The following is a 57,671-nucleotide window of genomic DNA, read 5'->3' as shown; positions in this document are numbered from 1 at the left end:
GACGAGATCGACAAAATGGGCCAGAGCTTCCAGGGCGATCCGGCCTCGGCGCTGCTGGAAACCCTCGACCCGGAACAGAACGTCGAATTCCTCGACCACTACCTGGATTTGCGCCTGGACCTGTCGAAAGTGCTGTTCGTCTGCACCGCCAACACCCTGGATTCGATTCCCGGCCCGTTGCTGGACCGGATGGAAGTGATTCGTCTGTCGGGCTACATCACCGAAGAGAAAGTCGCCATCGCCAAGCGTCACCTGTGGCCGAAACAGCTTGAGAAAGCGGGCGTGTCCAAGGGTAGCCTGAGCATCAGCGACAACGCATTGAAAGCCTTGATCGACGGCTACGCCCGTGAAGCCGGGGTGCGGCAGCTGGAAAAAAACCTCGGCAAACTGGTGCGCAAAGCCGTGATGAAGCTGATTGACGAACCGAAAGCGGTGATCAAGCTCGGGCCGAAAGACCTGGAAGCCTCACTCGGTCGACCGGTGTTTCGCAACGAACAAGTGCTGTCCGGCATCGGCGTGATCACCGGGCTGGCCTGGACCAGCATGGGTGGCGCGACCCTGCCGATCGAAGCCACGCGCATTCATACCCTCAACCGGGGCTTCAAACTCACCGGGCAACTGGGGGACGTGATGAAAGAGTCGGCAGAAATTGCCTACAGCTACGTCAGCTCCCATCTGAAGCAATTTGGCGGTGATCCGACATTCTTCGACGAAGCCTTCGTCCATCTCCACGTACCGGAAGGCGCCACGCCGAAAGACGGCCCGAGCGCTGGCGTGACCATGGCCAGCGCCCTGCTGTCCCTGGCTCGCAACCAGCCACCGAAAAAAGCGGTGGCCATGACTGGCGAACTGACGCTGACCGGGCATGTCCTGCCGATTGGCGGGGTGCGCGAGAAAGTCATCGCGGCACGGCGACAGAAGATTTTCGAGTTGATCTTGCCGGAGGCAAACCGTGGCAGTTTTGAAGAGCTGCCGGACTATCTGAAGGAAGGGATCAGCGTGCACTTCGCCAAGCGCTTTGCGGATGTGGCGAAGATATTGTTCTAACCCCCGTAACTGATCGTTCCCACGCTCTGCGTGGGAACGATCATCCCCCCATTCCCGGATTGTCACACTTTGTCTCATCTTCAGTTATGCTCGCCGTTCGTCGTGAATGCCGGAGCCGCTGACTCATGTCCCCTACCCGCCTGTTTATCCCGCTCGTCCTCGCCCTGCTGAGCGGTTGCGCCACGCAATCGAAACACAACGTGACCGTGGAAAAACAAAGCGAATGCCCGGTGCAACTGAACAACGGCCAACACTTGATCCTGACCCTGCCCAGCAACCCCACCACGGGTTACCGCTGGACAATTCAGGATTCGGCCGGTGGTGTGTTGCGCGCGCTCAGCCCCGAGGTTTACAGCAATCCGGAAGACGCAGGGGTGGTCGGCAGCGCCGGCCTTTCGACCTGGCGTTTCCAGGCCTTTGCCACCGGCACCGGTCGTTTGCGACTGACCTATTCACAACCGTGGGCACCCGAAGTGCCGGCGGTAAAAACCTTCGACTGCGCCATCGCGGTTAACTGATCATGGGTTGGCTGATTCTGGCGCTGATGGGCGCAGTGACCTTTCTGTATGGCCTGAGCGTGCATGCCACGCTGCTTTGCCTGCTGGTCAAACCGTTGCCGGTGCTGGCCCTGCTCGGCTGGTTGCACGACGCACCGCCCAGTGACTACCGGCGCTGGATCAGCCTGGGTTTGATTTTCTCCCTGATCGGCGACGTGTTACTGGCATGGCCGGGGGATTTGTTCGTGTTTGGCCTTGGGGCGTTTTTGGTCGCGCATCTGGCGTACCTGAAGGCTTATTTGAGCGATTGCCGGCGTTTGGCGCTGTTGCCGTTGATGCTCGCGTTGAGCGTGGGCGCGGTGCTACTGGGGATTCTGATTTCCAATGGTTTGGGACCGTTGCTGATCCCGGTGATCGTCTACGGGCTGGCCATCAGCGCCATGCTCTGGCGCGCCCTCGCCCGGCTCGGCACCGACGTGCCCAAACGCTCGGCGCTGCTGGCGGCAGCGGGCGCGGTGGCGTTTGTGTTTTCTGACAGTGTGATTGGCATCAACCGGTTTGTATCACCGTTCAACGCAGCACCTTATGTGATCATCCTCAGTTACTGGCTGGGGCAATGGGGGATTGCGGCGTCGGCGTTTCCTCAGAAGTCTTGTAGAGGTCGCTAATCCTCAGGCCCCCAGGCACAACGTACTGACTGCGTAGCTCTGCCTGGCTATTAGAAAACGGTCTAAACAACTGTCATTCCTGACAGTAGCGAACCTGTTTCATCGCTCATAAAGTCCCTTGTAATCCAGCAGGCAATAAAGCCTACCGGGCACTCAGGGACTGATCATGAGCACAGCGACTCCACACACAGAAAAAACACATCGGGCTACGACGGGCACATTCACCGCCACGGTTAATGACGAACCGAACTTCGACGCTAAAGACGTATCTGTGACCCTTCAGCCGTCGATAGAAATCCATGGGATACAGGACAGCTTCGACAGCCCAATACGCACAATCAGCATCGGCCTGGCTCCCGATATCAAAAATGGCGACTATGTATTCAAAGAGCATGATGAAGTGCGCCAGATGCAAGTGATTGCGTCATCAAGTAGCAGCCTCTATGTCACTCTCGCCGCCACCCTGCATGTAGATTTTGATCCCGCGAACGCACACTACGCGGGCCGTGCGAATATTGAGGCTGAAGATGTCTTCAATGGTGGCCGCATTATTAATATTGAAAGCGCATTCGACCTTCATGGTGTGACAAGCCTCAAATAGCAAAAGAAATAGCCAACGCAGGCCTGCCATCCATCACTACCTCGGTAATGATGGTTGGCAGGCCTCACCACAGCGCTTTATCCGACAACCCAAGCATCCCCCCGTCAATTTGGCTAAAATGCCAGCCTTTTCCACCCATGCCGCTGGAACCGCCGTGAGCAAAGAATCCGATCGCCTTTTCGCCCAGCCTTTGGCCCAGGTGCCTGACTTCGCCTTTAACGAGGACGTGGTGCGGGTGTTCCCGGATATGATCAAGCGCTCGGTGCCGGGGTATCCGACCATCGTGGAAAACCTCGGCGTGCTCGCCGCGCAGTTCGCCCAGCCCAACAGCGTGCTCTACGACCTGGGCTCTTCGCTGGGCGCGGTGACCCAGGCCCTGCGCCGTCACGTGCGCACCGACGGCTGCCGCGTCATCGCTGTGGATAATTCCGCCGCCATGGTCGAGCGTTGCCGCGAGTACCTCAACGGCCAGGACTCGATGTTCCAGGAGTTGCTGCCGGTGGAAGTGATCGAAGGCGACATCCTTGCGCTCGAGTTCCAGCCAGCCTCAGTGGTGGCGCTGAACTTCACTCTGCAATTCATAGCCCCCGACCAGCGCACTGCGTTGCTCTCGCGTATCCGCCAGTCGTTGTTGCCCGGGGGCGCGCTGATCCTTTCGGAGAAGCTGCGCTTCAACGATCCTGAAGAACACGCGCTGCTCACCGACCTGCACGTGGCCTTCAAACGCGCCAACGGCTACAGCGAACTGGAAATTGCCCAGAAGCGCAGCGCCATCGAAAACGTCATGAAGCCCGACAGCCTCGAAGAACACCGTGAACGCCTGCTGGCCGCCGGGTTCTCGAAAGTCGTGCCGTGGTTCCAGTGTCTTAACTTTGCCTCGTTGATTGCCTTGCCATGATTGATCTGTCCCCCCTTGCCCGCCGCCTGGCCGGTACTCCGCTGGCCGAATGGGCCAACACCCTGCAAGCACAACTCGACAAGAAAATGGAAAAAGGTCACGGCGACCTGGAACGCTGGCAGAGCGCGCTGGACGCGTTGCCGAAGATTCAGCCTAGCGAAATCGATTTGTTGAACGGCCTGAAACTGGACACCGATTGCGACGTCGAGACCCGCGCACAAATGCGCACCGCTCTGATGGGGCTGTCGCCCTGGCGCAAAGGCCCGTTCGACCTGTTCGGCGTGCATGTCGACACCGAATGGCGCTCGGACTGGAAGTGGTCGCGGGTTGCGCCGCATCTGGATCTGAAGGGCAAACGCATCCTCGATGTCGGCTGCGGCAACGGTTATTACATGTGGCGCATGCTCGGCGCCGGGGCCGACAGCGTGATCGGCGTCGACCCCAACTGGCTGTTCTTCTGCCAGTTCCAGGCGGTGCAACGTTACCTGTCCGAGCCCAACGCCTGGCACTTGCCGTTTCCCTTTGAGGATCTTCCCCCCAATCTGGAAGGCTTCGACACCGTATTTTCCATGGGCGTGTTCTATCACCGCCGCTCGCCGATCGAGCATTTGCTGGCGCTGAAAGATTGCCTGGTCAAGGGCGGTGAACTGGTGCTGGAAACGCTGGTGATCGAAGGCGATCAACAACAAGTGCTGGTGCCGGAAGACCGCTACGCGCAGATGCGTAACGTGTGGTTCCTGCCATCGGTGCCGGCACTGGAACTGTGGCTGCGCCGCGCCGGCTTCAGCGACGTACGTTGCGTGGATGTGAGCGTGACTACGATCGAGGAACAACGCGGGACGGAGTGGATGAAGTATCAGTCGTTGAGCGATTTCCTTGATCCGCAGGATCACAGCAAAACCATCGAAGGGCTGCCGGCGCCGATGCGCGCCGTCATCGTCGCCCGCAAGTGAAACCCCGATCTCCCAAACACCCAATAAACCTGTGGGAGCGGGCTTGCCCGCGATGGCGTCGGCAAATCAAACATTGATGTCGACTGAACCCCTGCTATCGCGGGCAAGCCCGCTCCCACAGGTATCAGTGTTTACTCTAAAGGTTTTGCTCGGCGAGCCTTGAAAAATTCACTCAACACCGCGCCACACTCCTCCGCCAACACCCCTCCTTCATACAACACCCGATGATTCAAAAAGCCTTGGGTAAAGAACTGCCCCTGGCTTTGCACAATCCCGGCCTTGGGCTCCAGCGCGCCATACACCACCCGCGCAATCCGTGAATGCACGATCAGCCCGGCGCACATGCTGCACGGCTCCAGTGTCACGTAGAGCGTGCTACCCGGCAGGCGATAGTTGCTGGCGGCCTGGGCGGCGGCGCGGATCGCGACCATCTCGGCGTGGGCGCTGGGGTCGTTGCCGCTGATCGGGCAATTGAACCCGCGCCCGATGATCTCACCGTCCTGTACCAGCACCGCGCCCACCGGCACTTCACCCAGCGCCGCGCCTTGAGCGGCCAGGGCCAGGGCTTCGCGCATGAAATCACGATCACGGCTGCGGTCGATAATCGCTGCGGGGCGAATCTGACGCATCACGCCACCTCGATGGCGGCCATCAGGCCGGTTTCCATGTGGTCGATCACATGGCAGTGGAACATCCAGACCCCAGGGTTATCCGCCACCAGCGCCACTTGCGCACGCTCGTTCTTGCCCAACAGATAGGTGTCGGTGAAGTACGGGATGACCTTGTGCCGGTTCGAGGCAATGACTTTAAAACTCATGCCGTGCAGGTGGATCGGGTGCTGGTACTGAGTCATGTTTTTCAATTCGAAAATATAGCTTTTGCCCTTTTCGAGCTTGGCAATCGGCCGATCGGCGCAGGTCTTGTCGGTGATGTCCCAGGCCTTGCCGTTGATCTGCCACAGGCTTGGCGGCTTGCCGTTTTCGACATTGACCGACACCGAACCCACCCATTCAAAATTGAAGTTGAGTTTCTCGGCATTGGCCAGGTCCGGCTCGGCCACCGGGTTGGCGGGCAGCGCCGGCGGCCATTCGGTCGGCGCATCGGTATTGGCCACTGAACGGAAGGTGCCCAGGCGGACCGGGCCATTGCGCAGGGACAGTTCCTCGCCGGCCGGCGGTGCCTTGATCGCCAGGCAAATGCGCATGCCAGGCCCCAGCCAGTATTCCTTGCCCAAGGGGCGCGGTTCAATCGGATTACCGTCCAGCGCGTAGATCTGCGCTTCGACGCCGGGGATGTTGAGGCGGTACGTCAGCGTATTGTCGAGGTTGAGCAGGCGCACGCGGGTGATTTGCCCGGCAGGCAGGTCGATCACCGCTTGCGCGATGCCGTTGATGGTCGACAAGCCCCCCGCCGTGCCGCCACGGGCTGCTTCGCGAGGAATGCTGAACGCGACGAAAGCGCCCTCTTCATCGACGTGCCAGCTCTTGAGACTCAAGGTTTTTTCGTATTTGAAACCGGTGGGCTCGCGCTCTTCGATGATCAGCGGGCCGACCAGTCCCCGACCGAGTTCTTCGCTGCTGTTCACGTGCGGGTGATACCAGTAGCTGCCGGCGTCGGGTACGCGGAATTTATAGTCGAAGTACTCGCCCGGCAGCACCGGCAATTGCGAGACATACGGCACGCCGTCCATCTCCAGCGGCAGACGAATACCGTGCCAGTGAATGGTGGTCGCCACCGGCAGATGATTGATGAAGCGCACCCGCAACCATTCGCCCTGACGCACGCGCAACTCAGTGCCCGGTGCCGATGGGCCGAACGCCCAGGCCGGCGTCTTGTGCCCGGCCACCAGCTCGACGTCCAGCGGAGCGGCGATCAGCTCGTAGTCGTGGCCGGCGTCAGCATCGGCCATTTTGCCCAGCCAGTAACGCGACGCGCCCCCGGCCCCCACGCCAACCACCACAAGACCGGCCAGGCCACCGAGTATTTGTCGACGGGTAAAGGACATGAACTCAACTACCTCACGTATCAGCCACAGGCAAGGGGCCTGCAAAAGGCGAATACGATACACCTGCGGTTGAGAAACAGTAAGGGCAGCGCGGCGGATGGTCACAGTCAAAGCCCGTCTGGCAATGCGCTGAAATGAAACCCTGTGGCGAGGGGGCTTGCCCCCGTTCGGCTGCGAAGCAGTCGTTAAACCATCCAGCGCGATGTATCAGATGCAATGCGATTGCAGGGTTTAGGGTCGTTTCGCTGAACGTGACGTAGTCGCCGCTAATCAGAGAATCGCCCTACAGTCATTTCCACCTTTCCCGACTTCTTTCCTGATCCATCCCCCGCAAAGTCCCCGCGCCTGATTTTCTGCCCCAGATAAGGCCTGTTATCTCTGAGGCAGATAGATTTTATGACCGCTTCGCGCTCAATCGCGGGCAAGCCTCGCTCCTACAGGATTAAGGTCGTTCCCATATTTAGCGGTCTGCCTCGATTCCGTAGGAGCGAGGCTTGCCCGCGAAGGCGGTCTTACAGGACGGTGAAATTTCTGGAAATGCGCTCCATCGATAGTCTCTGGTGGTCACTGAAAATTCAGTGGTGGGGTGTAGGAACCCTTCAAGACTAGAGAGGACGCTTTGGCGTCGACACCTGAATTGCGGCCATCACGTGTGTCCGTAAGATCAGTTGCGGCGGCTGTGCGCGGGCACGCTTCGGTGTGGTCGAGTTCTCTGGTCTCGATATTCCTACCCCGCGTATAGCTGCCACCCAAGCCTGTAGGAAGGCCGATGGTAGCTCCGCTTCTACCAGAGGTCTAAAAATGAAAAGTCTTCACCCCGATCCACCCTACGAAAACGGCCTTCGGACTAAAGTTGCTGAATGATCGTTCCCACGCTCTGCGTGGGAATGCAGCCCGTGACGCTCTGCGTCACATCGGTGTCTGGCTCGACAGCGGCGGTGGCTGGAACGCGGAGCGTCCCTTGAGGCATTCCTACGCGGAGCGTGGGAACGATCATTCGGTTTTGTCAGACATACCGTGGTGTTTGGTTTGGCGACTGCTGCGCAGTCGAACGGGGGCAAGCCCCCTCGCCACAGGTAATCCCTTTCACCACAGAATTATGGCCGAATACCGATGATCAGATGCATCACCCCATCCTCCAGCATCATCACCCCCGGCACCCCTGCCGTCGCCAAAGCCTGCCGATCCATCCGCGCCACATCCCGCAATTCCACCCGCACCCGGGTCAGCGCCACGGGCTGTTGCGACTTGAGGTTATCCATTCCGCCAAGCGCGGCGACGATGTTCGCGGCCAAACCGCCAACAGGCTGAGTCTCCATTTTCGGCTCGTCCACCACCAGGTCCGGCGTCAACGCTTTCCAGAACGCTCGCTGCATTTTCTCGAACATGCTCAGTTCTCCAGAACCAGTGAAGTATCGACCGTGGCCTCGTGGTGCAGCCGCAATGCCTCGCGCACTTGTTCGGCACTTTCCAGCCCCAGCACTTGCTGGGCGATGGCTTGGCAGTCCAGCAGGTCGACTTCGCGAACCGCCGCCTTGATCGCCGGAATCAACGGCACGCTCACCGACAACTCATCCACCCCAAGCCCCAGCAACAGCGGCACCGCCAGCTTTTCCGAAGCCAGGGCGCCGCATACTCCGACCCATTTGCCATGGGCATGGGCGGCTTTCACGGTGGTGGCGATCAAGCGCAATACCGACGGATGAAAACTGTCGGCCTGACTGGCCAGCCGTGGGTGATCGCGGTCCATGGCCAGGGTGTACTGGGTCAGGTCGTTGGTGCCGATGGAGAAGAAATCCACTTCGGGCGCAAACAGGTCAGCCATCAGCGCCGCAGCCGGTACTTCGATCATGATCCCCAGCTTCGGCAGTTCAGTCAGGCCTAATGCCAGCGCTTCTTCTTCCAGCAGTTGGCGAGCCAGCCGCAGTTCCGACAATTGCGTGACCATCGGCAGCATGATGTGCAGGCGAGCCAGCCCGGCGCTGCTCAAAATCGCCTTGAACTGATCGCGCAACAGTTGCGGACGCTCCAGGCACAAACGAATGCCGCGCATGCCCAGGAACGGGTTGGTTTCGCGCTCCATCGGCACATAGGCCAAGGGTTTGTCACCGCCGACATCCAGGGTTCGAACCACTAGATTGCGCGCCGGCCCAAGGGCGCGGGCAATGGCGCTGTAGGTGGAGGCCTGTTCGTGATGGCTCGGCGCGTGGTTGCGGTCCAGATAAAGAAACTCCGAACGCAGCAGACCGACGCCCTCGCCGCCCAGCGCCATGGCCTGTTCGGCTTCGGCCAGGGACGCGATATTGGCGGTGATTTCAACGTGATGCCCATCTCGGGTACGGGCCGCCAATCCTGCATTTTCTAGCTCGTATTGCTGGCGTTTCTTCTGCAGTTGACGATTGGCTTGCAACTGCTCGATGGCGGCCAGATCAGGATCCAGCTGCAGCTCGCCCTTGTCGGCATCGAGCAATACCCGGGTGCCATTGATCAGTGTCAGCACCTGAACCGGCAAGCCGCAGATCGCCGGTAAACCAAAGGCCCGCGCGAGAATTGCCACGTGGCTGGTGGCACCACCGCCGACTGTCGCGAACCCCAATACCTTGTGCGTGTCCAGACCAGCCGTTTGGGAGGGCGTCAGTTGCTCGGCAATCAGAATCGCCCCGTCCGGCAACTCCATTGCACGATCTTCTACACCGAGAATCAGCTTGAGTACCCGTTGACCGACGTCAGCCAAATCCGCGGCCCGTTCGGCCAGCAAGGCATTGCCCAGTTTTTTGAACAAGGTGGCCGTCGACTCGATGGCCGCACGCCAGGCGAAACCGGCGCTTTTGCCTGCATCGATCAGTGCCAGAGCCTGATCCAGCAGGCCAGGGTCTTCGAGCAGTTCCTGATGAGCCTTGAAGATGTCTGCCTGGGCGTCACCCGTGGCCTTGTCTCGCAACTGCTGCAAGGCCAGAACCGCCTCAGCCAGCGCTCGGGACAGTTGCTCGCGCTCAACCTGAGGGCTGACGCCTGACTCGCTCACCTCGAGAGTCTGCTCGGCAATCTGCACCACCTGGCCAAACGCCGACCCCGGCGATGCACAGACGCCGCGCAGCACCGTTAGCGATGAGGCCTGCGCGGCAACTGGCGCAACCTCTGCCATCACCGTCACGGTTTCTCCACAACCGGCGGCCAGCAATTCGGCCAGCGTCTTGATCGCCACTTCGGCATCCGCGCCCGCCGCGCTGACCTGCAGGACGTCACCATGGGCGGTCTGCAACGCCATGATCTCCACCAGGGATTTGGCGTTCGCACTGCTCTGCTGTTTATGCAGGCAAATGCTCGCCGCAAAGCCTTTCGCCGCCTGGGCAAACACGGCTGCGGGGCGAGCATGCAAACCGTTGATGTTGGGCAGCGTCACCGGTTTGGAAAACAGCGCTTCGCCCTCCTGCGCAATCCCTTCATCGGCCGCCCCTTCAGATGAATGCAGACTCAGCAGCGGCTGACCACTTTCCACCCCACCCGTTTCGGGCGTCAGCCAGGTGAACGGCTCGCCGCTGACCACCAGCATCAAGGTCAACAAACTGCGGGCGTGCAAGGCGATGTAATCGGCGTCGAATTCGATCAGTGCCTGCCCCACCACTACGCGCTGACCTTCTTCCACCAATCGGGTGAAACCCTTTCCCGCCAGGTTCACGGTGTCGAGGCCAATGTGCATCAACACCTGCACGCCATGGTCGTTGGTGATGCTGACGGCGTGCCCACTGGCCTGCACATTGCTGATCACGCCGGCCAGCGGTGCGCACAAGGTTTGCGAAGTCGGATCGATGCACAGACCGTCGCCGATCACGCGACTGGAAAACACCTGATCGGGCACCTGATCCAGCGGCATCAGCACGCCGGACAAGGGTGCCAGCAGTTGCAATTGTTGGGGTGTGGCCATGACGTCACCTGCTGTTTTGTTCTTTGAAGTGCTGATGGAGCGCGAGGCTCCGACAGCATCGCTTATTTCCACCAATACTCGACCTGCAATCCGACGTTCGAACCGTGTCGCGCCGTGCCGAAGGCGCCGGTGTCGGACAACGCCGAACCCGCCGCCAGTTCATTGGCCGCCCGTTTGGCCGCCTCGTTCCAGCTGGCATAGGTGTAATACAGACGCACCTCGGGGCGCGCCCAGAATTCCGGGCCCTTGGGCGACCAGGTCGGGGCGAAGGTGAACTTGCTCAGCTTGCGCGTCCCACCTGTGGCTTCAACCTGATCGTGTCCCAGTTCGGTCACCAGTTTGAACTGCTCGGTGATCGCATACGCCGGACGAATACCCAGGGAGATCCAGTTCTGGTCGGCGCCGTCCGGGCGAATGTCTTTCTGGTAGACCGCTTCGACTTGCCCGCCGAAACGCGGCGTCACTTGCCAGTCGAAGAACTCCACCACGCGATAGCTTTTACTACTGTCGTCCAGCCTCACGTTACCGGTATAGCCCAACCCGGTGCCGGGGCCTTCGCCGTACTGAAAGGCCAGTTTATTCTTGCCACCCAGAAAGCCCTTCTGCACATGCTGGGTGGTGATCGCCCAACCGCGATGAGCGTCGCGGCTGTCGGGTTTGTCGATGTAGCTCAGGCCGAACTCCAGCTCACCGCCAGGGTTGGTGTTGAAGCCGGCGACGTTGAAATCGTGACGGTTGATGTAGTCCTTCTGGTACAGGTTGTCCTTGCGCGAGAAGGCGTAGCTGTACTTCAGATCGCCGATCAGCACATCTTCGATACCGCCACCGGTGGCGCTCTGATTCCAGTAGTAGAAGTCGGAAATGTGGATATCGTTACGTTTGTAGTAACGCCGACCGGCCCACAGCGAGCCGCCGTTGAGGCTGGGCATGTTCGACCATTGCGCATACAGCTGCGGCATGCGCACTGAGCCGTTGTCACCGTTGAACGTCAGGCTGCGGTCGTACTGGTTATACAGCGAAGCCATGCCATCGACACTGAGTACCGAGCCGTCGTCCAGGGTGAACAGATCCTGACGCAACTCCAGCTCCGCATACTGTTCGCATTCGTTACCCAACCGGTATTTCGACTGCGCGCCCGGCAATTGAAAACATGACTGGGAACTGCTGTTGACCGAGGTGCCGACACCGCTACGCACATAGCCGGCGAATTCCAGCGCATGGGCCGATAACGGTAACGCCAGGCACACGCCCGCCGCTACAAGGCTGCGATTTATTGTTGTTTTCAAAAACCACCTCATTATTTTTATTGTGTGATGCAGCAAAAATCGGCGCGCAAAACTCCCCCGCGCAGTGTTCTGCGTGTGCTTTTTAAACGGTGTTTTATTGGTTAAGCGTTAGTGGTCGCTCAGGTGCAGAGCGAACGATTCATAAGGCCGCAAAAAGACCTGTCGGCTTCGATGCGGACTCTCCGGGTAGTTGCTGATGACCAGGCGTTGCGTCATCGCTTCACTGATCGCCTCTGGCGGCAATTCGACTTCGCACGGCGTGCCATAGAAGTTGTTCAGCACCAGCAAACGCTCGCCATGACCTTCGCGCACGTAGGCCCAGATTCGTGTGTGCTCAGGCAATAACTGCCGGTAAACACCGTCGGACATCAACGTTTCACTGCGGCGCAAGGCAATCAGCTGACGGTAGTGATGCAACACGGAATCCGGATCGTCGAGTTGCTGCGCGACGTTGATCTGCGCCGCGTTGGCCGGTACACCGATCCAGGGTTCGGCAGCGCTGAAACCGGCGTTCGGCTCAGCGTTCCAGTGCATCGGCGTACGACCGTTGTCCCGGGACTTCTGCATGATCGCCGCCATGTTATCGGCGTCGCTGCTACCGGCTTCACGCTTGAGCCGGAAGATGTTCAGGGTTTCGACGTCGCGGTATTGATCGATGTGATCGAAGCCCGGATTGGTCATGCCCAGTTCTTCGCCTTGATACACGAACGGCGTGCCCTGCAAAAAATGCAGCGCCGTGCCGAGCATCTTCGCCGACACCACCCGATGTTCGCCATCGTGACCAAAACGCGAGACCACACGCGGCTGGTCGTGGTTACACCAGAACAGCGCGTTCCAGCCGCCGCCGGCCTGCATGCCGGTCTGCCAGTCGGAGAGGATGCGCTTGAGTGCGAGGAAATCGAAATCAGCGCGGACCCACTTCTGCAGGTTCGGGTAATCAACTTTCAAGTGATGAAAGTTGAAGGTCATCGACAGTTCTTTCGACTCTGGCCGCGAATAACGAATGCAGTGTTCCAGGCTGGTAGACGACATCTCGCCGACGTTGATCAGGTCATGGCCTTCGAACACTTCGCGGTGCATCTGCTGCAAGTAATCGTGAACGTTTGGGCCATCGGTGTAGAAGCGTCGACCGTCGCTGTTGTCCTCAGGGAAATCCGCCGGTTTGGAAATCAGATTGATCACGTCAAGCCGGAACCCGCCCACACCTTTGTCGCGCCAGAAACGCATCATCTTGAACACTTCGGCGCGCACCTGGGGGTTGTCCCAGTTCAGGTCGGCCTGCGTGTGGTCGAACAGGTGCAGGTAATACTGACCGGTCTGGGCCTCGTACTCCCAGGCGGAACCGCCGAATTTGGATTCCCAATTGTTCGGCTGGTCACGCCAGATGTAGAAATCGCGGTAAGGGTTGTCGAGGCTGCTGCGGGCCTGCTGGAACCAGGTGTGTTCGATCGAAGTGTGGTTGACCACGATGTCGAGCATCAATTTGATCCCGCGCTTGCCGGCCTCGGCGATCAGCAACTCGCAGTCGGCCATGGTCCCGTAGCTGGGATCGATGGCGTAGTAATCGCTGATGTCGTAACCGTTGTCGCGCTGGGGCGAACGCAGGAACGGCGTGATCCACAGGCAATCGACACCCAGCCAGTGCAGGTAGTCGAGCTTGGCCACGACGCCGAGCAAATCCCCCGTGGGGTTGCCGGCGTGGCTGTGAAAACTCTTCGGGTAGATCTGGTAGATCACCGAACGTTGCCAATCTTGCATGGCGGGATTCCTTCAGTAAGTTTTGTACTGGCCTTGGGGCCTCTTCGCGGGCAAGCCTCGCTCCTACAGGGTTTTGCAATGTAGGAGCGAGGCTTGCCCGCGAATGCGATCTGTCAGGCGACCCGATACCCGGGCCGGACAATCCTCATGCTCAAACCGCAGGTCAGAACAAACGGCACGACCATGGCAATCACCATCCCGACCACGAACATCGGAATGAATTGCGGAATGATCGAGATGAAACCGGGCAACCCGCCAACGCCGATCGCCGAAGCCTGGACCTTGTTCATCGACAGGAAAATGCTGCCCAGCGCCGAGCCGATCAGGGCCGCATAAAACGGAAATTTGTAGCGCAGGTTGACCCCGAACATCGCCGGTTCAGTGATGCCGAAGTAAGCGGAAATCGCCGACGTCGAGGCCATGCTTTTGTCCCGCACACTGCGGGTCATGTAGAACACCGCCAGTGCCGCGCTGCCTTGGGCGACGTTGGACATGACAATCATCGGCCAGATGAAGGTGCCGCCCTGGGTCGAGATCAGTTGCAAGTCCACCGCGAGAAACATGTGGTGCATGCCGGTGATCACCAGCGGTGCGTAGAGCAGGCCGAAAATAGCGCCGCCGATCATGGGTGCCAGGTCGAACAGGGTGACCACGCCTTCGGTGATGAGAATCCCCAGATGACGGGTCACCGGGCCAATCACCGCCAGCGCCAGCACGCCGGTGACGACGATGGTGGTGATCGGCACCACCAACAATTGCACCGCATTAGGCACCCGCGCCCGCAGCCACTTTTCGATGACGCTCATCACATAGGCCGCCATCAGGATCGGCAGGATTTGCCCCTGATAACCGACCTTCTCGATCTGAAACATACCCAGGATGTCGAAGTACGGCAGGCTCTGCCCTTCAAGCCCAGCCACCGCTTTGCCGTAGTTCCAGGCATTGAGCAGATCCGGGTGCACCAGCATCAGGCCGAGCACGATGCCGAGGATTTCGCTGCCGCCAAAGCGCTTGGCCGCCGACCAGCCCACCAGTGCCGGGAGAAACACGAACGAGGTGTTGGCCATCAGGTTGATCAGGCTCCAGAGCCCGTCAAGCTTGGGGTAGGCGTCCAGCAGGGTCTTGCCCTCGATGAACATGCCCTTGGCGCCGATCAGGTTGTTGATGCCCATCAGCAGGCCGGCAATGATCAGCGCCGGAAGGATCGGCATGAATACGTCCGAAAACACCCGCACCAATCGCTGCATCGGATGGATCTTGTCCGCGCTTTTCTGTTTGACGTCGGCGATGGTCGAGGCGGCGAGACCGGTTTGCCGGCGCAGCTCGGCGTAGACCTTTTCCACTTCGCCGGGGCCGATGACTACCTGGAACAGGCCACCGGTATAGAACGAACCTTTGACCAGATCGATCTGGTTCAGCGTGGCGCTGTTCACCAGGCTCGGGTCCTTGAGGGCCAGGCGCAAGCGTGTGACGCAATGCGCGGCCTGCTCGAGGTTATCGCTGCCGCCGAGGCTGTGCAGCAGCTCGGAGGCGATGTTCGGATAGTCGTGGCTCATGCTTGTTCTTCCGCTGTAGTTTTTTGTTATTGGCAGCACGCCGAAGCGAAAAGTACTCGTCTGTACGAGTTATTGCAACAACTCGTACAGACGAGTTTGATTTTGTTTATCCTGAACCCGACAAGCGGCGATATTTCCTACCTCAAAAGTCGAAGAAACCTAAACCCGCATGGACAAACCCCTACCCTGCCCTTAAGGTTCAAAACCTTGAGCACAGCGCGGCACAGAGCCATCCCCATGAGTAAATACAACCAGATCTACAGCGATCTGCTTGCCAGCATCACGACCGAACGTCTGGAACGCGGCGCCCGATTGCCGTCCGAAACCGAACTGATGGACAGCTACCAGGCCAGCCGCGGCACCGTGCGCAAGGCCATCGAGCAATTGCAGGAGCGCGGCTTCGCCCAGAAAATCCACGGCAAAGGCACCTTTGTGCTGTCGACCAACCCGATCGAGTTTCAGCTCGGCGGCATCGTCAGTTTCCAGGAAACCTACCCGCGACTGGGCAACGACGTCAGCACCGAGGTGGTCGAGTTCACACAAATCCCCCTCGAAGGTCCACTGCTCGAACACATCAAGGCCGAACAAGGCAGCCTGATCACGCGGATCAAACGCGTGCGCCGGATCGACGGCAAACGGGTGATTCTGGACATCAACCATTTCGTCAGCGACGTGATTCCCGGCTTGTCCCGCGACATCGCCGAGCACTCGATCTACGCCTTCATCGAGCAAACCCTGCAACTGCAAATCGCCTACGCCCAGCGCACCATTGAAGCGGTGCCCCGCAGCAAGGACGACCAGCAACACCTGGACCTCGATGGCCAGAGCCATGTGATCGTGGTCAGTAACCAGACGTTTTTGCACGATGGCCGGCAGTTCGAGTACACCGAGTCGCGGCATACGTTGGATAAGTTCTACTTTTCGGATGTGGCGCGGCGCTGACGCTACACGGTACTGAATCCCAATGGGCATAACTATGTAGTGCACAGTCCTTGAGCGAACGGGTCATCCTCGACGCCCGTTTCTCAAGGATAGAGAGCATGACCCCGACCGAAATACGTCCACTGCCCAATGCCGCCGACAAGGCCGCGCTCAAGGCGATCGCCACCCGCCTCATCCAGACCTGCCCCAGTCTGCAAGACACGGCTCACGAGGTCGCCAGCGATCTGCTGAAGAAATATGGCATCACCGATCTCGATCCGGATCGGGTGTACTTCCATCGTTTCGACGCCTCCCAAAGCAGTTCGAAAGCCTTCACCGGTTGGGAGCATGCCAAGGCCACGCCGACATCTTCCATGACCCTGACACAACTGGTGATCCACCGTTTTCGGGTTGCCGACCAGGACAACGCCGATCTGCTCGACGTGTATGCAGGCTTCTACACTGCCGGCCCGAACGCCGGCACGTTCGATGAAACCAATGAAGTACGCCTGCATGGCAACGAGGTACTGAAGGATTTCTGGAGCATTGATTTCAGTTCGCTGTACACCGACCGACTGACCGCCTTCTGGAATGATTCGGGCACTGATTTCCGCACCCTGGCCAAGTGCAGCTTCCTCGGCAAAGCCGTGGAGGCACGGGACAAACGCCAGTTGAGCGACGAGGATTTCCAGTTCATCACCACTGCCGTCATCGGCCCGATCACCTGGCCGGTCAACCTGCAGTTGTTGCAGGCCCGACATCCCTGTTCTGACAGCGTTCGGACCCTGGATGTCGACCAATACACATCCACCCATATTCTTCGCTTCATCGTCCCCAAGGGCCGGCAAATTGTGTATCTGCCCGGTGAAGCCGATGCCTTTCAGGTGCTGGAAACCGCAACGGACATGCACTACTGGATGCTGCTGCGGATGAACAAAGAAGACGCTCGCCAAACATTCATGGCGCATTTTTCCCTGGCTGATCGACAGGATATCGCCGAGAACATCACCGCTATCATGAACCGGCTGGTCAGCACCTGGGGCAAGTACGACCATCACCTGATCAACCCAAAAAACCAGGCCATTACCGGCGATGCCTTCAATTGGCTACGCGACTCGACCAAAGATGCGATGTTCACTGAAGCCCGACTTTCGCTGACCTCCGATGGCGATCTACGCAAAAAACTCTGGATCGGTTACCTCAGCGCCGGTGTGAAAGTGTTCGGCCCGATGGCGGTTGTCGGCTGGCCCGTCGCACTGCCGGTGATCGGCGCCAGCATCGCCAACCTGGGCCTGAACATTGATCAAGCGGTTAACGGTAATACCGCCGAAGAACGCAAGGCCGGCATCCTCGGCGCAGTGCTCAGCGGCATTGATGTGCTGTTCAATCTGCTTGTCATTAAAGGCCCGGGCGCACTGGAAGACATCGGCGCCGAAGTTAACGCTGCCGAGGCGAAGGAAATGGCCGAGCTGATGGAAGCGAATGCCCCCAACCCCGCCGCCGCAGTAACCGGTGAAGCGTCACTGATTGAAGAACTCACACCCACACTGCCAGAAACCCGGCAAAGCCCCATGGTGCCCGATCACTGGCAAGCCAATGAACTGCTCGAAGGCGAAACACCTGGTGCCGGGCCGGGGAAATTCCAGGGTATCTTCCAGCTCAATGCCAACCCTTCAACCGCCATCATGATGGACGACCTCGCTTACTACGTTCGCTATGAGAGTGATCTCAATGGCACAGGTCACTGGGCGATCATCGATCCGGAAAACCCGCACAGCTTCAGGGATTCGATTCCGGTACGCCTGAACGAGGAAGGGAAATGGCAAATAGTGTCGCGCAACGGGCTCAAGGGCGGTGGCAAGACGCCCGCCACTGCCGGCACGAGCACGGCACGGGAGCCCAACCGCGCACCGACGGTACCGCTGCCCGCCTCGGAATATGACGTTCCCCCTCAGTTGAAACCGCACCTGGAGGACGGCGCTGCCGGGTCAGACGATGATGCGCTGCGAGATGCCTACGACAGCCTTGATGACGTCGATGCCCATAGAGACTTCAAAGCCATCAGAAAGCGTCTTTATCGTGATGCCATACGTTTCTATGCCGACCTCAACCTGCCCGAGCGGCCTCCCATTCCTCAATTGAACCCCAACGCCACAGCCGAGGAAATTATCGAAAAGATTTTCGACCATGCCCGAGGTCTGGTCATCGGCGAGAGCCATGACGGAATCGGCAGTAAACAATGGCTGATCGATAACATGGCACTGCTGGCCCGCAGAAATGTGAAAACCCTCTACATGGAACATTTGCTGACCGACTTTCATCAGGCGGCACTGGACTCCTTCGGGCAAACCGGGGTCATGTCAAAAGAACTGGAGCGTTACCTGAAAGTGCTCGATACCGGGAACATGACCGATCCGCTTGAACGCGATACGTTCCTCGGCCTGGTCAAGGAAGCCGGGAAACAGGGTATTCATGTGCAAGCCATTGACTGCATGGCCAGTTACAGACTCAACGGCATGGACATCGTCCCGGACCAGGAACGCTTTATCGACGAAACGGCGCGTCAGAAAATGATGAACTATTTCGCCAGATCAATCATTCGTACCGACCAGGCGGTTCGGGGCGCGCATAAATGGGTGGCGCTGATGGGCAACTCCCACTCCAACACCTTCGAAGGCGTTGCCGGCGTCAGCGAACTGGAAGAAGGCATCGGCATTCGTGTGGAAGACGTTGCCGAAGGAACCTCCCACGGTATTGAAGTCGATCCGGGGAAAATCCTGCCCATGAGCAACGATATATTCGATCGTACCGCACTGGTCAGGGGTGATTTGCGCCTGCAAGTCGAAACGCCCTGGATAGCACAATCCATGACAGAGATCGAAGCTCTGTTACCTCATCAAGGTATGTACACCTTGAAGCTTCAACCCGGCATGACGTTTCTGGTTCACCGCAGCCGCAACAACTCAATCGTCCGCACCCTGATCCAAAACGATGGCGGCCGCTACTACATCGAACGCCCTAACTGGCCTTCGGTCAGTGGCAAACGCTATGGCGGTATCAAGGCACTTTTACAAGGGTTGGATGCGATGGGGCTGAAGCTGGCCGGGTGGTCGAAACCGCTGTAACCCGGGAACGAAAAAGCCGCGTGAAATCGAGTTTCACGCGGCTTGTTCATGCTTCAGCGTTCAAGCCATCAAGGCTTGTGCGGGATCATTCCCACTCAATCGTCGCCGGCGGCTTGCTCGACACGTCGTAAGTAACGCGGGAGATGCCTTCGATTTCGTTGATGATGCGGCCGGAAACGGTTTCCAGCAGTTCGTAAGGCAGGTGAGCCCAACGCGCGGTCATGAAGTCGATGGTTTCCACGGCACGCAGGGCAACAACCCAAGCGTAACGACGGCCATCGCCGACAACGCCCACCGATTTCACTGGCTGGAACACCACGAACGCCTGGCTGACCTTGTGGTACCAGTCGGCTTTACGCAGTTCTTCAATGAAGATGTGGTCGGCGCGACGCAGCAGGTCGGCGTATTCCTTCTTCACTTCACCAAGAATCCGCACGCCCAGGCCCGGGCCCGGGAACGGGTGACGGTAGACCATATCGTACGGCAAGCCCAGCTCCAGGCCCAGACGACGGACTTCGTCCTTGAACAGCTCGCGCAGGGGTTCAACCAGCTTGAGGTTCATTTCTTCCGGCAGGCCACCCACGTTGTGGTGCGACTTGATCACGTGAGCCTTGCCGCTTTTCGCGCCAGCCGACTCGATCACGTCCGGGTAAATGGTGCCTTGGGCGAGGTACTTGATGTTATCCAGTTTGCTGGATTGCGCATCGAACACGTCGATGAAGGTACGGCCGATGATCTTGCGCTTTTTCTCTGGGTCGCTTTCGCCTGCCAGATTGTCGAGGAACTGGTCCTCGGCGTTGGCGCGGATCACCTTGACGCCCATGTTCTCGGCGAACATGGCCATCACTTGCTCGCCTTCGTGCAGGCGCAGCAGGCCGTTGTCGACGAAGACGCAAGTCAACTGGTCGCCGATAGCCTTGTGCAGCAGCGCGGCAACCACCGAGGAGTCAACGCCGCCGGACAGGCCGAGCAACACGTTGTCGGTGCCAACCTGGGCGCGGACCTGGGCGATGGCGTCTTCAGCAATCTTCGAAGGGGTCCACAGGGCTTCGCAGCCGCAGATGTCGAGGATGAAGCGCGAGAGGATGCGGCCGCCCTGTTTGGTGTGGGTCACTTCCGGGTGGAACTGCACGCCGTAATAGCGGCGCTCGTCACTGAACATGCCGGCAATCGGGCAGCTCGGGGTACTGGCCAGAATGTGGAAGTCTTCCGGCAGTTTGGTGACCTTGTCACCGTGGCTCATCCATACGTCGAGGCCGAACAGGCCATCGGCGTCGATATGGTCTTCGATGCCATCGAGCAGGCGGCTCTTGCCGACCACATCAACGCGGGCGTAACCGAATTCGCGCAGATCGGAACCTTCGACCTTGCCCCCCAGCTGTTCAGCCATGGTTTGCATGCCGTAGCAAATACCGAAGACCGGAACGCCCAGGTCAAACACCGCTTGCGGGCAGCGCGGGCTGTCGGCTTCGTGCACGGACTCGGGGCCGCCGGCGAGAATGACGCCTTTTGGAGCGAATTCGCGAATCGCCTCGTCGTCCATGTCGAACGGATGCAGTTCGCAGTACACGCCGATTTCACGCACACGGCGGGCAATCAGCTGGGTGTACTGGGAACCGAAGTCGAGGATCAGGATGCGGTGAGCGTGAATGTCGAGGGACATGGGAAAGAACTCAAAAAGCAGTTGCTAGCTTCAAGCTGCAAGCTGCAAGTAGTCGGAAGCTGCGCGGTAGCTGCGTAATCGCAGTACCGCTTGCAGCTCTTAGCTTGTGGCTTATAGCTGTCGGCGTCAGCCGACCCGATAGTTTGGCGCTTCTTTGGTGATCTGTACGTCGTGAACGTGGGACTCGGCCATGCCAGCGCCGGTGATCCGCACGAACTCAGGCTTGGTACGCATTTCTTCGATGTCGGCACTGCCGGTGTAACCCATCGAGGAACGCAGGCCGCCCATCAGTTGATGGATGATGGCGCTCAGGGTGCCCTTGTACGGAACACGCCCTTCGATGCCTTCCGGAACCAGTTTCTCGGCGCCGGCCGAGGAGTCCTGGAAGTAACGGTCGGAGGAACCTTGAGCCTGGGACATGGCGCCCAGCGAACCCATGCCACGGTAAGCCTTGTAAGAACGGCCCTGGAACAGTTCGATCTCGCCTGGCGCTTCTTCGGTACCGGCAAACATGGAGCCCATCATCACGCAGGAAGCACCGGCAACGATGGCCTTGGACAGGTCACCGGAGAAACGGATGCCGCCGTCGGCGATCAACGGAACGCCGGTGCCTTCGAGGGCTGCGGCGACGTTGGCGATGGCACTGATTTGCGGGACGCCGACGCCGGCGACGATACGGGTGGTGCAGATCGAGCCAGGGCCGATACCGACCTTGACTGCGTCAGCGCCAGCTTCGGCCAGGGCCTTGGCGGCAGCGCCGGTGGCGATGTTGCCGCCGATGACCTGCACTTCAGGGAAGTTCTGCTTGACCCAGCGAACGCGGTCGATCACGCCTTTGGAGTGACCGTGAGCAGTGTCGACCACTACCACGTCAACGCCAGCGTGGACCAGGGCAGCTACGCGGTCACCGGTGTCTTTACCGGTACCGACCGCAGCGCCAACGCGCAGACGACCTTGATCGTCCTTGCTCGCCAGCGGATAGGCCTTGGCTTTTTCGATGTCGTTGACGGTCATCATGCCTTTGAGGGCGAATTTGTCATCGACGATCAGCACGCGTTCGATACGGTGCTTGTGCAGCAGTTCGCGCACGTCGTTCTTGTTGGCGCCTTCCTTGACCGTGACCAGACGCTCTTTAGGCGTCATCACTTCACGGACGGCGGCATCCATACGGTTTTCGAAACGCACGTCACGGGAAGTGACGATGCCGACCAGGTCGCCATCGTGCAGTACCGGTACGCCGGAGATGTTATGCAGGCGGGTGAGTTCGAACAGTTCACGAACCGTGGCGTCAGCCTCGATGGTGATCGGGTCCTTGACCACGCCGGCCTCGTACCGCTTGACCTTACGCACTTCGGCAGCTTGCTGCTCGATGGTCATGTTCTTGTGAATGATGCCGATGCCACCTTCCTGAGCCATGGCAATTGCCAAGCGGGCTTCAGTAACGGTGTCCATGGCAGCAGAAACCAGTGGAATATTCAGCTCGATGCCACGGGTAAGGCGGGTCTTGAGACTGACTTCGTTAGGAAGAACCTCGGAATAACCGGGCACTAAAAGAATGTCGTCGAAGGTCAGAGCTTCTTGGCTGATACGCAGCATCGCGGGGGCTCCCGAGCGGGAAAATGGAAGCGCGCCATTATAGTCAGACACCCCCTCGGGTTCAATGTAAAACTCTGTCTATTATCGACGCGGTGATCGACGGAGGTTTTGGCACACGAATCCCGTAGGAGCGAGGCTTGCCCGCGAAGGCATCGACTCGGTGCATCTGATGTACCGCAGCGATACCTTCGCGGGCAAGCCTCGCTCCTACAGTACGGAACCAGCCCAGGTTTAAAGTTCGACTTTGACCCAGCTCACAGGTTGATCCAGCCAATCGGCGAATTCGTCGATGAAGCTCTGCGTGAACCCGGCCTCGAGCCAGTTGTTGAAGATGAAACCCAGGTTGGAAAAACCGCATTCCTGCAAGAACAGAAAGCCGTTGATGTCATCTTCATGCCCGCACTCAGGGCACGTGAAATTATCGGTACGCCCCGGCATCCAGTCTTCCAGGCTTTCGAACAATGCTTCGCCGATCTCCTTGCGGCACTCGGCGCAGCCGGCTTCTTCGAGAAACCCCTTGGCCGGTGTGTAGATGCAGCGCTTGGTGATGATTTCCAGGCCATTGACCGGCTCGCCGAACGGCAGCGCGTCAGGGTGCAAAACTACCGCGCGGGCACCGTCGGCGATGGCGTGGGCCATGCGATTGCCGGTGCGGCCACAGGTGGTCAGTTCTTCTTTAATGATGTTCTTGCGCACCAGCCAACGCACGACCGCCCGGGCCCGGGGTTCATGCACCGGCAGGGTGGAGATTTTCGGGACGATGATGCTTTGCGAGTTCATGGTGCAAGCCTACTGCGTCAAATGGATATTTCTGCGGTGTGTCGGATGACGCCTTCGCGGGCAAGCCTCGCTCCTACAGGGAAATTTATGGAACAACACCAATCCCTTGTAGGAGCGAGGCTTGCCCGCGATAACGCCAAGGCGGCCGGCAGCTTAATCCCTGACGAAATCCGGTCAAGTACTCAAGTAGCGCCCGATCAAGGCAATCCCGCTGGCCAGCACCAGCCAGGTCACCAGCCGCACGAATGTCTCGCGGGACAATTTCATGGTCAACCGCCGGCCGATCCACAAGCCCAGCGCCATCGCCGGCAACAAACACAGCGCCAATACCAACAAGGGTAGCTCGGCATACACACCGGCGATGGCAAACAGGCTCAAACGCACCACGGTGCTGCAACTGATCAGCGCACTCTGAGTCGCCCGGGCCGCGTCCTTGGGCAGCCGACTGTTCAGATAGATTGCATATAAGAAGCCGCCACTGCCAAACAGCGCCCCGAACATCCCGCCCACCGTGCCCATCGGCATTGCCCACCCGGCGGACAATTGCGCCGGACGGGTTTTAATCCACAAGCTGTAAATTGCATAAGTGCTGATAAACAACCCCATCAGCAGCAGCAAAACATCGGACTTCAGGTTCAGCAGAAAAATCACCCCCAACGTGCAGCCCACCGCCATGCACGGCAGCAGTCGCAGTAATTCGGGCCGCGCCACATCCCGCCGCGAGGGCAGCAGATTGCCGAATGCGGCGACGAAATCCAGCAACACCAGCAGCGGCACGATTTTCGACAGCGGCATGAACAGGATCAGAATCGGCCCTGCCACCAGCGCGGTACCAAAACCAGCAATGCCGAACACGATGTAGGCCAGCGCAACGCCCAGCCCAATCACCAGCCAATCCATCGCAACCCACGGCCATTGGTTTAACAACTCCAGCACATTCATCGACACGGCTTCCTTTTATTCCTGCGATGACTTTAGCCAGCGCCGAGCGTTGCGACTAATATCTTCAACGTCGACCACCCATCTCGAAAAGGCATACCTGGTGCTTTCAACTCGCCAATTGCGTTACTTCGTGGAAATCGCCGAGAGCGGCAGCTTCAGCGCGGCAGCCGAACGACTGTTTATTGCGCAATCGGCCTTGAGCCGGCAGATCAAAGACATGGAAATCCGACTGCAAACGCCGCTGTTCGAACGCACCGCGCGCCAGCCCCGTTTGACGGCGGCGGGTGAAGCCTTTTTGCCACGGGCGAGAAACCTGCTGAATGAACTGAGCAAGGCTGGCGAGATGGCCACCCAGGTGGGCAGCGGTCAACTCGGCGTGTTGCGTCTGAGTCACTCCAGCACGGTGCCCATGAGCGGTCGGCTGCTGCGAGGCATCAGCGACTATCTGGATCGGCACGCCGGTGTGTCGATGGACATCGTCAAGCTGTCCTCCGAGGCGCAACTGGAAGAGCTGGCCGAAGGTCGTCTCGATGTCGGTATGTTGCGCCTGCCGGTGTTGCGCCAGCGTGAAGGCGTGCAGATTGTTCCGCTGTACCGCGAGCGTCTGTTGCTGGCGGTGCCGCCGAATCATCGGCTGGCTGTGGATAAGTCCGCCCGAGGCATCGATCTGGCGCAGTTGAAGAATGAGGCGTTTATTTCCATCCCTCATCCACAGCGTGGCGGTTTGAGCTATCTGTCTGCCGAGTTGTGCATGCGCCAAGGATTCTTTCCTCAGGCGGCTCGAGTGGTGTCACGCAAAACCACGCAACTGCAATTGATCCAGGCCGGGTTCGGCATCGCGCTGTTACCGGAATCGATGCAGGACATCGCACCGTTGGATATCCACTTCCTCCCCTTGGCCGACCCGGATTGCCACAGCACCGTCGCCCTCGCCTGCCGGCAAAACCCCACGGCGCTGGTCCAGCAATTTGTTGAGCACTTCACCCGATCGGCGTAGGAGCTGCCGAAGGCTGCGATCCTTTCATCTTCAGCAATTTCAGCCTCGCCGAAAATCAAGATCAAAAGATCGCAGCCTGCGGCAGCTCCTACAGGGGGATCGTGCATTGCGCAGGAGATTGCCTTTATCATGCGCCCCATGATTAAAGATCCCTTTGCAAGACTCGGCCTGGACCGGGAAGTCCTGACTGTCAGCCAGCTCAACGGCCGTGCGCGGGTGTTGCTCGAAGACGTGTTCAGCAACATCTGGGTCGAAGGCGAAATCTCCAACCTCGCTCGCCCGGCGTCCGGCCATGTGTATTTCACCCTCAAGGACAGCGGCGCCCAAGTGCGTTGCGCGCTGTTTCGGCAGAATGCCGCACGGGTTCGCCAGGCGCTGAAGGACGGTCTGGCGGTCAAGGTTCGCGGCAAGGTTTCGCTGTTTGAAGGTCGTGGCGACTATCAACTGATTCTCGACACCGTGGAGCCGGCCGGTGACGGTGCCCTGCGTTTGGCCTTCGACGCGCTGAAGGAAAAGCTCAGCGCCGAAGGCCTGTTCAGTGCCGAGCGCAAAGTGCCGCTGCCGGCGCACCCGCAACGCATTGGCATCATCAGCTCGCCCACCGGCGCGGTGATCCGCGACATTATCAGTGTGTTCCGCCGCCGCGCGCCGCAGATCCAACTGACGCTGATCCCCACCGCCGTGCAAGGCCGCGAAGCCACTGCGCAGATTGTGCGTGCACTGAAACTGGCGGACGCCCGTGGTTTCGACGCGTTGATCCTGGCCCGAGGCGGAGGTTCGCTGGAAGACCTCTGGTGTTTCAACGAAGAAGCCGTGGCCCGCGCGGTGGATGCCTGCGTGACGCCGATTGTCAGCGCCGTCGGCCACGAAACTGACGTGTCGATCAGTGACTTTGTCGCCGATGTCCGCGCCCCTACCCCCTCCGCCGCAGCCGAGCTGCTGGCGCCGGATTCCAGTGATCTGGTTCGACGCATCGAAAGCCTGCATCGGCGCCTGGTGATGCGCATCCGCGATCGCTTGATGCGCGATCGTATGCGTCTGGAAGGCATGACCCGGCGCCTGCGCCATCCCGGTGAACGACTGCGTCAGCAAGCACAGCGCCTGGATGATCTGGACATGCGCCTGCGTCGCGCGTTCGAACGCAGCCTCAATACTCGTCGCGAACGCTTGATCCGCCTGGAAACACGCCTCGCCGGTCAACATCCGGGGCGTCAATTGGCGATGCTTCGCCAGCGCCTCGACAGCCTCGCCGAACGACTGCCCCGGGCCATGCGCGAAGGGCTGAAATCCCGCCGCCTGCAACTGCAAAGCCAGATGCAGACGTTGCACGTGGTCAGCCCGTTGGCGACCCTCGCCCGTGGCTACAGCATTCTGCTGGACGAGCGCGGCAATGCGATTCGCAACGCCGCCCAGACCCATACCGGTCAGCGCCTGAAAGCCAAACTGGGTGAAGGCGAGCTGCAAGTACGCGTCGAAGACAATCACCTGACGCCTGTCACCCTTTCTTTACTGGATTGATCCATGCCGCGTTTTTTTGCTCCCTTGCTGTTGCTGTGCCTGACCTTCAATGCCCATGCCGACAGCTACATCACCCGCCTGTTGAACAAACCGGTGCCGGGCGGTGTAGCCGTCGTGGACCTGGGTACTTCGGCACAAGCACCGAAGGCCATGTATCAGGGCAAACCGGTGCTGGTGGTCAAGGAACAGAACAACTGGCTGGCCATTGTCGGCGTGCCGTTGACGGTCAAGCCGGGAGCCCAATCGATCAGCAGCGGCGCACGCAACCTGAGTTTCACTGTCGGCAGCAAGAAATACCCGGAACAGCGCATCACCCTGAAAAATACCCAGCAGGTCAATCCGGACCCGGAGAATCTCAAGCGCATCGAGCGTGAACTGGCCGAGCAGATTGCCGCCTATCGCACCTTCAGTCCAAACACTCCGAGCAATCTGCTGCTCGATAAACCGGTCAATGGGCCGCTGTCGAGCAAGTTCGGTGTGCGCCGCTTCTTTAACGGTGAAGAGCGCAATCCCCATTCAGGCCTGGATTTCGCGGTGGGCGCTGGCACGCCGATCAAGACCCCGGCCGCCGGCAAGGTGATTTTGATCGGCAATTACTTTTTCAATGGCAATACGGTATTCGTCGACCACGGCCAGGGCTTCATCAGCATGTTCTGTCACATGTCGAAGATCGATGTGAAGGTCGGCCAGCAACTGGCGCGCGGTGGAGTGGTTGGCAAGGTCGGTGCGACTGGCCGGGCGACCGGCCCGCATATGCACTGGAACGTCAGCCTGAATGATGCCCGGGTGGATCCGGCGATTTTCATTGGCGCGTTTCAGCCCTGAAGTATTGTGAGGCCAATGGCCTCATCGCCAGCAGGCTGGCTCCCACATTGGACCGTGTTCACAACACAACGCCCCTGTGGGAGCTAGCCTGCTAGCGATGACGTACTCCCAGACACTGAAATATCTCGACCGGCGCAATTGCGCACCTATCAAACCCCACGCAAAAATCACAACGATCGGTCGAATAAAACACAATAAAATCGCGCAAACCTCCGCTTTTCGAGTATTCCTCTCAATTTTTTTCGACTGCTTGCCATCCTTTCCCCCCGCGGTTAGGGTTGAAGGCATGAAAACCTCTCACACCCTCATTCAGCTTCGCCAGCACCGCAGTCTGTGCCTTGTCAGCGCACGACTGCCAGGTTGAATCGCGGTGCCTCGTCTTACGCTTTATCCCAATTTTTTGATCCACCGGCAGGCCGCCTTTTTTCGGCCCACACAATAAGGATTCCCCGATGAGCATGCTCAAAGACCCGTCTTCGAAATACCGCGCGTTCCCGACCATCGATATCCCGGACCGCACCTGGCCATCGAAGACCATCACCGCCGCGCCGATCTGGTGCAGCTCGGACCTTCGTGACGGCAACCAGTCGCTGATCGAGCCGATGGACGCGGTCAAGAAGCTGCGTTTCTGGAAAACCCTGGTGCAAGTCGGCGTGAAAGAAATCGAAGCCTCGTTCCCGGCCGCTTCGCAAACCGACTTCGACTTCGTGCGTACGCTGATCGAAGACGGCCACATCCCGGACGACACCACCATCCAGGTGCTCACCCAGGGTCGTGAAGACTTGATCGCGCGCACCTTCGAATCCCTGCGCGGTGCCAAGAAAGCCATCGTTCACCTGTACAACGCGACCTCCCCTTCCTTCCGCCGCATTGTCTTCAATCAGGACAAGGACGGGATCAAGGCCATCGCCGTAAACGCCGCCAAGCTGTTCGTCAAATATGCCGCCCAGCAGCCGGAAACCCAGTGGACTTTCGAGTACTCGCCAGAAACCTTCAGCGCCACCGAACTGGAATTCGCCAAGGAAGTCTGCGACGCGGTGATCGAGGTGTGGAACCCGACGCCTGAGCACAAGGTGATCCTCAACCTGCCTGCCACTGTTGAATGCGCCACCCCGAACATCTATGCCGACCAGATCGAATGGTTCGGTCGCCACATCAACCGTCGTGACAGCGTGATCATCAGCCTGCATACCCACAACGACCGTGGCACTGGCGTGGCCGCCACCGAGCTGGGCCTGATGGCCGGCGCCGACCGTGTCGAAGGTTGCCTGTTCGGCAACGGCGAGCGGACCGGTAACGTCGACCTGGTGACCGTGGCCCTGAATCTGTACACCCAGGGCGTAAACCCTGAGCTGGACTTCTCCGATATCGACGGCGTGCGCAAAGTCGTTGAAGAGTGCAACCAGATCCAGGTGCACCCACGTCACCCATACGTTGGCGACCTGGTGCACACCGCGTTTTCCGGCTCGCACCAGGATGCGATCCGCAAGGGCTTCGCCCAGCAGCAACCGGACGCCCTGTGGGAAGTGCCTTACCTGCCGATTGACCCGGCCGACATCGGCCGCAGCTACGAAGCGGTGATTCGCGTCAACAGCCAGTCGGGCAAGGGCGGTATCGCTTACCTGCTGGAACAGGAATACGGCATCAACTTGCCGCGCCGCATGCAGATCGAGTTCAGCCAGGTCGTGCAGCGTGAAACCGATCGTCTGGGCCTGGAAATGACAGCCCAGCAGATCCACGCCTTGCTGCACAGCGAGTACTTGCAGGCCAACACGCCGTATGCGCTGGTCAGCCATCGCTTGCAGGAAGAAAACGGTCACAGCGCCGTGGAAGTGGAAGTCTCCAGCAAAGGCCAGGGCGAAACCAACCTGCATTGGCGCGGCAAGGGCAACGGTGCTCTGGAAGCGCTGGTGGCCGGTCTGCCGATTCCGGTGGAAATCATGGACTACAACGAACATGCCATCGGCGCGGGCACCAATGCCAAGGCTGCGGCCTACATTGAACTGCGCGTAAACGGTGAACGTGCGGTGCACGGCGTCGGCATCGACGAGAACATCACCACCGCCAGCTTCAAGGCCCTGTTCAGCGCGCTGAATCGCTCCTTGAGCCAGCCGGAAGCGAAAGCGGCGTAAGGCTGCGCTGCAATGCAAAAGGCCCCGGGGTGAGAACCTCGGGGCCTTTTTGTTGATCGTTCCCACGCTCTGCGTGGGAATGATCGGTTACGTGAACTCAAAGGTATCCGCATCCAGATTCGCCGGAAACCGCGTGCGATAAGCCTCCAGTTCCGCCGCGTCCAGAACGACCTTGAATACCCCATCGGCATTGCCAGCACTGAGCAACGTCTCACCCTGAAAATCCAGCACCTGACTGTCACCGCTATACGCAAAGCCTTTGCCATCGGTACCGATACGGTTCACCGCCGCCACATAGCAGAGGTTTTCGATCGCCCGTGCCGGCAGTAGACGGTTCCAGTGCTGGCGCCGGGCGCCCGGCCAATTGGCGGTGTACAGCAACAAGTCGGTGTCTTGAGGGTCGCGGCTCCAGACCGGGAAACGCAGGTCGTAGCAAATCAGCGGCCGCACTCGCCAGCCCTTCAATTCGAACTGCACCTGACGCTCGCCCGGGGTGAAATGGTTGTGCTCGCCCGCCATGCGGAACAGGTGACGTTTGTCGTAATGCCACACCTCCCCGTCCGGTCGCGCCCATAACAGACGATTGCGATGACTGCCGTCAGCCACCTGGACGATGATGCTGCCGGTGATCACCGCGTCCAGCTTCGCCGCCTGAACCCGCAGCCATTTACTGGTGGGGCCATTTTCCGGCTCGGCAAGGGTTTCCGATTCCATGGAGAAACCGGTGGTAAACATTTCCGGCAGGATGATCAAGTCAGCGCCGCGAGCCTGTTCCAGCAAAGGCTCGAAATGCTGCAGATTGGCCAGACGATCATGCCAGGCCAGGGTCGTCTGGATCAGCGCGACATTCAGATTGGGCAAAGCACTCAGATCACGCATAGTTTTTCCCCTGCTTCACGCAGAGTCTCCTCGCGTTTGGCAAAGCACAGGCGCACCAGGCGCTGGCCTTCGGGTGGCGTCTGGTAGAACACCGAAATCGGAATACTCGCGACGCCATGTTCGCGGGTCATCCACAGCGCCATCTCGACGTCATTAAGGTCCGGGCGAATCTGCGAGTAATCGACCAGCTGGAAGTACGTACCGGCCACGCGGGTGAAACTGAAGCGCGACGGCGCCAGCAAATCGCAGAACAGATCGCGCTTGGCCTGATAGAAGCCCGGCAACGTTTCAACGTGTTCCGGGTGCTCGGCCATGTAATCGGCCAACGCGTATTGCAATGGCGTCACGCCGCAGAAACTGACGTATTGATGAACCTTGCGCAGCTCCGCTGTGAGGGCCGGCGGTGCGACCACGTAGCCGGTTTTCCAGCCTGTGACGTGATAGGTCTTGCCGAAGGAGCTGACCACGAAAGCACGCTGATACAGCTCTTCGTGATTCAACACGCTGACATGGGGCACACCATCGAACACCAGGTGTTCGTAGACCTCGTCACTGATGACATAAATGTCGCGGTCGCGAATCAACGCCGCCAGCTGATCCAGCTCGGCACGACTGATCAGCGCGCCGCTTGGGTTATGCGGGGTGTTGAGGATGATCATCCGCGTGCGCGGTGTAATGGCTTCACCGAGCTTCTGAAAGTCGATGGCGAAATCATTCAGGCCCAACGGCACATGAACGCAACGACCACCGGCCAGTTCAACCGAGGGCTCATAACTGTCATAGGCCGGATCGAACACAATCACTTCGTCGCCGCTGTGGATAACGGCTTGAATAGCGCAGAAGATCGCCTGGGTTGCGCCGGGAGTGACTGTCACTTCATGGTCGACATCCACATTGACGCCGTAGCTGCGGGCAATCTTCGCCGCAATCTGCTGACGCAATGCCGCAAGCCCGGTCATCGGCGAATACTGGTTGTGGCCATTGGCGATATGCCGACCAACTGCATCGCACAGGGCCTGCGGGGCATCGAAGTCGGGGAAACCCTGGGACAGGTTCAACGCCCCGGTTTGCGCCGCAAGCTGAGACATCTGAGTGAAGATAGTGATGCCGACATTCGGCAGCTTACTGGTGATCATCGGTGAGCCCCTGCAGGTGAGCTGCAAGTTTCAAGCGACAAGCTGCAAGTGGTCAAGCGTCAAACCACCAGACACAAAAAAGGGTCCCGATAAGGACCCTTCTGCTTTTACTTGAGGCTTGCAGCTTGAGGCTCGCCGCTGCTTCTATCGCTTGTCGCGGCGCTTTTTATCGGCTTTCTTGTGGTGCGACATCATCCGACGCTTCTTGTTGACCTGGCGGTCGGTCAGCGAGTTCTTGTTACCTTCGTACGGGTTCTCACCCCCCTTGAACTCGATGCGGATCGGCGTACCGACCAGCTTCAAGACACGACGATAAGTGTTTTCCAGATAACGGACGTAAGACTTCGGCACCTTCTCGATCTGGTTACCGTGAATCACGATGATCGGCGGGTTGGCACCGCCCAAGTGGGCGTAACGCAGCTTGATCCGACGGTTGTTGACCATCGGTGGCGCGTGCTCGCCGACTGCATCTTCCAGAATCTGGGTCAGGCGGTTGGTCGGCCAACGGGTGACCGCGGACTTGAACGAGTTCTGTACCGACGCGTAGAGGTTGCCGACGCCAGTGCCATGCAGCGCCGAGATGAAGTGGATATCGGCGAAGTCGACAAAGAACAGTCGACGTTGCAGTTCGACCTTCACGAAGTCGCGCTCGCTCGGCGTCATGCCGTCCCACTTGTTGATCGCGATAACCAGCGCACGACCGGCCTCAAGGGCAAAGCCCAGCAGGTTGAGGTCGTGGTCGACGACGCCTTCACGGGCGTCCATCACGAAGATCACCACGTTGGCGTCTTTGATCGCTTGCAGGGTTTTGACCACGGAGAACTTTTCGACTTCTTCGTGGATCTTGCCGCGCTTGCGCACACCGGCGGTGTCGATCAGCGTGTACTTCTCGTCGTTACGTTCGAACGGGATGTAAATGCTGTCGCGGGTGGTGCCGGGCTGGTCATAAACGATCACCCGGTCTTCACCGAGCATGCGGTTGACCAGGGTCGACTTGCCAACGTTCGGGCGGCCGATAATGGCGATCTTGATACCGTCTTTTTCGCTTGGGCCAGGAATGCGCTTGGCTTCCTCACCTTCTGCAACGATCTCTTCTTCGCTTTCTTCCGATTCTTCTTCGTCTTTCGGGAAGTCGCTCAGGGCGATTTCCAGCATCTGAGTGATGCCACGACCATGAGCGCCGGCGATCGGGATCGCGTGGCCCATGCCCAACGGGGCGAATTCGGCGCGGGCCATTTCAGGGTCAATGTTGTCGACCTTGTTGGCAACCACGTAAGAACGCTTGTTACGCTTGCGCAAGTGCTCGGCGATCATCTGGTCGGCCGCAGTAAAACCGGCCTTGGCATCTACCAGGAACAGAACGACATCCGCTTCTTCAATGGCCAGCAGCGACTGCTCGGCCATTTTTTCGTCCATACCGTGCTCGTCACCGGAGATACCACCGGTGTCGACCAGAATGTAGGAACGCCCTTGCCACTTGGCCTCACCGTACTGGCGATCACGGGTCAGACCGGACAAGTCGCCGACGATGGCGTCGCGAGTCCTGGTCAGGCGGTTGAACAAGGTGGACTTGCCGACGTTCGGTCGGCCCACCAGGGCGATTACGGGAACCATGCGGCTCTCCACTTCGTTATTTCAGAAAATACAAAAGCCGCTGCGAGGCAGCGGCTGGTGCTCGGGGCAGCGCCTGTAAGCGCTGCGAGCCCCGCAAAACGGGGCCGCTTGGGGGTTAAACCCCAAGCATAGTTCTTACTTGATGGTCAGGGCTTCCAGTTTGCCACTGTTGCCATACAGATAAATCGTGTCACCCACCACCAGCGGACGGGCACGCAGGCCATCGCTGTCGATGCGCTCGCGGCCGACGAAACGACCGTCCACCTGACTCAGCAGGTGCAGGTAACCTTCCATATCACCGACTGCAACATAGCTGGAGAACACTTCCGGAGCCGACAGTTGACGGCGGGCCAGCGAATCGTTGCTCCACAAGGCAGTGGTGGAACGTTCGTCGACGCCTTCAACAGTGCCCGCAGACAGGCTCACGTAGACACTGCCAAAACCCTGGGCAACGCCGGCATAGCTGGAAGCATCACGCTGCCAGAGCTGACGACCACTTTCCAGGTCCAGCGCCGCGACGCGACCCTGGTAGCTGGCGACATACAGCGTACCGCCGGACAGCAGCAAGCCACCGTCAATATCGACCACACGCTCCAGCTCCGAACGACCTTGTGGAATCGCTACACGCTGTTCCCACACCGGCACGCCGTTGGAAACATCCAGAGCAACCACTTTACCAGTCGACAGGCCAGCCACCGCGAGGCGGTTAGTGACGATCGGTGCGCTGGTACCACGCAAGGTCAGAACCGCCGGCGTGCTGTCATACAACCAGCGCTGGTTGCCGGTCGCGGCTTCCAGACCGATCAGACGGTCATCCTGGGTCTGAACCACAACAACGTCACCGTTGGTGGCCGGCGGCGCGAGGACTTCACTGGTCACGCGAGCGCGCCATTTCTCTTCACCGCTGCTGGCATCCAGGGCAACGATTTCACCCTTGAGCGTGCCGATCATGACCAGACCGTAACCTACGCCAACGGCGCCGGAGACAGGCAGTTCGAGATCTTTCTTCCATTTGACGTCGCCATTGCTGCGATCCATCGCCATCACCACACCGGTGACGTCGGCGGCATAGATGGTATCGCCATCGATCGCCGGAACCAGCATGTTGTAGGTTTCGCCCTGACCGTCACCGATCGAACGACTCCACTGCTTTTGCAGCACCACTTCTTCCTTGAAGTCGGTCAACTCGGCCGGTGGCAGTTCTTTTTTGCTGTTGCTGCTGCAACCCGCGGCCAGTATGGCCAGAGCCAGCAATGCTGCATGTTTCCAACGGATCACGTCACGCATCCCCTTTGGCCAGGTCGTCCAGCTTGATTTGTAGGCCGCCAACCGCCGCTTCATCCGACAGTGCCGCCTTGGCTTTCTGATACGCCGCGTTCGCTTCGTCGGTACGACCCAACTGCACCAGCAGGTCGCCTTTGAGCTCTTCGCGAGTGGCCAGGAAAGCTTTGTCGGCATCGCCTTCGAGCAGTTTCAGGGCTTCATCGACCTTATTCTGGCCGGCCAGCACCTGCGCCAGGCGCTGACGGGCAATTTCGCCGAGCGCCGGGTTGGCCGGTTTGGCGACAATGGCTTTCAGTTCGCTGGCTGCGTCGTCCAGCTTGCCGCTGTCGACTGCAACTTTGGCCACGAACAGGCTGCCGTATTGTGCATAAGCGGTGCCGCCAAACTCGCTGTTGAGCTTGCCGGCCAGATCCGAAACACGTGCAGCATCAGGCTTGCCATCAGGCGTCAGCGTGGTTTCGAGCAATTGCTGATAGAGAATCGAGGCGCCTTGCGACTGATTGCTCTGATACTTCTGAAAGGCCTGCCAGCCGAACACGATGACCAGCGCCAACAGGCCGCCAGTGACCAGGGGCTTGCCGTTGCGTGTCCACCAGTCCTTAAACTCCGCCAGATGTTCGTCTTCGGTACTCGACACCCCAATACTCCTTAATCGCTAAATCGGCTGTTTGACAGCTTCAACCCTGCACGATGCAGGTGGCCAGGTGTGCAGCAAGCGCATCCCAGGCAATGCTTTGTTGTTCGCCCTGGCCACGCAGGGGTTTGAAACCTACCACTTGCTGGGCCATTTCGTCCTCACCGAGGATCAATGCATACAGCGCACCGCTCTTGTCGGCTTTCTTGAACTGGCTTTTGAAGCTGCCGGCGCCGGCATTGACTTGCAGGCGCAGGTTGGGCAATTGATCACGAACACGCTCGCTCAGGGCCAGGCCGGCCAGCTCGGCGGCTTCACCGAAGGCGCAGAGATAGACATCGACCTGACGGGAGATTTCTTCCGGGATCTGCTCCAGGGTTTCAAGCAACAGCACGAGACGCTCGATGCCCATGGCGAAACCAACGCCCGTGGTCGGCTTGCCGCCCATCTGCTCCACCAGACCGTCGTAACGACCACCGGCACATACGGTGCCCTGGGCGCCCAACTTGTCGGTGACCCATTCGAAAACGGTCTTGCTGTAGTAATCCAGCCCGCGAACCAGTTTCGGGTTGATCACATAAGGAATGCCGGCGGCGTCCAGACGAGCCTTGAGGCCCTCGAAGTGCACGCGGGATTCCTCGTCGAGGTAATCGGCCATCTTCGGCGCGTCGGCCAATGCCGCTTGAGTGTCGGGATTCTTGGTATCCAGAACCCGCAGCGGGTTGGTCTTCAGACGACGCTGGCTGTCTTCGTCCAGTTGATCCAGGCGAGCGGACAGGTAGTCGACCAGTGCATCACGATAACGACCACGGGACTCGCTGGTGCCCAGGCTATTGAGCTCGAGCTTGACCGCATTGCGGATACCCAGCTCGCCCCACAGGCGCCAGGTCAGCACGATCAGCTCGGCGTCGATGTCCGGACCGTCGAGGTTGAAGACTTCGCAACCGATCTGGTGGAACTGGCGATAACGACCTTTCTGTGGACGTTCGTGACGGAACATCGGGCCGATGTACCAGAGTTTCTGTACCTGACCACCGCCGGTAATGCCGTGCTCGAGCACCGCACGCACGCAGGCCGCTGTGCCTTCAGGGCGCAGGGTCAGGGAGTCGCCGTTGCGATCCTCGAAGGTGTACATCTCTTTTTCGACGATGTCGGTCACTTCACCGATGGAGCGCTTGAACAGCTCGGTGAACTCGACAATCGGCATGCGGATCTGCTTGTAACCGTAGTTATCCAGCAGACGCGAGACGGTACCTTCGAAATGACGCCACAGGGGAGTCTGTTCGGGCAGGATGTCGTTCATGCCACGAATGGCTTGCAGAGACTTGCTCACTATAAATCCTTAAATTCGTTCGGCTCTTTAGTCAGGCTCAGCCGCGAGCGATTACCGCTGCGTCGGCTTCGACCTTTTCGGCCGCTTTCTGGCGGATCAAGCGTTCAAGCTCATCCACCAGATTGTCATTAGTCAGTTTCTGCGCCGGCTTGCCGTCGATGTAAATCAGGTTTGGCGTGCCGCCGGTCAAGCCGATATGGGCTTCCTTGGCTTCGCCCGGCCCGTTGACCACACAACCGATCACCGCGACATCCAGCGGTACCAGCAGGTCTTCCAGGCGCCCTTCCAGCTCGTTCATGGTTTTGACCACATCGAAGTTCTGCCGCGAGCAGCTCGGGCAGGCGATGAAGTTGATGCCACGGGAACGCAGGTGCAGGGATTTGAGAATGTCGTAGCCGACTTTCACTTCCTCGACCGGGTCGGCCGCCAACGAGATGCGAATAGTATCGCCAATCCCTTCGGCGAGCAGCATACCGAGGCCCACGGCGGATTTCACTGTGCCTGAACGCAAACCACCGGCTTCAGTGATGCCCAAGTGCAACGGCTGAACGATTTCCTTGGCCAGCAGGCGGTAGGCGGCGACGGCCATGAACACGTCGGAAGCTTTCACGCTGACCTTGAAGTCCTGGAAATTCAGGCGTTCGAGGTGTTCGACGTGACGCAAGGCGGACTCGACCAGCGCAGCGGGCGTCGGCTCGCCGTATTTCTTTTGCAGGTCTTTTTCCAGGGAACCGGCATTGACGCCGATGCGGATGGGAATCCCGCGATCACGGGCGGCATCGACCACTGCACGCACGCGGTCTTCACGACCGATGTTGCCCGGGTTGATGCGCAGGCAATCGACGCCCAGTTCGGCGACGCGCAAAGCGATCTTGTAGTCGAAATGGATGTCGGCCACCAATGGCACTTTGACCAATTGCTTGATCTTGCCGAAGGCTTCGGCGGCGTCCATATCCGGCACGGAAACCCGTACGATATCGACGCCAGCGGCTTCCAGACGATTGATCTGGGCCACGGTAGCGGCCACGTCATTGGTGTCGCTGTTGGTCATGCTCTGCACAGCGATAGGCGCATCGCCGCCCACGGGCACATTACCGACCCAGATTTTGCGGGATTCGCGACGTTTGATTGGAGATTCGCCGTGCATGACTTATTGACCCAACTTCAGGCGAGCAGTCTCGCCACTGATGAACGGAGCGACATCAACCACCTGCCCGTTGTAGCTGACCTGCGCACCACGGGCGAAGCCCAGACGCACGGAAAAGGGCGGCTTGCCGCTAACGGAAACATTTTCACCTTTACGCTTTAGACCGCTCAACAGCACCTTGCCGGTGCCATCGGTCACTTGCGTCCAGCAATCGGCGGTGAATTGCAGTTGAACCTGGCCTTGGCCGGCCACCGGAGCTGCCGGAGCGGGAGCAGGAACGGTCGGAGCGATTGGAGCCGTGATAACCGGGGCCGGTACAGCGGGAACAGCGGGGGCAGGCGTCGCTGGCGTCGCCGGTGTCGCGACAGCCGGAGCAGTGCTGTGGGCCACAGCCGCAGGCGTTACTGCAGAAACGACTGGCGCTGGAACCGGTGCACTCGTTTCAACACTCACTGGCTCCTGGGCCGAAGTGTCGGTAGAGGACTCGGCCTGAGGCAGCGCAAGCGGCGTTTCACCTTCAGCCTGACCTTGCGCAACGGCCTGGTCTTCCGGCTCGTCCAATGGATGGATCTGGGTGGTACCGTCGGCGCCTTCGACTTCAACGTGTTCCGGCGCCAGACCGATCAGATCCTTGGTACGCAATGAAGTTTGATCCTGCCACCAGATAAAACCACCGCCGATCACCGCGAGTAGCAACAGCAGGCTGACAATTCGCAAAATGGTGTGGGAAACCCGAACCGGCTCTTCGATACGCCCAAGGCTGTGGACGTTGCTGCCATGGGCGTCGGTACCGGTGGATTGGTCGAACTGCTGGACCAGAACTGCTTGGTCCATGCCGAGCAATTTGGCATACGCGCGAATATAACCACGAGCAAAGGTGTGGCCAGGCAGCTTGTCGAAAGCGCCGGCTTCCAGATTGCTCAGGGAATTGACGGTGAGGTTGAGCTTGAGGGCCACTTCGGCCAGCGACCAGCCATTGCTTTCGCGGGCCTGGCGCAAAGTCTCACCGGGATTAACGCGATTCGCTGCTACAACTTCGGGATGCGCCGCTTTCATCATTGCTCCGACAGGTATTGCTGATATTCCGGCGTACCGGGATAGAGTCGTTTTAATTGCAGGCCAAAACTGGCGGCCTTGTCGCGATCTTCGAACACTTTTGCCAGCCGAACGCCGAGCAATAGACTACGTGCATTTTGCTCGGTGAGCAGGCTAAAACGGTCGTAATAGTCACGCGCGGGCACATAATGCCTGTCTTCGTAAGACAACTCAGCCATTTCCAGCAATGCACGTGGCTGTTGCCGATTCAGACGCAGGGCTTTTTCCAGTTGCTGGCGGGCCAGATCACGCTGCCCCAGCTTTGAAGCGGTCATGCCCAGGTTTTCGAAAACCCGTGAACGCTCAGGATACAGAGTGTCGGCGGCGGCCTGTTCGAAGCGCTCATACGCCTCTTTGTAACGTTTTTCTTCGAAAAGAAAGCTGCCGTAGTTGTTCAGGATTCGCGCATCGGCGGGACGAGATGACAGCGCCTTGCGAAAATGCTCATCAGCCAGTTCCGGCTCCATCTCAGCCTGGAACACCAGCCCCAGCGCCGCGCTGGCGTCAGGATCCGAGCTATCCAGGTCCAAAGCCTTCTTCAACGGAACCTTGGCGCGCTCGGTCATGCCCTGTTGCAAATACCCCAAGCCCAGCTGCACGTAGGCGGCACGCGCTTCATCACGACCTTTGCTGGTCTTCATCGGGTTGAAATCGCCCGACAGGACACAACCAGCACAGAGGCTGGCCAACAGCACAAGCAGCGCGAAGCGCAGGGACATAGAGATCCTCTCTTAATTATTGTTCGCGGCGTTCGTTGCGATATCGTTTTCGGCGCTCAACTCGCGCACGGCGATATAACGTTCGCTGCGACGGGTGCGATCCAGCACCTGCCCTACCAATTGGCCACACGCGGCATCGATGTCTTCACCGCGGGTGGTGCGTACGGTGACATTGAAGCCTGCATGGTGAAGCTGATCCTGAAACCGGCGAATCGCGTTGTTGCTTGGGCGCTCGTAACCGGAATGCGGGAACGGGTTGAACGGAATCAGGTTGATCTTGCACGGGATGTTCTTGAGCAGCTCGATCATCTCGACGGCGTGTTCAACCTTGTCGTTGATGTCCTTGAGCAAGGTGTACTCGATGGTCAGCACGCGCTTTTCGCCCAGGGACGACATATAGCGCTGGCACGACTCGAGCAGCATCTTAAGCGGATATTTCTTGTTGATCGGCACCAATTGGTTACGCAATGCGTCATTCGGTGCGTGCAGGGACAACGCCAGGGACACGTCGATGTGCTTGGACAGCTCATCGATCATCGGCACCACGCCGGAGGTCGACAGGGTCACGCGGCGCTTGGAAATGCCGTAGCCCAGGTCATCCATCATCAGGTGCATGGCGGCGATGACGTTGTCGAAGTTCAGCAGCGGCTCACCCATGCCCATCATCACCACGTTGGTGATGGCACGGTCGACGGTCGCCGGGACGCTGCCAAAGGATTTGTTGGCAATCCACACCTGACCGATGACTTCGGCGGCGGTGAGGTTGCTGTTGAAGCCTTGCTTGCCGGTGGAGCAGAAACTGCAATCCAGGGCACAGCCTGCCTGGGACGAAACGCACAAGGTGCCGCGTTTGCCCTGGGGAATGTACACGGTCTCGACGCAGCTGCCGGACGCCACGCGCACCACCCATTTACGGGTGCCGTCGCTGGAGATGTCCTCGCTGACTACTTCCGGACCACGGACCTCAGCAACAGCCTTGAGCTTTTCGCGCAAGGCCTTGCTGACGTTCGTCATGGCGTCGAAATCATCGACGCCAAAATGGTGAATCCATTTCATTACCTGACCGGCACGGAAACGCTTCTCCCCGATTGAGTCGAAGAATTTTTCCATTTCCTGTTGAGTCAGACCCAGCAGGTTGGTTTTTACAGTCGATGTAGTCATGGATTCACCTTCACTCTTTAAGCCAATGCTTAGCGAGTGGTTACTTCAGTAGCTGCGAAGAAGTATGCGATTTCGCGAGCAGCAGCGGCTTCGGAGTCCGAACCGTGTACAGCGTTGGCGTCGATCGATTCGGCGAAGTCGGCACGGATGGTGCCAGGAGCCGCTTCTTTAGGGTTGGTAGCGCCCATCAGTTCACGGTTGCGAGCGATAGCGTTTTCGCCTTCCAGAACCTGAACGACAACCGGACCGGAAGTCATGAAGGCAACCAGGTCACCGAAGAAACCGCGCTCGCTGTGCTCAGCGTAGAAGCCTTCGGCTTCGGCTTTGGACAGTTGCTTCAGTTTCGAAGCTACAACGCGCAGACCAGCGTCTTCGAAGCGAGTGGTGATCTTGCCGATCACGTTTTTAGCAACGGCGTCAGGCTTGATGATGGAGAAAGTACGTTGAACAGCCATGGTGTAACTCCAGAAACGGTAATTTGCGAAAAATTAAACCCGCGAATTATACGCGGGTTCTTTGGTATTGCCTAACGGCGTACGGCGCAGAATCAGTCTGCTTCTTCGATCCAGGCGGCCTGAATGGCTTCAAGCACCTTCTCGCCACCGCGGGCCGGATCATCACTGAACTCCGGCAATGCCAGCACCCATTGATGCAGATCGACGAAGTTCACATAACGCGGATCCACATCCGGCTTGGATTCAGCCAGCTGGATCGCGATTTCCAGCACATCAACCCATTTCAGACTCATATCGATTCCTTGAATCAGTGCGGCGCTTCGGCTGCATGGTTGAGCGAGTATTTCGGAATTTCGATCGTCAGGTCTTCTGTTCCGACGATCGCCTGACAGGCTAGACGAGATTGCGCTTCCAGCCCCCAAGCCCGATCAAGAAAGTCTTCTTCCAGCTCATCGGCTTCTTCCAGCGAATCGAAGCCTTCGCGAACAATGCAGTGACAAGTGGTGCAGGCGCAGACGCCGCCACAGGCGCTTTCCATCTCGATATGGTGTTCATGGGCCAGTTCGAGAATGGAAATACCGGGCTCAGCCTCTACAACCATGCCTTCCGGGCAGAACTTCTCGTGTGGCAGAAAAATGACCTGCGGCATCAGTTATCCTCGATTTCATTCAGGTTGCGTCCCGCCAGAGCGGCTTTCACCGTCGAGTCCAGGCGGCGGGCAGCAAAGGCATCGGTCACTTGCGACAGACGTTTGGTCTGCTGCTCGATGGCGTAACCATCGGTGCCTTTCATCAATTCGGTCAGTTCCTGCATCTGCAATTCAATGACCATGCGCTCTTCAGCGTCGAGCAGGCGTTCGCCGTCAACGTCCAGAGCGCCCTGCACCGCCTCGATCAAGCGCTGGGCATCGACCTGCTGCTCACGTAATACACGCGCGACTTTGTCGTCGTTGGCGTGCTGGAACGAATCTTTAAGCATTTTGGCGATTTCGCCGTCGGTCAGGCCGTAGGACGGTTTGACCTGGATGCTGGCTTCGACGCCTGAACCCAATTCGCGGGCCGAGACATTGAGCAGACCGTCGGCGTCGACCTGGAAGGTCACGCGAATCTTCGCCGCACCGGCCACCATCGCCGGAATACCGCGCAATTCGAAACGCGCCAGGGAGCGGCAGTCGCTGATCAACTCGCGCTCGCCCTGCAACACGTGGATCGCCATGGCTGACTGGCCATCTTTATACGTGGTGAAGTCCTGGGCCCGGGCGACGGGGATGGTGGTGTTGCGCGGAATCACCTTCTCCATCAGACCGCCCATGGTTTCCAGCCCCAGGGACAAAGGAATCACGTCCAGCAACAGCAGTTCGCCACCGTCCCGTTTGTTGCCGGCCAGGGTATCGGCCTGGATCGCGGCACCGATGGCCACGACCTGATCCGGATCGATTTCGGTCAGCGGTTCGCGACCGAAGGCCTGCGCAACAGCTTCACGGACGCGAGGCACACGCGTCGAGCCGCCGACCATGACCACAGCGTGAACGTCTTCCAGCTCGATACCGGAATCACGCACCGCGCGACGGCAGGCTTTCAGGCTGCGAGCGACCATCGGCTCGATCAACGCATTGAAGGCGTCACGGGTCAGCTCGGCCTTCCAGTCGCCATAAGCAATTTCAATGGACGAGGACTGGGTCAAGGCTTCTTTAGCCGCACACGCGGTTTGCAGCAGATTACGTTGCGCACCCGGATCAAGGTCGGCCGACAGACCGGCATTCTCGATGATCCAGCCAGCGATTGCATGGTCGAAGTCATCGCCGCCCAGCGCGCTGTCGCCGCCGGTGGCCAGCACTTCGAACACACCGCCAGTCAGGCGCAAAATAGAAATATCGAACGTACCGCCACCCAGATCATAAATCGCGACCAGACCTTCAGCGTGTTGATCCAGGCCGTAAGCCACAGCGGCGGCGGTTGGCTCATTAAGCAAACGCAGCACGTTCAGGCCGGCCAGCCGGGCCGCATCCTTGGTGGCTTGACGCTGAGCATCATCGAAATAGGCCGGAACGGTGATCACCGCGCCAACCAGCTCGCCACCCAAGGTCGCTTCAGCACGCTGACGCAGCACCTTGAGGATATCGGCGGAAACTTCGACCGGGCTTTTCGGGCCTTGCACCGTATCGATGAACGGCATGTGCGACTCGCCATCGACAAAACGGTACGGCAGTTGATCGCCCAATTGCTTGACGTCGGACAGACCACGACCCATCAAGCGCTTGACCGACAGCACCGTATTCAAAGGATCGGACGCGGCAGCCAGTTTGGCCGACTCGCCAACTTCGACACGATCGGGGTGATAGCGCACCGCAGATGGCAGGATGACCTGCCCTTGTGCGTCGGCCAGAGGTTCGGAAAGACCACTGCGCAACGCAGCGACCAGCGAATTGGTAGTACCCAAGTCAATCCCCACAGCCAGACGACGCTGGTGCGGTTGAGGACTTTGGCCGGGTTCGGCGATCTGCAGTAGGGCCATCGTGATCAGGACTTATCTGTATATCAGGCGTGCGACCGGAGCGGCACTGGGTTAATCGTCGAGGCGCTCTTCTAACTGGCGCACTTCGTAGGTGAGCTTGTCGAGAAACTGCATACGCCGCATCAGGCGTTCGGCCCGTTCACGTTGCGCTGCATCATCCCAACAGGCTGCGAAGCTTTCGTTCAGTTCATCCTGCGCGATCTTCAAGCGGCGCTTGAACACGGCAATGCCGGCCAGGTCGGCGCTGTCTTGCAGATCTTCGAGCTCTTCACGCAATTCCATCTGCTGCAGAAGAAACTCCGGATCATGCACCGTGACCTCCAGCGGCAACTCGCCACCACTCAACGCAAGCAAGTATCGCGCGCGTTTTGGGGGGCTTTTGAGCGTTTGGTAGGCCTCGTTGAGGCTCGCGGATTGCTCGAGCGCCAGCCGCTGCTCACGCTCGGAAGCGTCGGCAAAGCGGTCCGGATGAACACCGCGCGCCAACTCTCGGTAGCGCGTGGCCAACTGATCGAGATCCAGACGGAAGCTCGGTTTCAGCTCAAATAAAGCGAAATGACAAGGAGTACCCACGAGCAGCCTCAGATGTTGAAGCTTTCGCCGCAGCCACATTCACCGCGAACGTTGGGATTGTTGAACTTGAAGCCTTCGTTCAACCCTTCCTTGACGAAATCGAGTTCGGTGCCGTCCAGGTAAGCGAGGCTTTTCGGGTCGATGATCACTTTTTCGCCGTGACTTTCGAACACCGTATCCTCTGCCACCACCTCGTCGACAAACTCCAGCACGTAGGCAAGGCCGGAACAGCCTGTGGTGCGAACACCCAGACGAATCCCTTCACCTTTGCCGCGCCCGTTGAGGGAGCGTCGCACGTGTTGAGCAGCCGCTTCTGTCATGCTGATAGCCATCGGTGACTCCTTACTCGTCGCCAAATCTTGAAAGTCAGATCAAGCCTTTCTTCTGCTTGTAATCGCGAACGGCCGCTTTGATAGCGTCTTCAGCAAGTACCGAGCAGTGAATTTTCACTGGCGGCAGAGCCAGTTCTTCGGCCAGCTGAGTGTTCTTGATGGTCTCTGCTTCATCCAGAGTCTTGCCTTTCATCCATTCGGTCGCCAGGGAGCTGGAGGCGATCGCCGAACCGCAACCGTAGGTCTTGAACTTGGCGTCTTCGATGACACCTTGTTCGTTGACCTTGATTTGCAGGCGCATTACATCGCCGCACGCCGGAGCGCCGACCATGCCGGTGCCGACATCAGGATCTTCCGCGTCCATCTTGCCGACGTTGCGCGGGTTCTCGTAGTGGTCGATGACCTTTTCGCTGTAAGCCATGATTCTTAATCCTCACTCATCAGGAGTCGCTCTTGAAGCCCTGCAAATCGTGGATTCACAGGGCCCGGTTGCGGCGACTTGAATATCAGTGTGCCGCCCACTCGATTTTCGAAATGTCGACGCCGTCTTTGTACATGTCCCACAGCGGCGACAGGGTGCGCAGCTTGGTAACGGCCTCGCAGACTTTCTGCGCGGCGTAGTCGATTTCTTCTTCGGTGGTGAATCGGCCGAAGGTGAAGCGAATCGAGCTGTGTGCCAGTTCGTCGTTGCGGCCCAGGGCGCGCAGTACGTACGAAGGCTCAAGCGACGCCGAGGTGCAGGCCGAACCGGATGAAACAGCCAGATCCTTGAGCGCCATGATCAGCGACTCGCCTTCAACGTAGTTGAAGCTCAGGTTCAGGTTGTGCGGTACGCGGGCGGTCATGCTGCCGTTGACGTACAGCTCTTCCAGGCCTTCGACCTGCTTGAAGAATCGGTCGCTCAGGGCCTTGATGCGCACGTTCTCGGCAGCCATGTCTTCCTTGGCCACACGGAAAGCTTCGCCCATGCCAACAATCTGGTGGGTCGCCAGGGTACCGGAACGCATGCCGCGCTCGTGACCGCCGCCATGCATGGTCGCTTCGATGCGAACACGCGGCTTGCGGCTGACGTACAGCGCGCCGATGCCCTTGGGGCCATAGGTTTTGTGGGCAGAGAACGACATCAGGTCGACTTTCAGTTTCGACAGGTCGATCTCGACCTTGCCGGTGGACTGAGCAGCATCGACGTGGAACAGGATTCCCTTGGAGCGGCACAGTTCGCCGATGGCGGCGATGTCGTTGATGGTGCCGATTTCGTTGTTCACGTGCATGACCGACACCAGGATGGTGTCATCGCGCAGGGCCGCTTCGACCATCTCTGGAGTGACCAGACCATCTTCGCGAGGATCGAGGTAGGTCACTTCGAAACCTTCACGCTCCAGTTGGCGCATGGTGTCGAGGACAGCCTTGTGCTCAATCTTGGTGGTGATCAGGTGCTTGCCTTTGGTGGAGTAGAAATGCGCCGCACCCTTGATTGCCAGGTTGTCGGACTCGGTGGCACCGGAGGTCCAGACGATTTCACGCGGGTCGGCATTGACCAGGTCAGCGACCTGACGACGAGCGTTCTCGACGGACTCTTCAGCTTTCCAGCCGAATACGTGGGAACGGGACGCCGGGTTACCGAAGTTTCCGTCGACCAGCAGGCATTCACTCATCTTTTGCGCGACACGTGGATCAACCGGGGTCGTCGCAGAGTAATCAAGGTAAATCGGCAATTTCATGGACTATCTCCTAAATCAGGCTGGCTGGCGTGCCGCTAGCTCTTTGGCTGTTATTCGACGGCGGACGCTTCAATCTTGTCCAGGCGTGGCGCCTTGCTGTTGCAACGACGCTGATCCTGACGCTGGGCTACTTCTTGCACCTCACGGCGAGTTACAAGATCAGCCAAGCTGATACCGCTCAGAAATTCGTGAATCTGCAGGCTCAGATCGCACCACAAGTGGTGGGTCAGACAGGTATCGCCGGAATGGCAATCGCCTTGGCCCTGGCATTTGGTTGCATCGACCGATTCGTTGACCGCATCGATTACCTGGGCGACCTGAATGCCCTGCATGTCGCGGGACAGCTGGTAACCACCGCCTGGACCGCGAACACTTGACACCAGATTGCTGCGGCGCAATTTGGCAAAAAGCTGCTCGAGGTAGGACAGGGAAATGCCTTGGCGCTCGGAGATATCGGCCAGGGACACCGGCCCGTGCTGCGCGTGCAACGCCAGGTCAAGCATGGCGGTCACGGCGTATCGGCCTTTTGTAGTCAGTCGCATGGACAATTACCACGGAATTCGGAATGGGGCGAGTATGCAATTCCCGAGTATTTAAGTCAACTATAAGACCTAGTGCTTTAGTCAGGTTTACCCGCAAAAGAGCGCGCGCATCATAACAGGGTCTACAGCGCAATGGCACACCGATGAGCGCGCCGCCATTATCTGAATACGACCTGCAGGAGCTGCCGCAGGCTGCGATTTTTTTGATTTTGTCCTTCTAAAGCAAAGATCAAAAGATCGCAGCCTGCGGCAGTTCCTACGCCTGACTCTGATCCTTGTCTTTTACGCAGGCGAAGTCTTCTTCGCGCAGTTGAGGCAGATCTTTCGCACAGTAATTGCTACCCAGATCTTTCAGCGCCCCGCACATTCCTTCAAGCCGACCGTCTACAGCCTGCAGATGATCGAGCAACTGATTGATGGCGCGAGCCACAGGATCCGGCATGTCTTCACCAACACCATAAGCATCGAAGCCGATTTTCTCGGCCATGGCCTTGCGCTTGGCATCCTGCTCATCATCGGACTTGACGATGATCCGTCCCGGAATCCCCACCACCGTCGCTCCAGGTGGAACCGCCTTGGTGACCACGGCATTAGAGCCCACTTTGGCCCCGGCGCCCACCGTAAACGGGCCGAGCACCTTGGCGCCCGCCCCGACCACCACACCATCTTCCAGAGTCGGATGACGCTTGCCTTTATTCCAGCTGGTGCCGCCAAGGGTCACACCTTGATACAGGGTGACGTCGTTGCCGATCTCGGCGGTCTCACCGATAACAATGCCCATGCCATGGTCGATAAAGAAGCGACGACCGACCTTGGCCCCCGGATGAATTTCGATTCCGGTCAACCAGCGGCCGAAATTCGATACCAGCCGCGCCAGCCATTTCCAGCCCATCCCCCACAACGCCGACGACAGGCGATGGATCCAGATGGCATGCATGCCCGGGTAGCACGTCAGAACCTCGAAAGCATTGCGTGCCGCCGGGTCACGATGGAAAACACTCTGGATATCTTCACGCAAACGCTCGAACATCATTAATCCTTCCGCTTTAGAAGCTCGCCACGGGCCGCTTTCTGGGTTTCCGTGAGGATGCCACGCAATATATTCATTTCCGCCCGGCTCACCGAGCTGCGTCCGTACAACCGGCGCAGGCGCGCCATCAAGTGCCGTGGCTTTTCCGGGTCGAGGAATTCGATGGCCACCAGGGTTTGCTCCAGGTGTTCATAGAATCGCTCCAGCTCATCCATGGTCGCCAGCTCACCACTTTTGGTGGACGCCACTTCCTCCTTCTCGACCTTGCTCGGCTGACCATGAGCCGCCAGCCAGGCCATACGCACTTCATAGCTCAACACTTGCACCGCCGCCCCGAGGTTCAGCGAACTGAACTCAGGGTCTGACGGGATATGCACGTGATAATGACATCGCTGCAGCTCTTCATTGGTCAGGCCGGAGTCTTCACGACCAAAAACCAATGCAATCTCGGCACCTTGCTCCGCCTCTTCGACCACCTTCACACCGCATTCGCGGGGATCGAGCAACGGCCAGGGAATACGACGATCCCGGGCGCTGGTACCGAGCACCAGATTGCAGCCGACCAAAGCATCTTCCAGAGTGGCGACGACCTGGGCATTTTCAAGGATGTCACCGGCCCCGGATGCACGCGCATCGGCTTCGTGATGCGGGAACAGCCGCGGCTCGACCAACACCAGCCGTGACAGGCCCATGTTCTTCATGGCACGCGCAGCCCCACCAATATTGCCGGGGTGACTGGTATTGACCAGAACGACACGAATGTTTTGCAGCAAGGGAAGCGCTCTCGAACACATTATCGGGAGCGGAATCTTACAGCGCCTCAGAATGTCCCGCCTCAAAAATAGCTGTTCACTTTCGACGACGCTCAATGTCGGCATTGATACGCGGCCACTTCTCCAGAATATGAACGTATTTGCGAGTCGAGATATACCGTTAAGCCATGAAAGCGAACGCCGACCTTCTCCTGTAGAAACTTTCTGATAGAATGCCCGGCTTTCTTTAACAACCTTAGGTGACACATCCATGCAGCCCATGCTGAATATCGCGCTGCGCGCCGCCCGCAGCGCCAGTGAATTGATTTTCCGCTCCATCGAGCGCCTGGATACCATCAAGGTCGACGAAAAAGACGCCAAGGATTACGTATCCGAGGTGGATCGCGCCGCCGAACAGAAAATCGTCGATGCACTGCGCAAGGCCTACCCTAATCACTCGATCATGGGCGAAGAAACCGGCATGCACGCCGGGAGCGGCATCGAAGGCGAAGAATACCTGTGGATCATCGATCCGCTGGATGGCACCACCAACTTCCTGCGCGGCATTCCGCATTTCGCTGTCAGCATCGCCTGCAAATACCGCGGTCGTCTGGAGCACGCCGTTGTCCTGGACCCGGTTCGCCAGGAAGAATTCACCGCCAGCCGTGGTCGCGGCGCCCAACTGAACGGTCGTCGCCTGCGCGTCAGCGGTCGCACCAGCCTGGACGGCGCCCTGCTGGGTACCGGCTTCCCGTTCCGCGATGAGCAGATGGACAACCTCGACAACTACCTGGGCATGTTCCGCGCACTGGTAGGCCAGACCGCCGGCATCCGCCGCGCTGGCGCAGCGAGCCTGGACCTGGCCTACGTGGCTGCCGGCCGTTTCGATGCATTCTGGGAATCAGGCCTGTCGGAATGGGACATGGCTGCAGGCGCCCTGCTGATCCAGGAAGCCGGCGGCTTGGTGAGCGACTTCACCGGCGGTCACGACTTCCTTGAGAAAGGCCATATCGTCGCCGGCAACACCAAGTGCTTCAAGGCAGTATTGACGGCGATCCAGCCACACCTGCCAGCGTCGCTGAAGCGCTAAACACCCCCGCTTAAAAAGCCGCAACACCTCAAGCAAACGCCCCGACTTGTTCGGGGCGTTTGCTTTTGCGCGAACTAAATACCACCAACTCAAGCCGCAACGCGATCCATAGCAGCCGCGCTCAGCTGTAGCAGCTGCTACAGAGCGCATCGCCGTTGTGATTTATAGGCGCCATAACGAAAAATGCCCCGCATCTTTCGATACGAGGCATTTTCTTGGATCACCAGCCTGAACAGGCTGGCAATTCGGCATCGGAAGCTGGACTTAAGCCAGTTTTTCCTTGATGCGAGCTGCTTTACCGGACAGGTCACGCAGGTAGTACAGCTTGGCTTTACGTACGTCACCGCGACGCTTGACAGCCATGCTGTCGATTTGCGGGCTGTAGGTCTGGAAAGTACGCTCTACGCCAACACCGTTGGAGATTTTACGAACGGTGAAAGCACTGTTTACGCCGCGGTTACGCTTGGCGATAACTACGCCTTCGAACGCCTGCAGACGCGAACGATCACCTTCCTTCACTTTCACCTGAACGACAATGGTGTCGCCCGGGGCAAAGGTAGGGATCTCTTTGGTCATCTGCTCTGCTTCGAGTGCAAGGATGATTTTGTTAGTCATGCTGTGCTCCTAAGGTAAATCGTCGGATCTACCATCGATACGTTGTTAACTATCGTCCCGCTCGCGGATATATTCCTCGAGCAGCTTCTTCTCTTCTCCAGAAAGCGAGCGGCTTTCCAGAAGATCGGCGCGTCGTTCAAAGGTCCTACCAAGGGACTGCTGTAAACGCCAACGCCGGATGTGCGCGTGATTGCCACTTAGCAATACGTCGGGAACACGCTGATCCGCATACACCTCCGGTCGGGTGTAGTGCGGGCAATCCAGCAAACCATCCGTAAAGGAATCTTCCTCGGCGGAGTCCGCATGCCCTAAAGCTCCAGGCAGCAGTCGTGTAACCGCATCGATCAGGACCATCGCCGGCAGCTCGCCGCCAGACAGTACATAGTCGCCAATCGACCACTCTTCATCGACATGAGCATCAATAAAACGCTCGTCAATGCCTTCATAGCGGCCGGCAATCAGGATCAATGCATCCAGATTCGCCAACTCGCGTACCGCCGACTGAGTCAGTTGACGGCCTTGGGGGGACAGGTAAATTACCTTCGCCGCCTCCCCGGCTGCTGCCTTGGCCTGAACCAGAGCGTCTTCCAGGGGTTTGATCTTCATCACCATGCCCGGACCACCGCCAAATGGGCGATCGTCCACAGTGTGATGTCGATCCGTCGTGTAGTCTCGCGGATTCCAACAAGTGAGCTGCAACAGCCCCTGTTTCACCGCCCGACTGGTGATGCCGTACTCGCTGATGGCGGAGAACATCTCGGGAAACAAACTGATCACTTCTACGCGCAAGTTAGCCACGTTTAGAAGTCCGCATCCCATTCCACCTTCATCTCGCCTGCGGCAAGGTCGACAGCCAACACGCATTGCTCCGTATAGGGCAACAGGCGTTCGCGATCATCCAGGCTGCCAGCGCAAGGCTTGACCACCATTACATCATTGGCGCCGGTTTCCAGAAGATGATCGATTTTTCCGAGCAATTGCCCGAGTTGATCAATAACCTTCAGACCTTCCAGCTGGTACCAGTAGTACTCGCCGTCGGTCAATTCAGGGAACAGGCTGCGCGGCACGCAGATCTCATAACCAGCCAGAAGACGCGCTTCTTCACGATCATCAAGACCCTTGAGCTTTGCGACCAGGAACTTGTCGCTCCCACGTCCACTGACCAGCTCGACCTGTTTCACACTACCTTCGCGCTTGAGCGTCCAGGTTTTGTACTGCAACAGGTTTTCAGTCGGATCAGTAAAGGAATACACCTTCACTTCGCCGCGAACGCCATGAACAGAATAAATTTTGCCAACAACGATCAAATCATCGGCAACAGCTGGCGTCGCGTTCATATTGCTCAGGCCGCAGCCTTGGCAGATTCCTTCAACAACTGAGCAACGCGCTCAGAAGGTTGTGCACCAACGCTCAGCCAGTAGGCTACGCGCTCTTGGTTCACGGACAGACGAACTTCTTGACCACGAGCAACAGGGTTGAAGAAACCAACCTGTTCCTTGTGCGAACCGTCGCGCGGGTTGCGGCTGTCGGTTACGGTCAAGTGGTAAAACGGGCGCTTTTTGGAGCCGCCAAGGGCAAGACGGATTGTTAGCATGTGAACATCGTTCCTGTAGTCGGTGCTGCAAATCTAAAGGCACAGCGGGCATAGGTGCCCGAAAGGCCGCATATTCTAAGGAATATCCGGACTTTTGCAAATGTCTTTTTCCGGCGGCCTATCGGTCGCCATCCAGATTTGCTATAGAGCCGTCGTTGAAAACGGCCAGTCAGCTCCCGCCAAGTGCGGGTTTGCTGGAGATCCCACTTCCATGTGGGAGATGCAAGGGCAAGCCCTTGCGTGAATACTTTACATTTTCGGCATGCCGCCGCCGGGCAACATACCGCCCATGCCGCGCATCATTTTGGCCATTCCGCCTTTCGCGGAAAATTTCTTCATCATCTTCTGCATTTGCTTGTGCTGCTTGATCAAGCGACCGATGTCCTGCACCTGAGTGCCGGAACCCATGGCGATCCGGCGCTTGCGCGAACCGCTGATCAGTTCAGGGTCGCGGCGCTCGGCCGGGGTCATGGAGTTGATGATGGCTTCCATTTGCTTGAATTGTTTCTCTGCCGCGCCTTGGGCATTGCCCATTTGCGCCAGATTCACACCACCCATGTTCGGCAGTTTGTCCATGAGCCCGCCGAGGCCGCCCATGTTCTTCATCTGTTGCAGCTGATCGCGGAAGTCTTCGAGATCGAAGCCCTTGCCCTTTTTCAGCTTCTTGGCCAGTTTATCGGCCTTGTCTTTATCGAGGGTCTGTTCAGCCTGCTCGATCAGGCTGAGCACGTCGCCCATGCCAAGGATGCGCGATGCGATACGTTCAGGGTGAAACGGGTCGAGCGCTTCGGTCTTCTCGCCCATACCGATGAACTTGATCGGCTTGCCGGTGATGGCGCGTACCGACAGCGCGGCACCGCCACGGGCATCACCATCGACCTTGGTCAGGATCACACCGGTCAGCGGCAGCGCATCGCCGAAAGCCTTGGCCGTGTTGGCGGCGTCCTGGCCGGTCATGGCATCGACCACGAACAAGGTTTCGACCGGGTTGATCGCGGCGTGCAGCGCCTTGATCTCGCCCATCATCTCTTCATCGATGTGCAAACGACCGGCGGTATCGACGATGACCACGTCGATAAATTTCAGTTTGGCTTCTTTGATAGCTGCTTGCGCGATGTCGACCGGCTTCTGACTCAGGTCGGACGGGAAGAAGGTGACGCCAACCTCACCCGCGAGCATTTCAAGCTGCTTGATCGCCGCCGGACGGTAAACGTCCGCAGACACGACCATGACCGACTTCTTCTTGCGCTCTTTAAGGAAGCGCGCCAGTTTGCCGGCGGTGGTAGTTTTACCCGCACCTTGCAAACCGGCCATCAATACGACGGCAGGAGGAACGGCGCTCAGGTTCAAGTCTTCGTTGGCCGCGCCCATCAGGTTTTCGAGTTCGGCCTGGACGATTTTCACGAAGGCCTGGCCCGGCGTCAGGCTGCGCGACACCTCGGTGCCGACAGCACGCTCCTTGACCGAGTTGACGAAGTCTTTGACCACTGGCAAGGCGACGTCGGCTTCGAGCAGCGCCATGCGCACTTCGCGCAAGGTGTCTTTGATGTTGTCTTCGGTCAGCTTGGCCTTGCCGGTGACATGGCGCAGCGTCTGCGAGAGACGGTCGGTTAAGTTTTCAAACATTACGCGATCCTTTCAGGCCCTGTGTAGACCGGGATAATGGCGGCCCAGACCGGAATAAACATTTGCTCGGCGAGCCTGCGGCGTGGGCAGGTCGCGGATTATAGCGAAGACTGCGTCTGGCGGACACCTCGCGATCAGATTGCATGGTCTTTCGTGCGATGTGGGTTCTATGCCAAACTCAGCGCCTTTCGGGCTTGCCTAACAGGATTTATGCTCCCCTTGTCACCCAGTTTGCTTACCACCCTCGCCGCCGCCTGCTTATACGCCGCTGCGACCCTCTATCAAGGCACTCGTCTGGCCAACGGCGCCAAGGCGAACAAACGCCTGCTGGTTACCTTCGGTGTGCTGGCCGTGCTGGCTCACAGTGCCAGCCTGGTCACCTATCTGCTGACACCGATCGGCCTGGCCCTGGACTTTTTCAGCGCCGCCAGCCTGATTGCCGCAGCCGTCATCGCCCTGACGCTGCTGGCCTGTTCTCGGATTCCGGTGGAAAACCTGCTGCTATTGCTGTTTCCGTTGGGCGCCGCCACCGTGATGCTGGCACAGTTCGCCCCCGCCGGTACGGTGCAGATCATTGACGAAGCGCCAGGCATCCTCGCCCATATCCTCTTGTCGATCCTCGCTTACGGCATGTTCACCATCGCCGTGTTTCAATCTTTGCTGCTGCTGGTTCAAGACCATCAGCTCAAACACAAGCATCCATCCGGGCTGATCAAGAACTTCCCGCCGCTGCAAACCATGGAAAGCCTGCTGTTTGGTTTCCTCTGGGCCGGCTGGAGCCTGCTTTCGTTGTCACTGATTTCCGGCTGGTTGTTCGTCGAGAACCTGTTCGCCCAGCACCTGGTGCATAAAACCCTGCTGGCGTGCCTGGCCTGGATCGTGTTCAGCGTGCTGCTTTGGGGGCGCAACCGCCTCGGCTGGCGCGGACACAAAGCCATCCGCTGGACCCTTGCCGGTTTTTGCCTGCTGATGCTGGCGTATTTCGGCAGCAAGCTGGTCCGCGAATACATTCTGCATATCTGACGGGCGGCATTAATGGACGATTTGCCCATAGGGCCGATGCTCGCAGTGCTGGCCCTGCTGATTTTATGGTCGGGACTGTTCACCGCCATCGAAATCGCACAAAAGCACTTGCTGGCCCAACGCACGGCCTCGCGTTCGAGCGACAAACCCGTGGCGAAGCTGAGTTTCCCGCTCAATAGCCTGATCCTCTGCAACACCCTGTGTCGCGCGCTGGTAGTGGTCATCAGCACCTTGCTGGCAATTTTCACCTGGGCACAAAACGGTCCATGGATTGCCTGCCTGGGTGCCAGCGCCGTGCTGCTGGTGTTCGCCGAGTATTTGCCGCGCACCCTTGCCGCGCGCTATCCGGATGCGGTCCTGAGCCTGGGCAATACACTGCTCGCCATCCCCTTGAAGATCGTCTACCCGGCTGCCTGGCTACTCAATGCCGTCAGCCAACTGCTGATACGACCCTTCACCCGCAAAATCAATGTGGTGCAACAAAGCGAAGACGAGGCACCCGCAGATCGGCATGACGATCATGAACACGCCGCCAGTCGCCCGCATTCGCTGTCAGGTATTCATGCGCTGGATAACATCACCGTCAACGATATTCTGGTACCGCGCAGTGACGTCGACGGGATCAATCTGGACGATTCCCTCGAAGAAATCATCGAACAACTGCGCCACAACAGACGTACCCGCCTGCCGGTATTCCACAGCGACATCAATCAGGTCGAAGCGGTGCTCAACACCCGGCAGATCCGTCATTTGCTGGCGGATTCAAGCCTGACCCGGGAAGCGCTGCTGGCCGCCAGTCACGAACCGTACTTTGTACCGGAAAGCACCCCGCTGCAGCTGCAACTGCTGAACTTTCACAAACAGCAGCGACGCTTGGGCATGGTGGTCGACGAATACGGCGAAGTGCTGGGCATCGTGACCCTGGAAGACATACTCGAAGAGATCGTCGGTGAATTCGAAAGCCAGCACAGCCTGGATAATCCGCACATTCATCCGCAGGCCGACGGGCGCCTGGTCATAGAAGGGGCGGCGTCGATTCGCGAATTGAACAAGAGTCTTGGCTGGCATTTGCCCAGCGATGGTCCGAAAACCCTCAACGGGTTAGTGACCGAGGCGCTGGAAACGATTCCAGACAGTGCGGTTTGCCTGAAAATCGGGCGTTATCGGCTGGAGATCCTGGAGACGGAAGACAATCGTGTCACGCGCGTGTTGATCTGGCACACCAGCTCAGTGCCTGCCCTAGCCTCTAGCCGTTAGATCGTTAAAAGATCGCAGCCTCGCTACGCTCGACAGCGCCTACAGTTTGGAGTGCGTTCCTTTTTTGTAGGAGCTGTCGAGCGAAGCGAGGCTGCGATCTTTTCAATATCCATGCCTTGTTCAATCGTTAGCCGCCTTCCTATAATCCGCCTACCCAAGCCCCCGCCGAACCACGTGCTTACCCCGCGCGCAGCAGGTTCCGGCCCGATCATCGGCAATAGCCGCACCACTGCGACGACTGTTCCTACCTTGAACAGCGACCGTATCTGAACCCACATCCCTGGGTATTCGACCATTAATAATTCGCTCCACTGGAGCCCATGACTGTCAGGGATTACCGCATGACGACCAGCACAACGTTCAGCGACACCGCGCCCGTTCAACCAACCAACTCCGCCACCCGAGTAGCCACTGCGAGCTTCATTGGCACGGCCATCGAGTTCTATGACTTCTACGTTTATGCCACCGCTGCAGCGCTGGTAATCGGCCCGGTGTTTTTTCCGCAGACCTCCGGCACCGCCCAGATGCTGTCGGCGTTCCTCACTTTCGGTATCGCCTTCCTTGCGCGACCATTGGGCTCCGCGCTATTCGGCCACTTCGGCGACCGCATCGGGCGTAAATCGACACTGGTTGCTTCCCTGCTCTTGATGGGCGTGTGTACCACGCTGATTGGCGTGTTGCCGGGTTATGACAGCATTGGCGCCTGGGCGCCGATCCTGCTTTGCGTGCTGCGCTTCGGCCAAGGTTTGGGGCTAGGTGGTGAATGGGGCGGTGCCGCATTGCTGGCCACGGAAAACGCGCCCAAAGGCAAGCGTGCGTGGTACGGCATGTTCCCGCAACTCGGCCCATCGATCGGGTTTCTGGCGGCCAACGGCCTGTTCCTGACCCTGGCCATGAGCCTCAACGACGAGCAGTTCCGTTCGTGGGGCTGGCGGATTCCGTTCCTGCTCAGTGCCGCACTGGTGATGGTGGGCCTGTATGTGCGCCTCAAGCTCCACGAAACCCCGGTATTCGCCAATGCCATGGCTCGTCAGGAACGGGTGAAGATCCCGCTGGTCGAGCTGTTCAGCCAATATTGGGCGCCGATGCTGCTGGGTGCCGGTTCGATGGTGGTGTGTTACGCGCTGTTCTACATCTCAACGGTGTTTTCGTTGAGCTACGGTGTTTCGACGCTTGGCTACACCCGCGAAACCTTCCTCGGCCTGCTGTGTTTCGCCGTGCTGTTCATGGCGGCCGCGACACCGCTGTCGGCCTGGGCCAGTGATCGTTTCGGACGCAAACCGGTGCTGATCGTCGGCGGCGTTTTGGCGATTCTGTCCGGATTCCTCATGGAGCCGCTGCTGACGCAAGGCTCGACCTGGGGCGTGGCGCTGTTCCTGTGCATCGAACTGTTTCTGATGGGCGTGACGTTTGCGCCGATGGGCGCGCTGCTGCCAGAGCTGTTCCCGACCCACGTGCGCTATACCGGCGCGTCGGCGGCCTACAATCTGGGCGGCATTGTCGGAGCTTCGGCGGCGCCTTTCTTTGCGCAGAAACTGGTGGCGATGGGCGGTTTGAGTTATGTCGGCGGGTATGTGTCGGGGGCGGCGGTGCTGAGTTTGATTGCAGTACTGTGCCTGAAGGAGACGCGGCATAACGATTTGAATCGGGTTGCCTGAAGCCAAAAGCTTCGCGGGCAAGCCTCGCTCCTACAGGGATCACGTCAAACGACAGTAGTGCGTTCAACAAGTGACCTAATGAAATGGCTACCCCCGCCTCCCCCCTGTGATCGCCCACTAAGCTTTCACCGGGGGCTCATCGGAGATCATTGCCATGAACAACGTAGCTATCGCCGCCATCGACCTAGGAAAAC

The 57,671-nt window shown here is 58.8% G+C and carries 53 protein-coding genes (1 of these 53 running past the window's edge); 16 read left to right on the top strand and 37 right to left on the bottom strand.

Going from position 1 to position 57,671, the window contains the following annotated elements; translation table 11 throughout:
• The 6 genes from lon to cmoB form a co-directional block, all read left to right on the top strand.
• Positions 1-1,047, top strand: partial view of an endopeptidase La gene (lon, locus tag FHW68_RS23010; RefSeq protein WP_221217247.1) — the end only. The gene continues 1,371 nt to the left of window position 1, outside the view; 1,047 of the gene's 2,418 nt are visible here — the last part of the coding sequence; its start codon lies beyond the left edge, outside the window; it ends in the stop codon at positions 1,045-1,047.
• 125 nt (positions 1,048-1,172) lie between these two features.
• Positions 1,173-1,565 (top strand): protease inhibitor I42 family protein, encoded by a 393-nt coding sequence (locus FHW68_RS23005; RefSeq protein ID WP_095631351.1) that lies wholly within the window; start codon positions 1,173-1,175, stop codon positions 1,563-1,565.
• Positions 1,566-1,567: 2 nt separating this feature from the next.
• Complete coding sequence (locus FHW68_RS23000; protein WP_183683247.1) at positions 1,568-2,212, top strand: lysoplasmalogenase; 645 nt, start codon at positions 1,568-1,570, stop codon at positions 2,210-2,212.
• Between the two features lie 166 nt (positions 2,213-2,378).
• Positions 2,379-2,813 carry a hypothetical protein gene (locus tag FHW68_RS22995; protein ID WP_183683245.1) on the top strand — a complete coding sequence of 145 codons (435 nt, stop codon included), beginning with the start codon at positions 2,379-2,381 and terminating at the stop codon, positions 2,811-2,813.
• A gap of 118 nt (positions 2,814-2,931) precedes the next feature.
• Positions 2,932-3,711 carry a carboxy-S-adenosyl-L-methionine synthase CmoA gene (cmoA, locus tag FHW68_RS22990; RefSeq protein WP_183683242.1) on the top strand — a complete coding sequence of 260 codons (780 nt, stop codon included), beginning with the start codon at positions 2,932-2,934 and terminating at the stop codon, positions 3,709-3,711.
• A complete protein-coding gene (gene cmoB / locus FHW68_RS22985; RefSeq protein WP_183683241.1) occupies positions 3,708-4,664 on the top strand; it encodes a tRNA 5-methoxyuridine(34)/uridine 5-oxyacetic acid(34) synthase CmoB in 957 nt (318 codons plus the stop codon). The genes cmoA and cmoB overlap by 4 nt, the downstream gene beginning before the upstream one ends.
• Positions 4,665-4,795: 131 nt before the next feature.
• On the opposite strand, the gene tadA is transcribed toward cmoB, so the two are convergent.
• From tadA to treP, 7 genes are all read right to left on the bottom strand, one after another.
• Positions 4,796-5,293: a tRNA adenosine(34) deaminase TadA gene (tadA, locus tag FHW68_RS22980; RefSeq protein WP_183683239.1), complete on the bottom strand. Its 498-nt coding sequence runs from the start codon at positions 5,291-5,293 to the stop codon at positions 4,796-4,798.
• Positions 5,293-6,669, bottom strand: a complete 1,377-nt coding sequence (locus tag FHW68_RS22975) for a multicopper oxidase family protein (protein ID WP_183683237.1) — start codon at positions 6,667-6,669, stop codon at positions 5,293-5,295. The genes tadA and FHW68_RS22975 overlap by 1 nt, the downstream gene beginning before the upstream one ends.
• A gap of 1,097 nt (positions 6,670-7,766) precedes the next feature.
• The gene (locus FHW68_RS22970) at positions 7,767-8,057 is read right to left on the bottom strand and encodes a PTS transporter subunit EIIB (protein ID WP_183683235.1); all 291 of its coding nucleotides are present in this window, start codon (positions 8,055-8,057) and stop codon (positions 7,767-7,769) included.
• Positions 8,058-8,059: 2 nt separating this feature from the next.
• Positions 8,060-10,594, bottom strand: coding sequence for a phosphoenolpyruvate--protein phosphotransferase (gene ptsP / locus FHW68_RS22965; RefSeq protein WP_183683233.1), 2,535 nt, complete (start codon positions 10,592-10,594; stop codon positions 8,060-8,062).
• A gap of 62 nt (positions 10,595-10,656) precedes the next feature.
• Complete coding sequence (locus FHW68_RS22960) at positions 10,657-11,880, bottom strand: carbohydrate porin (RefSeq protein ID WP_183683231.1); 1,224 nt, start codon at positions 11,878-11,880, stop codon at positions 10,657-10,659.
• Between the two features lie 108 nt (positions 11,881-11,988).
• A complete protein-coding gene (treC, locus tag FHW68_RS22955) occupies positions 11,989-13,638 on the bottom strand; it encodes an alpha,alpha-phosphotrehalase (RefSeq protein WP_183683229.1) in 1,650 nt (549 codons plus the stop codon).
• A 113-nt stretch (positions 13,639-13,751) separates the two neighbouring features.
• Positions 13,752-15,194: a PTS system trehalose-specific EIIBC component gene (gene treP, locus FHW68_RS22950; protein WP_095632435.1), complete on the bottom strand. Its 1,443-nt coding sequence runs from the start codon at positions 15,192-15,194 to the stop codon at positions 13,752-13,754.
• Positions 15,195-15,431: 237 nt separating this feature from the next.
• Here treP and treR point away from each other — a divergent pair, with 237 nt between their 5' ends.
• On the top strand, positions 15,432-16,136 hold the full coding sequence (treR, locus tag FHW68_RS22945) for a trehalose operon repressor (RefSeq protein ID WP_183683227.1): 705 nt from the start codon (positions 15,432-15,434) through the stop codon (positions 16,134-16,136).
• Between the two features lie 98 nt (positions 16,137-16,234).
• Positions 16,235-19,240 carry a membrane-targeted effector domain-containing toxin gene (locus tag FHW68_RS22940; protein ID WP_183683225.1) on the top strand — a complete coding sequence of 1,002 codons (3,006 nt, stop codon included), beginning with the start codon at positions 16,235-16,237 and terminating at the stop codon, positions 19,238-19,240.
• 85 nt (positions 19,241-19,325) lie between these two features.
• Here FHW68_RS22940 and guaA read toward each other — a convergent pair whose 3' ends face one another.
• From guaA to FHW68_RS22920, 4 genes are all read right to left on the bottom strand, one after another.
• Positions 19,326-20,903, bottom strand: coding sequence for a glutamine-hydrolyzing GMP synthase (gene guaA / locus FHW68_RS22935; protein WP_095632438.1), 1,578 nt, complete (start codon positions 20,901-20,903; stop codon positions 19,326-19,328).
• A gap of 126 nt (positions 20,904-21,029) precedes the next feature.
• Positions 21,030-22,499 (bottom strand): IMP dehydrogenase, encoded by a 1,470-nt coding sequence (gene guaB, locus FHW68_RS22930; protein WP_095632439.1) that lies wholly within the window; start codon positions 22,497-22,499, stop codon positions 21,030-21,032.
• A gap of 231 nt (positions 22,500-22,730) precedes the next feature.
• Positions 22,731-23,279, bottom strand: a complete 549-nt coding sequence (locus tag FHW68_RS22925) for a sugar ABC transporter ATPase (protein WP_095632440.1) — start codon at positions 23,277-23,279, stop codon at positions 22,731-22,733.
• 174 nt (positions 23,280-23,453) lie between these two features.
• Entirely contained in the window at positions 23,454-24,221 is a 768-nt protein-coding gene (locus FHW68_RS22920; protein WP_095632441.1) for a sulfite exporter TauE/SafE family protein, read from the bottom strand.
• Positions 24,222-24,321: 100 nt separating this feature from the next.
• On the opposite strand from FHW68_RS22920, the gene FHW68_RS22915 reads away from it, so the two are divergent.
• The 4 genes from FHW68_RS22915 to leuA all read left to right on the top strand — a co-directional run bounded on the left by FHW68_RS22915 (position 24,322) and on the right by leuA (position 29,693).
• Positions 24,322-25,218 carry a LysR family transcriptional regulator gene (locus FHW68_RS22915; RefSeq protein ID WP_183683223.1) on the top strand — a complete coding sequence of 299 codons (897 nt, stop codon included), beginning with the start codon at positions 24,322-24,324 and terminating at the stop codon, positions 25,216-25,218.
• 138 nt (positions 25,219-25,356) lie between these two features.
• Positions 25,357-26,736 (top strand): exodeoxyribonuclease VII large subunit, encoded by a 1,380-nt coding sequence (gene xseA / locus FHW68_RS22910; protein ID WP_095632546.1) that lies wholly within the window; start codon positions 25,357-25,359, stop codon positions 26,734-26,736.
• A gap of 3 nt (positions 26,737-26,739) precedes the next feature.
• Positions 26,740-27,561, top strand: a complete 822-nt coding sequence (locus tag FHW68_RS22905; protein WP_095632443.1) for a peptidoglycan DD-metalloendopeptidase family protein — start codon at positions 26,740-26,742, stop codon at positions 27,559-27,561.
• Positions 27,562-28,013: 452 nt separating this feature from the next.
• Complete coding sequence (leuA, locus tag FHW68_RS22900; protein ID WP_095632446.1) at positions 28,014-29,693, top strand: 2-isopropylmalate synthase; 1,680 nt, start codon at positions 28,014-28,016, stop codon at positions 29,691-29,693.
• Between the two features lie 87 nt (positions 29,694-29,780).
• On the opposite strand, the gene FHW68_RS22895 is transcribed toward leuA, so the two are convergent.
• The 21 genes from FHW68_RS22895 to trmJ all read right to left on the bottom strand — a co-directional run bounded on the left by FHW68_RS22895 (position 29,781) and on the right by trmJ (position 48,635).
• The gene (locus tag FHW68_RS22895; protein WP_183683221.1) at positions 29,781-30,572 is read right to left on the bottom strand and encodes an amidohydrolase; all 792 of its coding nucleotides are present in this window, start codon (positions 30,570-30,572) and stop codon (positions 29,781-29,783) included.
• Positions 30,560-31,708 carry a pyridoxal phosphate-dependent aminotransferase gene (locus FHW68_RS22890; RefSeq protein ID WP_183683219.1) on the bottom strand — a complete coding sequence of 383 codons (1,149 nt, stop codon included), beginning with the start codon at positions 31,706-31,708 and terminating at the stop codon, positions 30,560-30,562. Before FHW68_RS22890 ends, FHW68_RS22895 begins: the two co-directional genes overlap by 13 nt.
• A gap of 144 nt (positions 31,709-31,852) precedes the next feature.
• The gene (gene der, locus FHW68_RS22885; protein WP_095632449.1) at positions 31,853-33,322 is read right to left on the bottom strand and encodes a ribosome biogenesis GTPase Der; all 1,470 of its coding nucleotides are present in this window, start codon (positions 33,320-33,322) and stop codon (positions 31,853-31,855) included.
• Between the two features lie 135 nt (positions 33,323-33,457).
• Positions 33,458-34,609: an outer membrane protein assembly factor BamB gene (bamB, locus tag FHW68_RS22880; protein WP_183683216.1), complete on the bottom strand. Its 1,152-nt coding sequence runs from the start codon at positions 34,607-34,609 to the stop codon at positions 33,458-33,460.
• The gene (locus FHW68_RS22875) at positions 34,602-35,243 is read right to left on the bottom strand and encodes a tetratricopeptide repeat protein (protein ID WP_183683214.1); all 642 of its coding nucleotides are present in this window, start codon (positions 35,241-35,243) and stop codon (positions 34,602-34,604) included. Before FHW68_RS22875 ends, bamB begins: the two co-directional genes overlap by 8 nt.
• Positions 35,244-35,283: 40 nt before the next feature.
• Complete coding sequence (gene hisS, locus FHW68_RS22870) at positions 35,284-36,573, bottom strand: histidine--tRNA ligase (protein WP_183683212.1); 1,290 nt, start codon at positions 36,571-36,573, stop codon at positions 35,284-35,286.
• Between the two features lie 37 nt (positions 36,574-36,610).
• Entirely contained in the window at positions 36,611-37,720 is a 1,110-nt protein-coding gene (gene ispG / locus FHW68_RS22865) for a flavodoxin-dependent (E)-4-hydroxy-3-methylbut-2-enyl-diphosphate synthase (RefSeq protein WP_008070966.1), read from the bottom strand.
• Positions 37,721-37,723: 3 nt separating this feature from the next.
• Positions 37,724-38,776 (bottom strand): RodZ family helix-turn-helix domain-containing protein, encoded by a 1,053-nt coding sequence (locus tag FHW68_RS22860; protein WP_183683210.1) that lies wholly within the window; start codon positions 38,774-38,776, stop codon positions 37,724-37,726.
• On the bottom strand, positions 38,776-39,534 hold the full coding sequence (gene pilW, locus FHW68_RS22855) for a type IV pilus biogenesis/stability protein PilW (protein ID WP_183683208.1): 759 nt from the start codon (positions 39,532-39,534) through the stop codon (positions 38,776-38,778). Before pilW ends, FHW68_RS22860 begins: the two co-directional genes overlap by 1 nt.
• Positions 39,535-39,546: 12 nt before the next feature.
• A complete protein-coding gene (gene rlmN, locus FHW68_RS22850; RefSeq protein ID WP_095632454.1) occupies positions 39,547-40,695 on the bottom strand; it encodes a 23S rRNA (adenine(2503)-C(2))-methyltransferase RlmN in 1,149 nt (382 codons plus the stop codon).
• A gap of 29 nt (positions 40,696-40,724) precedes the next feature.
• Positions 40,725-41,150, bottom strand: a complete 426-nt coding sequence (gene ndk / locus FHW68_RS22845; RefSeq protein WP_016773329.1) for a nucleoside-diphosphate kinase — start codon at positions 41,148-41,150, stop codon at positions 40,725-40,727.
• Positions 41,151-41,242: 92 nt separating this feature from the next.
• The gene (gene iscX, locus FHW68_RS22840; RefSeq protein ID WP_007929528.1) at positions 41,243-41,443 is read right to left on the bottom strand and encodes a Fe-S cluster assembly protein IscX; all 201 of its coding nucleotides are present in this window, start codon (positions 41,441-41,443) and stop codon (positions 41,243-41,245) included.
• 14 nt (positions 41,444-41,457) lie between these two features.
• Complete coding sequence (fdx, locus tag FHW68_RS22835; RefSeq protein WP_007903596.1) at positions 41,458-41,799, bottom strand: ISC system 2Fe-2S type ferredoxin; 342 nt, start codon at positions 41,797-41,799, stop codon at positions 41,458-41,460.
• Complete coding sequence (gene hscA, locus FHW68_RS22830; protein WP_183683206.1) at positions 41,799-43,664, bottom strand: Fe-S protein assembly chaperone HscA; 1,866 nt, start codon at positions 43,662-43,664, stop codon at positions 41,799-41,801. The genes fdx and hscA overlap by 1 nt, the downstream gene beginning before the upstream one ends.
• Positions 43,665-43,715: 51 nt before the next feature.
• A complete protein-coding gene (gene hscB / locus FHW68_RS22825; protein ID WP_095632456.1) occupies positions 43,716-44,237 on the bottom strand; it encodes a co-chaperone HscB in 522 nt (173 codons plus the stop codon).
• Between the two features lie 8 nt (positions 44,238-44,245).
• Positions 44,246-44,569: an iron-sulfur cluster assembly protein IscA gene (gene iscA, locus FHW68_RS22820; RefSeq protein WP_095632457.1), complete on the bottom strand. Its 324-nt coding sequence runs from the start codon at positions 44,567-44,569 to the stop codon at positions 44,246-44,248.
• A 34-nt stretch (positions 44,570-44,603) separates the two neighbouring features.
• Positions 44,604-44,990: a Fe-S cluster assembly scaffold IscU gene (gene iscU / locus FHW68_RS22815; protein ID WP_027619655.1), complete on the bottom strand. Its 387-nt coding sequence runs from the start codon at positions 44,988-44,990 to the stop codon at positions 44,604-44,606.
• Positions 44,991-45,075: 85 nt separating this feature from the next.
• On the bottom strand, positions 45,076-46,290 hold the full coding sequence (locus tag FHW68_RS22810) for an IscS subfamily cysteine desulfurase (protein ID WP_095632458.1): 1,215 nt from the start codon (positions 46,288-46,290) through the stop codon (positions 45,076-45,078).
• 50 nt (positions 46,291-46,340) lie between these two features.
• Positions 46,341-46,832 carry a Fe-S cluster assembly transcriptional regulator IscR gene (iscR, locus tag FHW68_RS22805; protein WP_003227911.1) on the bottom strand — a complete coding sequence of 164 codons (492 nt, stop codon included), beginning with the start codon at positions 46,830-46,832 and terminating at the stop codon, positions 46,341-46,343.
• Positions 46,833-47,088: 256 nt separating this feature from the next.
• Positions 47,089-47,862: a serine O-acetyltransferase gene (gene cysE / locus FHW68_RS22800; RefSeq protein ID WP_095632459.1), complete on the bottom strand. Its 774-nt coding sequence runs from the start codon at positions 47,860-47,862 to the stop codon at positions 47,089-47,091.
• A gap of 2 nt (positions 47,863-47,864) precedes the next feature.
• The gene (trmJ, locus tag FHW68_RS22795; RefSeq protein ID WP_095632460.1) at positions 47,865-48,635 is read right to left on the bottom strand and encodes a tRNA (cytosine(32)/uridine(32)-2'-O)-methyltransferase TrmJ; all 771 of its coding nucleotides are present in this window, start codon (positions 48,633-48,635) and stop codon (positions 47,865-47,867) included.
• Positions 48,636-48,885: 250 nt separating this feature from the next.
• On the opposite strand from trmJ, the gene suhB reads away from it, so the two are divergent.
• Positions 48,886-49,704 (top strand): inositol-phosphate phosphatase, encoded by an 819-nt coding sequence (gene suhB / locus FHW68_RS22790; protein ID WP_095632461.1) that lies wholly within the window; start codon positions 48,886-48,888, stop codon positions 49,702-49,704.
• Between the two features lie 264 nt (positions 49,705-49,968).
• Here suhB and rplS read toward each other — a convergent pair whose 3' ends face one another.
• From rplS to ffh, 5 genes are all read right to left on the bottom strand, one after another.
• A complete protein-coding gene (gene rplS, locus FHW68_RS22785) occupies positions 49,969-50,319 on the bottom strand; it encodes a 50S ribosomal protein L19 (RefSeq protein WP_003175895.1) in 351 nt (116 codons plus the stop codon).
• A gap of 45 nt (positions 50,320-50,364) precedes the next feature.
• Positions 50,365-51,138, bottom strand: coding sequence for a tRNA (guanosine(37)-N1)-methyltransferase TrmD (gene trmD, locus FHW68_RS22780; protein WP_173667518.1), 774 nt, complete (start codon positions 51,136-51,138; stop codon positions 50,365-50,367).
• Positions 51,120-51,656 (bottom strand): ribosome maturation factor RimM, encoded by a 537-nt coding sequence (gene rimM / locus FHW68_RS22775; RefSeq protein WP_095632463.1) that lies wholly within the window; start codon positions 51,654-51,656, stop codon positions 51,120-51,122. Before rimM ends, trmD begins: the two co-directional genes overlap by 19 nt.
• Before the next feature lie 5 nt (positions 51,657-51,661).
• On the bottom strand, positions 51,662-51,913 hold the full coding sequence (rpsP, locus tag FHW68_RS22770) for a 30S ribosomal protein S16 (protein ID WP_003198088.1): 252 nt from the start codon (positions 51,911-51,913) through the stop codon (positions 51,662-51,664).
• Between the two features lie 249 nt (positions 51,914-52,162).
• A complete protein-coding gene (gene ffh, locus FHW68_RS22765) occupies positions 52,163-53,539 on the bottom strand; it encodes a signal recognition particle protein (protein WP_095632464.1) in 1,377 nt (458 codons plus the stop codon).
• Positions 53,540-53,749: 210 nt separating this feature from the next.
• On the opposite strand from ffh, the gene FHW68_RS22760 reads away from it, so the two are divergent.
• From FHW68_RS22760 to FHW68_RS22750, 3 genes are all read left to right on the top strand, one after another.
• Positions 53,750-54,562: an inner membrane protein YpjD gene (locus FHW68_RS22760; RefSeq protein ID WP_183683204.1), complete on the top strand. Its 813-nt coding sequence runs from the start codon at positions 53,750-53,752 to the stop codon at positions 54,560-54,562.
• A 12-nt stretch (positions 54,563-54,574) separates the two neighbouring features.
• Positions 54,575-55,819, top strand: coding sequence for an HlyC/CorC family transporter (locus FHW68_RS22755; protein WP_095632466.1), 1,245 nt, complete (start codon positions 54,575-54,577; stop codon positions 55,817-55,819).
• Positions 55,820-56,160: 341 nt separating this feature from the next.
• Entirely contained in the window at positions 56,161-57,477 is a 1,317-nt protein-coding gene (locus FHW68_RS22750) for an MFS transporter (RefSeq protein WP_095632468.1), read from the top strand.
• Positions 57,478-57,671 lie beyond the last annotated feature (194 nt).

It is taken from the genome of Pseudomonas sp. Tn43 (genome assembly GCF_014192635.1).
Taxonomy (GTDB): domain Bacteria; phylum Pseudomonadota; class Gammaproteobacteria; order Pseudomonadales; family Pseudomonadaceae; genus Aquipseudomonas.
Note: the sequence above shows the minus strand (reverse complement) of the source record. Positions and strands in the feature narration are given on the sequence as shown.

What these genes read in the sequence shown, in the direction of transcription:
- FHW68_RS23000 (WP_183683247.1), top strand. Translation starts at nt 1,568, where the DNA reads ATGGGTTGGCTGATTCTGGCGCTGATGGGCGCAGTGACCTTTCTGTAT.
- FHW68_RS22890 (WP_183683219.1), bottom strand. Translation starts at nt 31,708, where the DNA reads ATGATCACCAGTAAGCTGCCGAATGTCGGCATCACTATCTTCACTCAG.
- rpsP (WP_003198088.1), bottom strand. Translation starts at nt 51,913, where the DNA reads ATGCTAACAATCCGTCTTGCCCTTGGCGGCTCCAAAAAGCGCCCGTTT.
- guaA (WP_095632438.1), bottom strand. Translation starts at nt 20,903, where the DNA reads ATGTCCCTCGACATTCACGCTCACCGCATCCTGATCCTCGACTTCGGT.
- trmD (WP_173667518.1), bottom strand. Translation starts at nt 51,138, where the DNA reads ATGGGATGCGGACTTCTAAACGTGGCTAACTTGCGCGTAGAAGTGATC.
- FHW68_RS22760 (WP_183683204.1), top strand. Translation starts at nt 53,750, where the DNA reads ATGCTCCCCTTGTCACCCAGTTTGCTTACCACCCTCGCCGCCGCCTGC.
- rlmN (WP_095632454.1), bottom strand. Translation starts at nt 40,695, where the DNA reads ATGACTACATCGACTGTAAAAACCAACCTGCTGGGTCTGACTCAACAG.
- fdx (WP_007903596.1), bottom strand. Translation starts at nt 41,799, where the DNA reads ATGCCGCAGGTCATTTTTCTGCCACACGAGAAGTTCTGCCCGGAAGGC.
- ndk (WP_016773329.1), bottom strand. Translation starts at nt 41,150, where the DNA reads ATGGCTGTTCAACGTACTTTCTCCATCATCAAGCCTGACGCCGTTGCT.
- treP (WP_095632435.1), bottom strand. Translation starts at nt 15,194, where the DNA reads ATGAGCCACGACTATCCGAACATCGCCTCCGAGCTGCTGCACAGCCTC.
- FHW68_RS22905 (WP_095632443.1), top strand. Translation starts at nt 26,740, where the DNA reads ATGCCGCGTTTTTTTGCTCCCTTGCTGTTGCTGTGCCTGACCTTCAAT.
- FHW68_RS22895 (WP_183683221.1), bottom strand. Translation starts at nt 30,572, where the DNA reads ATGCGTGATCTGAGTGCTTTGCCCAATCTGAATGTCGCGCTGATCCAG.
- FHW68_RS22810 (WP_095632458.1), bottom strand. Translation starts at nt 46,290, where the DNA reads ATGAAATTGCCGATTTACCTTGATTACTCTGCGACGACCCCGGTTGAT.
- iscA (WP_095632457.1), bottom strand. Translation starts at nt 44,569, where the DNA reads ATGGCTATCAGCATGACAGAAGCGGCTGCTCAACACGTGCGACGCTCC.
- iscU (WP_027619655.1), bottom strand. Translation starts at nt 44,990, where the DNA reads ATGGCTTACAGCGAAAAGGTCATCGACCACTACGAGAACCCGCGCAAC.
- FHW68_RS22920 (WP_095632441.1), bottom strand. Translation starts at nt 24,221, where the DNA reads ATGAATGTGCTGGAGTTGTTAAACCAATGGCCGTGGGTTGCGATGGAT.
- bamB (WP_183683216.1), bottom strand. Translation starts at nt 34,609, where the DNA reads ATGCGTGACGTGATCCGTTGGAAACATGCAGCATTGCTGGCTCTGGCC.
- hscA (WP_183683206.1), bottom strand. Translation starts at nt 43,664, where the DNA reads ATGGCCCTACTGCAGATCGCCGAACCCGGCCAAAGTCCTCAACCGCAC.
- FHW68_RS22925 (WP_095632440.1), bottom strand. Translation starts at nt 23,279, where the DNA reads ATGAACTCGCAAAGCATCATCGTCCCGAAAATCTCCACCCTGCCGGTG.
- ptsP (WP_183683233.1), bottom strand. Translation starts at nt 10,594, where the DNA reads ATGGCCACACCCCAACAATTGCAACTGCTGGCACCCTTGTCCGGCGTG.
- FHW68_RS22940 (WP_183683225.1), top strand. Translation starts at nt 16,235, where the DNA reads ATGACCCCGACCGAAATACGTCCACTGCCCAATGCCGCCGACAAGGCC.
- ispG (WP_008070966.1), bottom strand. Translation starts at nt 37,720, where the DNA reads ATGCACGGCGAATCTCCAATCAAACGTCGCGAATCCCGCAAAATCTGG.
- iscX (WP_007929528.1), bottom strand. Translation starts at nt 41,443, where the DNA reads ATGAGTCTGAAATGGGTTGATGTGCTGGAAATCGCGATCCAGCTGGCT.
- xseA (WP_095632546.1), top strand. Translation starts at nt 25,357, where the DNA reads ATGATTAAAGATCCCTTTGCAAGACTCGGCCTGGACCGGGAAGTCCTG.
- suhB (WP_095632461.1), top strand. Translation starts at nt 48,886, where the DNA reads ATGCAGCCCATGCTGAATATCGCGCTGCGCGCCGCCCGCAGCGCCAGT.
- FHW68_RS22970 (WP_183683235.1), bottom strand. Translation starts at nt 8,057, where the DNA reads ATGTTCGAGAAAATGCAGCGAGCGTTCTGGAAAGCGTTGACGCCGGAC.
- iscR (WP_003227911.1), bottom strand. Translation starts at nt 46,832, where the DNA reads ATGCGACTGACTACAAAAGGCCGATACGCCGTGACCGCCATGCTTGAC.
- der (WP_095632449.1), bottom strand. Translation starts at nt 33,322, where the DNA reads ATGGTTCCCGTAATCGCCCTGGTGGGCCGACCGAACGTCGGCAAGTCC.
- rimM (WP_095632463.1), bottom strand. Translation starts at nt 51,656, where the DNA reads ATGAACGCGACGCCAGCTGTTGCCGATGATTTGATCGTTGTTGGCAAA.
- FHW68_RS22975 (WP_183683237.1), bottom strand. Translation starts at nt 6,669, where the DNA reads ATGTCCTTTACCCGTCGACAAATACTCGGTGGCCTGGCCGGTCTTGTG.
- FHW68_RS22750 (WP_095632468.1), top strand. Translation starts at nt 56,161, where the DNA reads ATGACGACCAGCACAACGTTCAGCGACACCGCGCCCGTTCAACCAACC.
- cmoB (WP_183683241.1), top strand. Translation starts at nt 3,708, where the DNA reads ATGATTGATCTGTCCCCCCTTGCCCGCCGCCTGGCCGGTACTCCGCTG.
- treR (WP_183683227.1), top strand. Translation starts at nt 15,432, where the DNA reads ATGAGTAAATACAACCAGATCTACAGCGATCTGCTTGCCAGCATCACG.
- cysE (WP_095632459.1), bottom strand. Translation starts at nt 47,862, where the DNA reads ATGTTCGAGCGTTTGCGTGAAGATATCCAGAGTGTTTTCCATCGTGAC.
- FHW68_RS22755 (WP_095632466.1), top strand. Translation starts at nt 54,575, where the DNA reads ATGGACGATTTGCCCATAGGGCCGATGCTCGCAGTGCTGGCCCTGCTG.
- pilW (WP_183683208.1), bottom strand. Translation starts at nt 39,534, where the DNA reads ATGTCCCTGCGCTTCGCGCTGCTTGTGCTGTTGGCCAGCCTCTGTGCT.
- treC (WP_183683229.1), bottom strand. Translation starts at nt 13,638, where the DNA reads ATGCAAGATTGGCAACGTTCGGTGATCTACCAGATCTACCCGAAGAGT.
- FHW68_RS23005 (WP_095631351.1), top strand. Translation starts at nt 1,173, where the DNA reads ATGTCCCCTACCCGCCTGTTTATCCCGCTCGTCCTCGCCCTGCTGAGC.
- leuA (WP_095632446.1), top strand. Translation starts at nt 28,014, where the DNA reads ATGAGCATGCTCAAAGACCCGTCTTCGAAATACCGCGCGTTCCCGACC.
- FHW68_RS22860 (WP_183683210.1), bottom strand. Translation starts at nt 38,776, where the DNA reads ATGAAAGCGGCGCATCCCGAAGTTGTAGCAGCGAATCGCGTTAATCCC.
- tadA (WP_183683239.1), bottom strand. Translation starts at nt 5,293, where the DNA reads ATGCGTCAGATTCGCCCCGCAGCGATTATCGACCGCAGCCGTGATCGT.
- ffh (WP_095632464.1), bottom strand. Translation starts at nt 53,539, where the DNA reads ATGTTTGAAAACTTAACCGACCGTCTCTCGCAGACGCTGCGCCATGTC.
- guaB (WP_095632439.1), bottom strand. Translation starts at nt 22,499, where the DNA reads ATGCTGCGTATCAGCCAAGAAGCTCTGACCTTCGACGACATTCTTTTA.
- FHW68_RS22995 (WP_183683245.1), top strand. Translation starts at nt 2,379, where the DNA reads ATGAGCACAGCGACTCCACACACAGAAAAAACACATCGGGCTACGACG.
- cmoA (WP_183683242.1), top strand. Translation starts at nt 2,932, where the DNA reads ATGCCAGCCTTTTCCACCCATGCCGCTGGAACCGCCGTGAGCAAAGAA.
- rplS (WP_003175895.1), bottom strand. Translation starts at nt 50,319, where the DNA reads ATGACTAACAAAATCATCCTTGCACTCGAAGCAGAGCAGATGACCAAA.